Source organism: Natronomonas gomsonensis, assembly GCF_013391635.1.
GTDB classification, from domain to species: Archaea; Halobacteriota; Halobacteria; order Halobacteriales; family Haloarculaceae; genus Natronomonas; species Natronomonas gomsonensis_A.
In genome coordinates this window covers 159,071-213,923 of sequence record NZ_JACAWU010000001.1, presented here as the reverse complement: position 1 = coordinate 213,923, position 54,853 = coordinate 159,071, and the positions used below count along the sequence as shown (strand labels likewise).

At 64.5% G+C, this 54,853-nt stretch carries 61 protein-coding genes and 2 tRNA genes (2 of these 63 cut by a window edge); 40 read left to right on the top strand and 23 right to left on the bottom strand.

Going from position 1 to position 54,853, the window contains the following annotated elements; translation table 11 throughout:
• Positions 1-619 carry the 5' portion of an AMP-binding protein gene (locus HWX69_RS01300; protein ID WP_178915266.1) on the bottom strand. The gene continues 1,034 nt to the left of window position 1, outside the view, so the window shows 619 of its 1,653 coding nt (coding positions 1-619); its start codon is at positions 617-619; its stop codon lies beyond the left edge, outside the window.
• Between the two features lie 257 nt (positions 620-876).
• Here HWX69_RS01300 and HWX69_RS01295 point away from each other — a divergent pair, with 257 nt between their 5' ends.
• Together HWX69_RS01295 and HWX69_RS01290 are read left to right on the top strand one after the other, a co-directional pair.
• A complete protein-coding gene (locus HWX69_RS01295; RefSeq protein WP_178915265.1) occupies positions 877-1,281 on the top strand; it encodes a helix-turn-helix transcriptional regulator in 405 nt (134 codons plus the stop codon).
• A gap of 20 nt (positions 1,282-1,301) precedes the next feature.
• Positions 1,302-2,006: a DICT sensory domain-containing protein gene (locus HWX69_RS01290; RefSeq protein ID WP_178915264.1), complete on the top strand. Its 705-nt coding sequence runs from the start codon at positions 1,302-1,304 to the stop codon at positions 2,004-2,006.
• A gap of 18 nt (positions 2,007-2,024) precedes the next feature.
• Here HWX69_RS01290 and HWX69_RS01285 read toward each other — a convergent pair whose 3' ends face one another.
• The gene (locus tag HWX69_RS01285; protein ID WP_178915263.1) at positions 2,025-2,675 is read right to left on the bottom strand and encodes a helix-turn-helix domain-containing protein; all 651 of its coding nucleotides are present in this window, start codon (positions 2,673-2,675) and stop codon (positions 2,025-2,027) included.
• 171 nt (positions 2,676-2,846) lie between these two features.
• Here HWX69_RS01285 and HWX69_RS01280 point away from each other — a divergent pair, with 171 nt between their 5' ends.
• Together HWX69_RS01280 and HWX69_RS01275 are read left to right on the top strand one after the other, a co-directional pair.
• Complete coding sequence (locus tag HWX69_RS01280) at positions 2,847-3,404, top strand: SCP2 sterol-binding domain-containing protein (RefSeq protein ID WP_178915262.1); 558 nt, start codon at positions 2,847-2,849, stop codon at positions 3,402-3,404.
• A 1-nt stretch (position 3,405) separates the two neighbouring features.
• The gene (locus tag HWX69_RS01275) at positions 3,406-4,608 is read left to right on the top strand and encodes an acyl-CoA dehydrogenase family protein (RefSeq protein ID WP_178915261.1); all 1,203 of its coding nucleotides are present in this window, start codon (positions 3,406-3,408) and stop codon (positions 4,606-4,608) included.
• A 205-nt stretch (positions 4,609-4,813) separates the two neighbouring features.
• Here HWX69_RS01275 and HWX69_RS01270 read toward each other — a convergent pair whose 3' ends face one another.
• Positions 4,814-5,248: a universal stress protein gene (locus HWX69_RS01270; protein WP_178915260.1), complete on the bottom strand. Its 435-nt coding sequence runs from the start codon at positions 5,246-5,248 to the stop codon at positions 4,814-4,816.
• An 83-nt stretch (positions 5,249-5,331) separates the two neighbouring features.
• Between HWX69_RS01270 and HWX69_RS01265 the strand changes: the two genes are divergently transcribed.
• Positions 5,332-5,769: a universal stress protein gene (locus tag HWX69_RS01265; RefSeq protein WP_178915259.1), complete on the top strand. Its 438-nt coding sequence runs from the start codon at positions 5,332-5,334 to the stop codon at positions 5,767-5,769.
• 52 nt (positions 5,770-5,821) lie between these two features.
• Positions 5,822-6,910 (top strand): DHH family phosphoesterase, encoded by a 1,089-nt coding sequence (locus tag HWX69_RS01260; RefSeq protein ID WP_178915258.1) that lies wholly within the window; start codon positions 5,822-5,824, stop codon positions 6,908-6,910.
• A gap of 1 nt (position 6,911) precedes the next feature.
• Here HWX69_RS01260 and HWX69_RS01255 read toward each other — a convergent pair whose 3' ends face one another.
• The 5 genes from HWX69_RS01255 to HWX69_RS01235 all read right to left on the bottom strand — a co-directional run bounded on the left by HWX69_RS01255 (position 6,912) and on the right by HWX69_RS01235 (position 9,172).
• The gene (locus tag HWX69_RS01255) at positions 6,912-7,367 is read right to left on the bottom strand and encodes a DUF5807 family protein (RefSeq protein WP_178915257.1); all 456 of its coding nucleotides are present in this window, start codon (positions 7,365-7,367) and stop codon (positions 6,912-6,914) included.
• Entirely contained in the window at positions 7,364-7,777 is a 414-nt protein-coding gene (locus HWX69_RS01250) for a DUF7112 family protein (RefSeq protein ID WP_178915256.1), read from the bottom strand. Before HWX69_RS01250 ends, HWX69_RS01255 begins: the two co-directional genes overlap by 4 nt.
• A 26-nt stretch (positions 7,778-7,803) precedes the next feature.
• Positions 7,804-8,199, bottom strand: a complete 396-nt coding sequence (locus HWX69_RS01245; RefSeq protein WP_178915255.1) for a 30S ribosomal protein S6e — start codon at positions 8,197-8,199, stop codon at positions 7,804-7,806.
• Positions 8,200-8,282: 83 nt separating this feature from the next.
• A complete protein-coding gene (locus tag HWX69_RS01240) occupies positions 8,283-8,807 on the bottom strand; it encodes a GNAT family N-acetyltransferase (protein ID WP_178915254.1) in 525 nt (174 codons plus the stop codon).
• Positions 8,804-9,172 (bottom strand): universal stress protein, encoded by a 369-nt coding sequence (locus tag HWX69_RS01235; protein ID WP_178915253.1) that lies wholly within the window; start codon positions 9,170-9,172, stop codon positions 8,804-8,806. Before HWX69_RS01235 ends, HWX69_RS01240 begins: the two co-directional genes overlap by 4 nt.
• Before the next feature lie 272 nt (positions 9,173-9,444).
• On the opposite strand from HWX69_RS01235, the gene HWX69_RS01230 reads away from it, so the two are divergent.
• Positions 9,445-10,122, top strand: coding sequence for a DUF5806 family protein (locus HWX69_RS01230; protein ID WP_178915252.1), 678 nt, complete (start codon positions 9,445-9,447; stop codon positions 10,120-10,122).
• Positions 10,123-10,131: 9 nt separating this feature from the next.
• Here HWX69_RS01230 and HWX69_RS01225 read toward each other — a convergent pair whose 3' ends face one another.
• Positions 10,132-11,394, bottom strand: a complete 1,263-nt coding sequence (locus tag HWX69_RS01225; protein WP_178915251.1) for a dihydroorotase — start codon at positions 11,392-11,394, stop codon at positions 10,132-10,134.
• A 25-nt stretch (positions 11,395-11,419) separates the two neighbouring features.
• Complete coding sequence (locus tag HWX69_RS01220) at positions 11,420-12,118, bottom strand: lipoate--protein ligase family protein (protein ID WP_178915250.1); 699 nt, start codon at positions 12,116-12,118, stop codon at positions 11,420-11,422.
• Positions 12,119-12,169: 51 nt separating this feature from the next.
• Between HWX69_RS01220 and HWX69_RS01215 the strand changes: the two genes are divergently transcribed.
• The gene (locus HWX69_RS01215) at positions 12,170-13,003 is read left to right on the top strand and encodes a hypothetical protein (RefSeq protein ID WP_178915249.1); all 834 of its coding nucleotides are present in this window, start codon (positions 12,170-12,172) and stop codon (positions 13,001-13,003) included.
• 151 nt (positions 13,004-13,154) lie between these two features.
• Here HWX69_RS01215 and HWX69_RS01210 read toward each other — a convergent pair whose 3' ends face one another.
• Together HWX69_RS01210 and HWX69_RS01205 are read right to left on the bottom strand one after the other, a co-directional pair.
• The gene (locus HWX69_RS01210) at positions 13,155-13,730 is read right to left on the bottom strand and encodes a LysE family translocator (protein ID WP_218644646.1); all 576 of its coding nucleotides are present in this window, start codon (positions 13,728-13,730) and stop codon (positions 13,155-13,157) included.
• Between the two features lie 48 nt (positions 13,731-13,778).
• Complete coding sequence (locus tag HWX69_RS01205; RefSeq protein ID WP_178915248.1) at positions 13,779-15,776, bottom strand: S9 family peptidase; 1,998 nt, start codon at positions 15,774-15,776, stop codon at positions 13,779-13,781.
• A gap of 96 nt (positions 15,777-15,872) precedes the next feature.
• Between HWX69_RS01205 and HWX69_RS01200 the strand changes: the two genes are divergently transcribed.
• The 12 genes from HWX69_RS01200 (at position 15,873) to HWX69_RS01145 (ending at position 26,439) form a co-directional block, all read left to right on the top strand.
• Entirely contained in the window at positions 15,873-16,628 is a 756-nt protein-coding gene (locus HWX69_RS01200) for a hypothetical protein (RefSeq protein WP_178915247.1), read from the top strand.
• A 52-nt stretch (positions 16,629-16,680) separates the two neighbouring features.
• Positions 16,681-18,075, top strand: a complete 1,395-nt coding sequence (locus tag HWX69_RS01195) for a signal recognition particle protein Srp54 (protein ID WP_178915246.1) — start codon at positions 16,681-16,683, stop codon at positions 18,073-18,075.
• Between the two features lie 55 nt (positions 18,076-18,130).
• Positions 18,131-18,358 carry a hypothetical protein gene (locus tag HWX69_RS01190; protein ID WP_178915245.1) on the top strand — a complete coding sequence of 76 codons (228 nt, stop codon included), beginning with the start codon at positions 18,131-18,133 and terminating at the stop codon, positions 18,356-18,358.
• Positions 18,359-18,406: 48 nt separating this feature from the next.
• Positions 18,407-18,766 carry a phosphatidate cytidylyltransferase gene (locus HWX69_RS01185; RefSeq protein WP_178915244.1) on the top strand — a complete coding sequence of 120 codons (360 nt, stop codon included), beginning with the start codon at positions 18,407-18,409 and terminating at the stop codon, positions 18,764-18,766.
• 49 nt (positions 18,767-18,815) lie between these two features.
• Positions 18,816-19,340 (top strand): hypothetical protein, encoded by a 525-nt coding sequence (locus tag HWX69_RS01180; RefSeq protein WP_178915243.1) that lies wholly within the window; start codon positions 18,816-18,818, stop codon positions 19,338-19,340.
• A gap of 73 nt (positions 19,341-19,413) precedes the next feature.
• Positions 19,414-20,358: an alpha/beta hydrolase gene (locus HWX69_RS01175; protein WP_178915242.1), complete on the top strand. Its 945-nt coding sequence runs from the start codon at positions 19,414-19,416 to the stop codon at positions 20,356-20,358.
• Positions 20,359-20,471: 113 nt separating this feature from the next.
• Positions 20,472-21,770 carry an ABC transporter substrate-binding protein gene (locus HWX69_RS01170; RefSeq protein ID WP_178915241.1) on the top strand — a complete coding sequence of 433 codons (1,299 nt, stop codon included), beginning with the start codon at positions 20,472-20,474 and terminating at the stop codon, positions 21,768-21,770.
• Positions 21,771-21,776: 6 nt separating this feature from the next.
• On the top strand, positions 21,777-22,739 hold the full coding sequence (locus HWX69_RS01165; protein ID WP_178915240.1) for a branched-chain amino acid ABC transporter permease: 963 nt from the start codon (positions 21,777-21,779) through the stop codon (positions 22,737-22,739).
• Complete coding sequence (locus HWX69_RS01160) at positions 22,740-23,996, top strand: branched-chain amino acid ABC transporter permease (protein ID WP_178915239.1); 1,257 nt, start codon at positions 22,740-22,742, stop codon at positions 23,994-23,996.
• A complete protein-coding gene (locus HWX69_RS01155; protein ID WP_178915238.1) occupies positions 23,989-24,801 on the top strand; it encodes an ABC transporter ATP-binding protein in 813 nt (270 codons plus the stop codon). Before HWX69_RS01160 ends, HWX69_RS01155 begins: the two co-directional genes overlap by 8 nt.
• Complete coding sequence (locus HWX69_RS01150; protein ID WP_178915237.1) at positions 24,798-25,508, top strand: ATP-binding cassette domain-containing protein; 711 nt, start codon at positions 24,798-24,800, stop codon at positions 25,506-25,508. The genes HWX69_RS01155 and HWX69_RS01150 overlap by 4 nt, the downstream gene beginning before the upstream one ends.
• 94 nt (positions 25,509-25,602) lie before the next feature.
• Positions 25,603-26,439, top strand: coding sequence for a proline dehydrogenase family protein (locus HWX69_RS01145; RefSeq protein ID WP_178915236.1), 837 nt, complete (start codon positions 25,603-25,605; stop codon positions 26,437-26,439).
• Positions 26,440-26,443: 4 nt separating this feature from the next.
• Here HWX69_RS01145 and HWX69_RS01140 read toward each other — a convergent pair whose 3' ends face one another.
• Entirely contained in the window at positions 26,444-27,172 is a 729-nt protein-coding gene (locus HWX69_RS01140; RefSeq protein ID WP_178915235.1) for a helix-turn-helix domain-containing protein, read from the bottom strand.
• 161 nt (positions 27,173-27,333) lie between these two features.
• Between HWX69_RS01140 and HWX69_RS01135 the strand changes: the two genes are divergently transcribed.
• Positions 27,334-28,842, top strand: coding sequence for an aldehyde dehydrogenase family protein (locus tag HWX69_RS01135; RefSeq protein ID WP_178915234.1), 1,509 nt, complete (start codon positions 27,334-27,336; stop codon positions 28,840-28,842).
• Positions 28,843-29,058: 216 nt separating this feature from the next.
• Positions 29,059-30,075 carry a nucleoside recognition protein gene (locus HWX69_RS01130; RefSeq protein ID WP_178915233.1) on the top strand — a complete coding sequence of 339 codons (1,017 nt, stop codon included), beginning with the start codon at positions 29,059-29,061 and terminating at the stop codon, positions 30,073-30,075.
• Positions 30,076-30,126: 51 nt separating this feature from the next.
• Here HWX69_RS01130 and HWX69_RS01125 read toward each other — a convergent pair whose 3' ends face one another.
• Positions 30,127-30,501 carry an Hsp20/alpha crystallin family protein gene (locus HWX69_RS01125; protein ID WP_178915232.1) on the bottom strand — a complete coding sequence of 125 codons (375 nt, stop codon included), beginning with the start codon at positions 30,499-30,501 and terminating at the stop codon, positions 30,127-30,129.
• 114 nt (positions 30,502-30,615) lie between these two features.
• On the opposite strand from HWX69_RS01125, the gene HWX69_RS01120 reads away from it, so the two are divergent.
• The 3 genes from HWX69_RS01120 to HWX69_RS01110 all read left to right on the top strand — a co-directional run bounded on the left by HWX69_RS01120 (position 30,616) and on the right by HWX69_RS01110 (position 33,262).
• On the top strand, positions 30,616-31,695 hold the full coding sequence (locus HWX69_RS01120; RefSeq protein WP_178915231.1) for a THUMP domain-containing protein: 1,080 nt from the start codon (positions 30,616-30,618) through the stop codon (positions 31,693-31,695).
• A 202-nt stretch (positions 31,696-31,897) separates the two neighbouring features.
• On the top strand, positions 31,898-32,101 hold the full coding sequence (locus HWX69_RS01115) for a hypothetical protein (RefSeq protein WP_156708463.1): 204 nt from the start codon (positions 31,898-31,900) through the stop codon (positions 32,099-32,101).
• 99 nt (positions 32,102-32,200) lie between these two features.
• Positions 32,201-33,262 carry a molybdopterin-dependent oxidoreductase gene (locus HWX69_RS01110; protein WP_178915230.1) on the top strand — a complete coding sequence of 354 codons (1,062 nt, stop codon included), beginning with the start codon at positions 32,201-32,203 and terminating at the stop codon, positions 33,260-33,262.
• Here HWX69_RS01110 and HWX69_RS01105 read toward each other — a convergent pair.
• Positions 33,246-33,665 carry an RNA-binding domain-containing protein gene (locus tag HWX69_RS01105; protein ID WP_178915229.1) on the bottom strand — a complete coding sequence of 140 codons (420 nt, stop codon included), beginning with the start codon at positions 33,663-33,665 and terminating at the stop codon, positions 33,246-33,248. The two genes, HWX69_RS01110 and HWX69_RS01105, sit on opposite strands and share 17 nt — an antisense overlap.
• Positions 33,662-34,198, bottom strand: coding sequence for an AAA family ATPase (locus HWX69_RS01100; RefSeq protein ID WP_178915228.1), 537 nt, complete (start codon positions 34,196-34,198; stop codon positions 33,662-33,664). Before HWX69_RS01100 ends, HWX69_RS01105 begins: the two co-directional genes overlap by 4 nt.
• A gap of 84 nt (positions 34,199-34,282) precedes the next feature.
• Between HWX69_RS01100 and HWX69_RS01095 the strand changes: the two genes are divergently transcribed.
• The 5 genes from HWX69_RS01095 to HWX69_RS01075 all read left to right on the top strand — a co-directional run bounded on the left by HWX69_RS01095 (position 34,283) and on the right by HWX69_RS01075 (position 38,517).
• Positions 34,283-34,660, top strand: a complete 378-nt coding sequence (locus HWX69_RS01095; RefSeq protein ID WP_178915227.1) for a YccF domain-containing protein — start codon at positions 34,283-34,285, stop codon at positions 34,658-34,660.
• 40 nt (positions 34,661-34,700) lie between these two features.
• Positions 34,701-34,804 (top strand) — tRNA-Arg (locus tag HWX69_RS01090).
• Positions 34,805-35,514: 710 nt separating this feature from the next.
• Positions 35,515-36,648 carry a hypothetical protein gene (locus tag HWX69_RS01085; RefSeq protein ID WP_218644645.1) on the top strand — a complete coding sequence of 378 codons (1,134 nt, stop codon included), beginning with the start codon at positions 35,515-35,517 and terminating at the stop codon, positions 36,646-36,648.
• A 1,067-nt stretch (positions 36,649-37,715) separates the two neighbouring features.
• Positions 37,716-38,060, top strand: coding sequence for a hypothetical protein (locus tag HWX69_RS01080; RefSeq protein WP_178915226.1), 345 nt, complete (start codon positions 37,716-37,718; stop codon positions 38,058-38,060).
• A gap of 127 nt (positions 38,061-38,187) precedes the next feature.
• Positions 38,188-38,517: a hypothetical protein gene (locus tag HWX69_RS01075; protein ID WP_178915225.1), complete on the top strand. Its 330-nt coding sequence runs from the start codon at positions 38,188-38,190 to the stop codon at positions 38,515-38,517.
• Positions 38,518-38,764: 247 nt separating this feature from the next.
• Here the strand turns inward: HWX69_RS01075 and HWX69_RS01070 are convergent, their stop codons facing one another.
• Positions 38,765-38,962, bottom strand: a complete 198-nt coding sequence (locus HWX69_RS01070) for a hypothetical protein (RefSeq protein ID WP_178915224.1) — start codon at positions 38,960-38,962, stop codon at positions 38,765-38,767.
• A 235-nt stretch (positions 38,963-39,197) separates the two neighbouring features.
• Positions 39,198-39,575, bottom strand: coding sequence for a MarR family transcriptional regulator (locus HWX69_RS01065; protein ID WP_178915223.1), 378 nt, complete (start codon positions 39,573-39,575; stop codon positions 39,198-39,200).
• Between the two features lie 180 nt (positions 39,576-39,755).
• Here HWX69_RS01065 and HWX69_RS01060 point away from each other — a divergent pair, with 180 nt between their 5' ends.
• Positions 39,756-40,805: a tyrosine-type recombinase/integrase gene (locus HWX69_RS01060; RefSeq protein ID WP_246286390.1), complete on the top strand. Its 1,050-nt coding sequence runs from the start codon at positions 39,756-39,758 to the stop codon at positions 40,803-40,805.
• A 262-nt stretch (positions 40,806-41,067) separates the two neighbouring features.
• Here the strand turns inward: HWX69_RS01060 and HWX69_RS01055 are convergent, their stop codons facing one another.
• Positions 41,068-41,355: a hypothetical protein gene (locus tag HWX69_RS01055; RefSeq protein ID WP_178915222.1), complete on the bottom strand. Its 288-nt coding sequence runs from the start codon at positions 41,353-41,355 to the stop codon at positions 41,068-41,070.
• Positions 41,356-41,927: 572 nt separating this feature from the next.
• A complete protein-coding gene (locus HWX69_RS01050; RefSeq protein WP_178915221.1) occupies positions 41,928-43,019 on the bottom strand; it encodes an aminopeptidase in 1,092 nt (363 codons plus the stop codon).
• 98 nt (positions 43,020-43,117) lie between these two features.
• Here HWX69_RS01050 and HWX69_RS01045 point away from each other — a divergent pair, with 98 nt between their 5' ends.
• The gene (locus HWX69_RS01045) at positions 43,118-43,405 is read left to right on the top strand and encodes a DUF7562 family protein (protein WP_178915220.1); all 288 of its coding nucleotides are present in this window, start codon (positions 43,118-43,120) and stop codon (positions 43,403-43,405) included.
• Here the strand turns inward: HWX69_RS01045 and HWX69_RS01040 are convergent.
• Entirely contained in the window at positions 43,402-44,604 is a 1,203-nt protein-coding gene (locus HWX69_RS01040; protein WP_178915219.1) for an outer membrane protein assembly factor BamB family protein, read from the bottom strand. The two genes, HWX69_RS01045 and HWX69_RS01040, sit on opposite strands and share 4 nt — an antisense overlap.
• 102 nt (positions 44,605-44,706) lie before the next feature.
• On the opposite strand from HWX69_RS01040, the gene HWX69_RS01035 reads away from it, so the two are divergent.
• From HWX69_RS01035 to HWX69_RS01020, 4 genes are all read left to right on the top strand, one after another.
• Complete coding sequence (locus HWX69_RS01035; RefSeq protein WP_178915218.1) at positions 44,707-46,011, top strand: RNB domain-containing ribonuclease; 1,305 nt, start codon at positions 44,707-44,709, stop codon at positions 46,009-46,011.
• Positions 46,012-46,098: 87 nt separating this feature from the next.
• Positions 46,099-47,640: a COG1361 family protein gene (locus tag HWX69_RS01030; protein WP_178915217.1), complete on the top strand. Its 1,542-nt coding sequence runs from the start codon at positions 46,099-46,101 to the stop codon at positions 47,638-47,640.
• Positions 47,637-48,374 (top strand): ABC transporter ATP-binding protein, encoded by a 738-nt coding sequence (locus HWX69_RS01025; protein WP_178915216.1) that lies wholly within the window; start codon positions 47,637-47,639, stop codon positions 48,372-48,374. The genes HWX69_RS01030 and HWX69_RS01025 overlap by 4 nt, the downstream gene beginning before the upstream one ends.
• Positions 48,375-49,511, top strand: a complete 1,137-nt coding sequence (locus tag HWX69_RS01020) for an ABC transporter permease (RefSeq protein ID WP_178915215.1) — start codon at positions 48,375-48,377, stop codon at positions 49,509-49,511.
• Positions 49,512-49,603: 92 nt separating this feature from the next.
• On the opposite strand, the gene HWX69_RS01015 is transcribed toward HWX69_RS01020, so the two are convergent.
• Entirely contained in the window at positions 49,604-50,071 is a 468-nt protein-coding gene (locus tag HWX69_RS01015; protein ID WP_178915214.1) for a pyridoxamine 5'-phosphate oxidase family protein, read from the bottom strand.
• Between the two features lie 119 nt (positions 50,072-50,190).
• Positions 50,191-50,263: transfer RNA gene (locus HWX69_RS01010), tRNA-Asp, on the bottom strand.
• A 490-nt stretch (positions 50,264-50,753) separates the two neighbouring features.
• Between HWX69_RS01010 and HWX69_RS01005 the strand changes: the two genes are divergently transcribed.
• The 4 genes in view from HWX69_RS01005 to HWX69_RS00990 are tightly spaced (at most 1 nt apart) and all read left to right on the top strand, a layout consistent with a single transcriptional unit that may run on beyond the window.
• The gene (locus HWX69_RS01005; protein ID WP_156709874.1) at positions 50,754-50,981 is read left to right on the top strand and encodes a DNA-directed RNA polymerase subunit H; all 228 of its coding nucleotides are present in this window, start codon (positions 50,754-50,756) and stop codon (positions 50,979-50,981) included.
• Positions 50,978-52,543, top strand: a complete 1,566-nt coding sequence (locus tag HWX69_RS01000; protein ID WP_156709875.1) for a DNA-directed RNA polymerase subunit B'' — start codon at positions 50,978-50,980, stop codon at positions 52,541-52,543. The genes HWX69_RS01005 and HWX69_RS01000 overlap by 4 nt, the downstream gene beginning before the upstream one ends.
• A gap of 1 nt (position 52,544) precedes the next feature.
• The gene (gene rpoB / locus HWX69_RS00995) at positions 52,545-54,371 is read left to right on the top strand and encodes a DNA-directed RNA polymerase subunit B (RefSeq protein ID WP_178915213.1); all 1,827 of its coding nucleotides are present in this window, start codon (positions 52,545-52,547) and stop codon (positions 54,369-54,371) included.
• On the top strand, positions 54,371-54,853 hold the start of the coding sequence (locus HWX69_RS00990; RefSeq protein WP_178915212.1) for a DNA-directed RNA polymerase subunit A'. It continues 2,472 nt past the right edge of the window; the window shows 483 of its 2,955 coding nt (coding positions 1-483); its start codon is at positions 54,371-54,373; its stop codon lies off the right edge, out of view. Before rpoB ends, HWX69_RS00990 begins: the two co-directional genes overlap by 1 nt.

Sequence of the window (54,853 nt, the reverse complement as noted above, 5' to 3'; positions counted from 1 at the left end):
CCTTCGGGAGCCCCGTCGTCCCCCCGGTAAAGAGGATGGTGTGGGTGTCGTCGGGAGCGATGTCGACGGGCTCGGGGTCGCCGTCGCTTCCCTCGACGACGGCCGGCAGCCACTCGACTCCCGCCTCTGGGTCGTGGTCCGGCGGGTCCGCCGAGTAGTCCTCGAGTTCGGTGAGGATGAGGTGTTCGACCCCGGCGGCCGCACGGAGTCGCTCCAGCAGTTCGCGGTGTTCGTCGTGGCCGACGAGCACTTCCGGGTCGCTCTGTTCGAGGCGGTAGACGAGATCCTCGTCGGCGTCGAGGAAGTCGTTGGGGACGTGGACGCCGCCCGCCCGCGAGATGGCGTGCGTCGCAAGCACGAACTGCGCCGAAGTGGGCAGCACCGTCGCCACGCGCGTGCCCTTCTCGACGCCGCGGGCCTGAAGCGCGGCCGCGAGGGCGTCGGCGTCCTCGCGTAACTCCGCGTAGGTCACCGTCCGTCCCGACTGGACGACGCCCTGTTCGGGGTAGTCCTCGGCGGCGTCGTAGAGGAACCGATGCAGCGGATAGTCGGGGTACGGTTCCAGCGACTCCTCGATACCGAAGTCCTCGTACTCGCTGAACCACGGCGGCTCGGTCATATGCGGGAGTTCTCCCACGGCGGCCAAACGCTGTGCGCTCGTATGCGAGGCCGTTTATGCAGTCCGCCTCGCGAATCCAGTCTCCCCGTACGAAGAACGTCGACGGCGCTCGACCGACGACTCGGTGGGTCGCGGTCGTGCTCCGTCGCGGTGCCGTTCGACTCCCCATTGTATACTTTCGACATTTTAATACTAGAAATTTTATAATAACATTATGTTTCTTGCTACGGTAGCAAGACCTCTAGAGTGTTACAGAGATGCCTGACGAAACGGAACTCACGGAGGGGGGTGCCGGCGAACCGAGGTGGGATGAGGGAGCACTCGACGCCGTGTCGTCCCCCGATGCCCTCTTTCGAGCACTCGCCAACCGGACGCGTCGGCGAGTGCTGGGATATCTCCTCGAACGGAAGGACGCCACCTTCGAGGAGTTGGTCGACATCCTCACCGGGTGGGTCGCTTCCGAGGGGGTGGTCGTCGGGCCGGACGAGCGGCGGCAACTCAAAATCCGGCTGTATCACCACCACCTTCCGTTGCTCGCCGACAGCGGACTGGTCGCCTACGACCGCGAGGAGATGGAAATCCGCCTCGAAACGGTCCCCGAGGACGTGGCCGAACTGATTCGGTTCTCGACCCGATTCGAACGGCCCCCCGCTTCGGGGTGACACAACCACACGAGCGCGCTATGTCGTTGGAATCCATCCTCGAAAACGCCGAGCGACACGAGAAATCGGTCGTCTACTACCGGCGGGAACCCGACGATTTCGGGTCGCAGTTCGCCACCCGGAACGTCGACATCACGTACAGAGACCTGCCACCGGCGGGTCCCGACCCGTTCGTCGTCGTCCGCGATGGCGAGCGGTTCCGTGGCGCGGTGTCGGCCGACACGCTCCGTGAGTTCCTTCGGCCCCCGATTCGCCATCCCGACGACCTCGGGGAACTGTCCCCCGCGTATCGCGCGATTTTCGAGTTGCTGGACACGACGGTGTTCGCCTCATTGCATCGACGCCAACTGCTCGCGACCTCTCGGGAACTCGAAGACCGCGCGTGGCGCGTCGGTCGTGGCACGTTCCACGCCGGGTTCCAGTCGGTCGCGGCGTTCGACGCCCAGCGGTCGCTGTACCGCCAACTGGCCGAGGGGACCGACCTGGACATCCACGTTCACGTCGTCCCGGGGGCGGATGCCGACTCCGTTCGGAGCCTTCCCGTGACGGCCCACATCGACCCGGACGCCGACACCGGTCGGTACTGGTTTCTCGTCTTCGACGGCGACGGCGACGATCGACAGAAGTGTGCGCTCGTCGCCGAACAGCGCGGGCCGGACGAGTTCTACGGTACGTGGACCTACGACCCCTCGCTCGTCGACAGCGCGTTCGAAGCGGTTTCCTGAAACGAACGAGACGCGTGGCTACGGCGCGATGGCTGCCATCACTTTCGCCTCTATCTTCCGGAGGTGTTCGCCCACCGTCCCGTCCGAGCGGTCGAGGTGGTCGGCGATATCCTGGTGGGTCGCCTCCCGCGGCACGCGGTAGTAGCCCACCTCCAGAGCTGCCTGCAGCGTCTCCTGTTGTCGTGGGGTCAGCATCGAAAACAGCCGTTCTTCTTCGGGTACGTAGTCGCTTATCTGTTCGAGATTCAATCCGAGGCCGTCGGGGACTTTCGGGATGACCTCCCGAATCACGTCCTCCTCGCCGACGATGTGGGCGCGCAACCCGCCGTCGGCGGTGTACTCCAGCGGCATATCGAGGATGAGTTCGTACTCCCGAAACAGGCTGAGGAGGTCGACGACGGTGTCGTTCGGGACGAAGTGGGCGTAGATGGTGACGTGGTCTTCGCCTTCGGAAATCTGGTATTCGAGGATTTCGGGGGATTCGGAGGCGATTTCGCGCATTCGCTCGACATCGCCGGAGAGCTGAAACAGCGTGATAGCGGTGTCGTCGTCCAGCAGACTGATGTTGTGGAGCAACTCCCGTGTGATATTCGGCTCCGCCGCCAGCGTCTCGTCGACCGGATGTAACCCGCCCTCCCGAGGGATGATGACCGTCCGAACGTATCGCATCGTACCGTTCAATGGTAATTCATGGATATAAACGCTTGGTAACGGACCTCATCGGTAACGAATGAAGCGAACGGCGTCCCAACATAAAGACCCACCCATGGGAGGAACAATCCACAGGGACGAACGCCCGAACTGACTCGGTACACGGGGCCTCCGCCCCGAAATCCGACCATGAGTGAACTCACAGACCGCATCGAAGCATCGCTCGAGAAGTCCGCAGACGAACTGGAAGCCGACCTCCCCGACCTGCTGGCTGACCTCGACGGGCAGACCCGCGAGTTCGTCCAGGAGAACCCCGGCCTCTTCGGCCGCCTCGTCGGCCGCATGGACGAAATGGAGGTCGCACCGTTCGTCGAGGCTAACCCCCAGACGGCCGACCAGTTCCAGAACTTCCTGTGGACGGGTATGGAAGTCATCGTCGCGAACAGCCCAGAGGTCCAAGAGCAAATCGGTCAGGACATCACGGTCACCTTCGAGGCGACCGACTGCCCGATGGACGGCCACATGCAGGTCGACGGCACCGAGAAGACGCTCACCGGCGGCGCCGGCACGTTGGACGACCCGACGCTGAAAATCAGCGGTCCCGCCGACAACCTCGTCGGCCTCATCACCGGCGCCATCGACCCCGTCCAGGGCTTCATGAGCCAGCAGTACGAGATGGACGGCCCCGTCGCGACGGGCACCCAACTCGCCCCCATCATGGGGAGCCTCTCGGAGAGTTTCGAGTAAGATGTACTACGACGACGACGGTGGGGAGTTCCGCGAGAACCTGCGGGCCCACCTCGAAGAGCACATCGAACCCATCGTCGACGAGGCCGACCGCGAGCCGCTGACACGCGAGGAGTTCCTCGAATACACCGGGGTCCTCCGGGAACTCGACATCGGGTTCGAACCCGGTGTCGCCGAGGAGTACTTCGGCAACCTCGAACGGTTCACCATCGTCTCCGAGGAGGTCTCCCGCGTGTGGCCCAGCCTCAACGTCGCATTACAGATGTCGTTCCCGTCGGTGTTCGTCCAGCACGCCGCCGACGCCACGCAGGATGCGATGCTGGAGAAACTCCACGACGGCGAGTGTATCGGCTGTCTCGCCGTCACCGAACCCGAGGGGGGCAGCGACACCGCCCGACCGAACACCGTCGCCTACAAGGACGGCGACGAGTACGTCCTCGAAGGGAAGAAACAGTGGGTGGGGAACGCGCCAATCGCCGACGTGGCCCTGGTCGTCGCCCACGACGACGCAGCCGACACCCAGGACATGTTCCTCGTCGACCAGGCCAATTCGCCGTTCGAGACCGAGACGATGGACAAACTCGGCTGGCAGGGCGTCAACAACGGGAAGATGTACTTCGACGGCGTGCGGGTTCCCGAGGACAACCGTCTGTCGAACATCGTCGGCAACGCCCTGATGGACGGCGCCGACATGCAGGAAATCGTCCCGTTCCCCGAGTCGGTCTCACAGCTGTTCTTCGAACAGAAGGCGCTCAACGCGACGTTCTCGTTCATGCGGACGGGGATGTCGTTCATGGCCGTCGGCATCATGCAGGCCGCCTTCGAGGAGGCCCTCGAATACGCCGAAGAACGCGAAACGTTCGGCAACCCCATCGGGTCGACCCAACTCGTCCAGGAGAAACTGTACGAGATTCTGCGGGACCTCGAAACGTCGCGACACCTCTCGCGGCACGCGCTGGAGTTGCTCGAACGCGGTGACGACCGCGCCCGCCTCATCTCCTCGCTGGCGAAGGGGTACACCGCCGAACGCTCCGTCGACGCCACCTACAACGCCCTGCAGATTCACGGCGGCGAGGGGCTGAAAACCGAGAACCGCCTCGAACGCTACTATCGCGACGCCAGCGTCATGACCATCCCCGACGGCACCACCGAGATTCAGAAGCTGATCGTTGGGAAAGAGTTGACGGGGATGAGTGCTTACTAAAACCCACTTTTTGCACACGAGCGCGGGTCGCGCGCCGCCGGCGCGCGACACCGGTTCGTGGCAAAAACTTGGGGAAAAATAGCGCGTACTCCCTTCGCGCGGCTTCGCCGCGCTCCGGTCCGTGTGCGCTACTCGCCCTCGCTCCGCTCGGGCGAGGGAACCGCTCGCGCCTGCGGCGCTCGCGGATGCTTGTACTCGCTCCGCCTTACACCGACAGCACCGGCTGTGAGGCGTGGGCGAGAACGTACTCGGCGGCCTTCTCGATGACGGCTTCGGGGTCGCCGGTCACCGGTTCGCGTGGAATGACCACGAAGTCGGCTTCCAGCGATTCCGTCACGTCGAGGATGACGCTGCCGGGGTGTTGAGAGAGCCGCGTCTGGGAGTAGCCGTACGCCGAAGAGTGGTCGATTGGGACGCCGTCGGCGATGGCTCGGACGCCCGCCATCACCTGCTCGCCGCGTTCGGCGATGGCGGCGGCCTCGACGCTGCCCTCCTCCATCGCCGCGGCGGCGTTCTCCCCGAGGACGTACAGCGCGTGGACGACGGCGTCGTAGCGCTCGGCGATGGCGACGGCGTACTCGACGGCCTCCATCGCCGCATCCGACCCGTCGACCGGAACGAGGACCGTTTCGACCTCCATACCCCATCCTCGTGAGGGGTGGTCAAAAAACCATCCGCGCAATCTCCGCGTACTTTTATGCCGTCGCCCCGCCGAGACCGAGTATGTTCGAGACGGTGGTCGTGGCGACCGACGGCTCCGAGAGCGTCTCGCGGGCGGTCCACTGTGCGCTCGACCTCGCGTCGCGCTTCGATGCGACCGTCCACGCGCTGTACGTCATCGACGAGAGTCACGTCGAATCGCTCCCCGACCGACTCCACGAGGAGGTTCGCGAGGCTCTCGACGAACAGAGCCACGAGGCCCTCGACGCAGTCGTCGAGGCGAACGCAGCACGCGGGGACGGCGTCGAGTTGCAAACCGCCGTCAGGGCCGGCCCGCCGTCCAAGGAGATAATCGGCTACGCCAACGATATCGACGCCGACGCGGTGGCGATGGGGACGCGCGGACGCCACGGCGAACACTCGTTTCTGCTCGGCAGCGTCGCCGAACGCGTCGTCCGGACGTGTTCGCGACCGGTGTTGACCGTCCGACAACTGGAGTGACCGGTCGGCGGCAAGCGGTGGGATTATTCCCCGCGCCGCCCCTCCCCTCGGTATGGACGACTATCTCATCGACGACGACAACATCCCGCTGGGCCGCCGCTCGGTCCTGCCCGGCGAGGGCTTCTTCACGCCGGATTCCTTCGACGAGGCCCAAGCCGAAAAGGAGGCCCGCGAGGCCCTCGCCGGCGCCGACCGCGTCGTCGTCGCCGACCCCGACGCCGACGGACTGGGCTGTGTCGCACTCCTCCGGGTGGCCTTCGGTGAGGCCGCGCTCCTTCCCGCAGGACCCCACGAAATCGCCGAGGCGCTGGAGTACGTCGCCGAATTCGGCGAACCCGACCTCGAAGTGTTCGTCTGTGACCTCTGTCCCGATTCCGAAGTCGACATCGAGGCGCTGCCGGCGGTCGCCGAACGGGCCACCTCGGTTCGGTGGTTCGACCACCACCAGTGGGACGACGACCTCGCGACGACGGTCGAAGAGTACGCCGAGCTGACCGTCGGCGACTCCGAGGAGGTGTGTACGACCGACGTGGCGCTTGCGCAACTCGACTACACCTTCGACGACCGCTACGCCGACCTCGCGGCGGTCACCCGCGACCACGACCTCTGGCTGCGTGAGGACCCCCGAAGCGACGACATCGCGGACTACGCCTACTGGGCCGACCCCGAGGAGTACATCGACACCGTCGTCGAACACGCCGCCGACCTTCCGCCCGAGGTGGAATCGTTCCTCGAAGAACAGCGCGTCGAGAAGGAGGCGCTCATCGAGAAAGCCATCGACCGGGCGGAGTTCGAGACCATCGGCGAGTGGACCGTCGGCGTCACCTACGGCCGCTGTTCACAGAACGAGGTCGCCGAAGCGATGCGCGAAGAGGGCGCCGACGCCTCGGTCATCGTCAAGCCTGCGGGGTCGGCGTCCATCCGCGGCACCGACTCCTTCGAGCGCTGTCACGAGGTTGCCGGGCAGGTCAACGGCGGCGGCCACCCGAAGGCGGCGGGCTGTAAGCCCGACATCTACGACGACATGCTGGATTACGCCCACCACTGGACGACTCGGGGGGCCATCACGAAACAGGTTATCCTCGATGCGTTCCGAAATCTGCCCGAAGAAGACGAGGAAGGCGTCGAAACCAACCGCTAACTCACTCGATAACCCACTTATCGGAGTAGGTCGCCCCGCAGGCACAGGCCGCATAGCCGTGAATCACGTCGCCGTCGGCGTAGATGCCGCCGACACCCTCGTTTTGCTCTTCGGCGAAGGCGAAGACGAACTTGACGTAGTGGTCCTCCTCGGGCTTGTCGTCGGTGTCCGGACACGTCCCGCCCGTGCAGTCGGCGTCGATGTCGCCGTCGGTCTGCATCGCCATCCCGGCGAAATCCATCGCGTCGAGGCCCGTCGCCTGCTGGAACGCAGACCGGCCCTCCTTGCCGGGCAACACCAACACGACGCCGTCGTCGACGCGCGTACCGATTTCCAGCAACTCGCCCATCGTCCCGACGCCCTCTTCGTGGAGGTACACGAGGATGTCGTCGACGCGCTCGCCCTCCAAGAAGGCATCGTACAGCGCGCTCGCGGGGCGGTCGTCGTCGGCGCTCATCCGTCGAGGTCCTCCGCTATCGAGGCGAGGCTGTCGTCGGGCGTCTCCGCGATGTCGTAGACCGCCCGCTCGCCGGGCGCACGAAGCCCGTACTGTTCGCCCTCGACGACCACGTCCAGAAGCGCGGAGCGACCCGCTTCCAGACCGGCGGATTCGACCCACTCGGCGAGGCGGTTCTCGCCGCCGCCCTCTCGGGCGAGTCGAGCGTTGTCGTAGAGGCCGCGCAGTTCGTACTCGCCGTCGAGACCGACCTCGACGGGGGCGTGATACGTCGACTCGTCGGCCTCGATGCGGACGATACCTTCCGGCATCGTTCCCTCGGGAACGACGAGTTTCGGTCGGTCGAGCGCGCCGGCTGATTCGATGGCGACGCGAACCGTCTCGACGCCGTCGGAGGAAAGGCTGGGCATGGATGCGATACGAACAGAAGGGGAGATTACTCGTCGTCCTCGTCGCCGCCGAGCAGTTCCTCGACGGACTGGTCGCCGCGACCGACGATTTTCGCGTTAATCTGTCGCGTGTCGTCGGAAACCTCGGCGCCGCGGACGGTCACGCGCTTGCGCTCGCCGTCGACGCTCGGCTCGAAGCCGACGCCGCCCTCGAGCAGGATGGCCTTCGTGCGGGTTCCGGTTACGTCCTCGCGCATCGGGCGGCCGGAGGTGTCCGACCCGCCGGTGAGTTCGAGTTCGTAGCCGGGGAGGCCGACGGCATCGCCGTCGACCGTCTCGCCGAGCGAGCGGCCGATGAATCGGTTCGCGTCCTGTCCGTCAACGTCGAAGGAGTGCGTGGTGCCCTCCTCTGGGTCGCCGACGACGACCTGAAAGTCTGCCATACGGGCATCAACTCGATGCGTCGGCAAAAGGGTATTGAAAAGACCTCGGCGTTTGAACCCGCTTTGCGGCCCGCGTTCCGTGCTCAGTCGGTCAACTTCGCGGCCATCTCCAACTCGAAGCCGCTGGTGTCGCACGGCTCGAAGCCGACCTTCCGGTACAGCGCCGTCGCGGCCTTGTTCCAGCGCTCGACGGTGAGCCACACCTGCTCGATGCCGCTCTCGCGACCCGCTCCGAGCAGACACTCGATGAGTTGGGTTCCGATACCCGCCTCCTGGTACTCTCGAAGGACGAAGATGGCCAACTCCGAGGCACCCTCGGTGTCGGGAACGAGCGTCGCGTGGCCGACCGCGTCGTCGCCGTGCCACGCGACGACGTTCACGCACTCGTCGAGGAGCAGGTTGTCGAGCCACTTCCGAATCCCCTTCTCGGCGGTCGGCGGAATCCCCTGTGCGCGGTCCTCGGGGTCGAACTGCAGATACATCTCGACGAGGGTCTCGAACTCGTCGTCGTAGCGGCGGATTTCGATGTCGCGGCCGTCGCGGTCGGCGAACGAACGGGGCGGTCCCTCGTAGGGCCCGGCCACCTCGTCTGGGTACTCGCGAGTCATCGGATGAGCGTCACCGTCGTTTGCGCGTTCAGCAGAACGAACTCGGCGATAGAGCCGAGTTGCACTTTTCCGAGCGGGCTCGTCTCGCCGCCGCCCAGTACGATTCGGTCGAACTCCTCGCGCTCGGCGAACTCGAGCAACTGACTCCCCGGGTGCCCGGAGAGCGACACCACCTCGGCGTCGAAGCCCTCGTTTTCCAACACCGCGTCGACGCGGGCCCGCAGTTCCTCTTCGTCCATCGTCGAGTCCGGATTCTCCACGATGGCGATGGTGAGGTCGTCGCCGGCCGCCATCGCTCGTGCGACGGCTTGCTCCAGCGCATAGAGGGAGTCCTCGCTTCCGCCGATACCCAGCAGCACCTTCATGCACGGTGCTTGACGCCCCGAAGCAAAAGCCTCCCGGCCTCTCGTGTCGATTCGTTGAATTGTCGTGTGGTCGCTCGCGTCTCATGGCTCGCGGGTCGCTACGCTCCCCGCTCGCTCATCCGTCGGCCTCCCTCCGGTCGGCCGACGTGACTCACGACTCACTCCGTTTGCCGTTCGCACAAAACGTGGTCCTCCTTACGGTCGGACCACGCGTACGCCACCCGTCAGACAACGCCGATACGCTTTTTCGGCGGCAGAACGCTACGCCCAGTATGGCCGACGACGCGCAGGCGACGGACGATGGGGAGGAACCGACGCCGGCGTTCAGACGACTCCCGGAGGACGAACGCACCGACAGCGACGCTGATAGCGACGCTGACGTTCCCGAGGACGTCCGGGAGTACGCCCGCTTTTCGAAAATCGACGGGGCGACCTACGACCGCGCCAACGAGTTCCTCCGGGACCGGACGTACATCACCGCCCGCGAGTGGGCGATGGCGCGACTCTGTGCGGACTTCCGCACGGAAACCGGCGTCGAGATGACGAAAATCGGCGAGAACCTCCCGGAACTCGTCCCGTTCATGACCGACACCTACAGTCCGCAGGCCGTCAATCAGGCCCGCTCGTCGTTCGACGAGAAGGTCCGAAAGGCCGGCGCGACGTTCCTCTACGGCGCGATGTGTGACTTCTACACCGCCGAGGAACTCGACGACCTGATGTACGAGATTACCGAGGTGGCGAAGTTCCTCCTCGAAGTCGAGGGCGTCGAACTCACCGTCGACGAGGAACTGGAAGCCGAAGAGCGCATCTCCAGTGTCATGCGCGAGGTCCGGGAGTCCTCGGCCGCGCTGCGACACGACGAACTCGCCTGTCCGAACTGCGGCCACGAGATGCACGCCACGGAAGACGGCACCGACGCCGACATCGCCGCCGACGCCGCCGACGACTGACCCGCTCGGCTACTCGCGGACGTTCTCGCCGCTCCCTTCACCGAACTCGCCGTCGTCGTAGACGACGTTCCCCCGAACCATCGTCAACTCGGGGAAGACGGCCTCGTGACCCTCGAACGGCGTCCACCCGCACTTCGAGTGGAGTTTCTCGCCGCGAACCGGTACGCTCACATCGGGGTCGAACAACACGAGGTCGGCGTCGTTGCCCGCCTCGATGCGGCCCTTGTTCGGTAACTCGAAGATATCGGCGACGTTCGCAGCGGTCACGTCCCGGACGCGCTCGTAGTCGATGGCTCCCTTCCGGGCTTCCTCTAACAACAGCGGGAGGGCAGTCTCGACGCCGGGGACGCCGCTCGGCGCGTCCCAGATGCTGGCGTCTTTCTCCTCGCGGGTGTGGGGAGCGTGGTCGGTCGCGACGATGTCGACGGTGCCGTCGACGAGTCGCTCGAACAGCCCGTCTCGTCGCCGCTCGCTCCGAAGCGGCGGGTTCATCCGGCCGAACGTTCCGAGTTCTTCGAGGTCCGCACGGGAGAGAAAGAGGTGATGCGGCGTCGCCTCACAGGTCATCCCCGCCTCGTCGGCGATGTCGGCGCCCTCCGGCGTCGAGGTGTGGGCGATGTGAATCTCCGAGTCGAGGCCGTTCGCAACGGCACAGGCGCGGTCGATGGCTTCGATTTCGGCCTCGGCGGTACGGTAGGCGCTCCACGCATCGGCGTCGTCGCGTTCTGTGGCCGCCTCGTCAAACAGCGTCGCATCTTCGGCGTGAACGGTCACTTTCACGCCCGCCGCCTCGGCCTCTTCGAGGGCGTCCTCGAAGAGGTCGGCGTCGATACCCATCTCGCCGGTCGAGTCCGCGAGGAACACCTCTCCGAGCGCGGCGATGGGTTCCTCGAACAGTTCCTCGGGGTTCCACGCCTCGGTGACGCCGCCGTTGATGCCGTAGTCGATGGCCGATTTCCGCGCCAATCGGGCCTTCGCCTCGAAACTCGCGGTGTCTATCGTCGGCGGGTCGGTGTTCGGCTGGTCGAACACCGTCGTCACGCCGCCAGCGGCGGCGCTCCGCGACCCTGTCGTCCACGTCTCCTTGTGGGCGTATCCCGGCTCGCGGAAGTGGACGTGGGCGTCTATCATCCCCGGGAGAAGGCGCTTTCCGTCGGCGTCCAGTACGTCTCCCTCGGCGTCGAGTCCTTCCCCGACCTCGGCGATGGTTTCGCCGTCGACGAGCACGTCACGAACCCGGCCGTCAGCGAGCGTCGCGTTCCGGATGAGCATTACTTCGACTCCGGGGGGCCGACTCCTAAACGTCACGGAGTACGCCCTCCGCCGCGACGCGCTCGACGCGTCGCTCCCCGACGAACGCCGACTCGACGGCGTCGACGACCGCCTCGGGGGCGCCGGGTCCGCCAGCCGCTTCGACGCTGCCGACCGACTTGGGGTCGAACCGCGCACCGAGGGCGTCGTACACCGGCGTGAGTACGTCGGCGATGGCGGATTCGTCGGCCGCTCGGACGACGATACAGCCGCCGACGGTCGCGGTTTCGCGGCGGACGCGCTGGGCGATGCCGGCGATTTTCCCCACCCCCTGTAGGGAGTGGTCGCCGGGACAGAACGCACCGTCGGGTTCGCCGTCGCGGACCGTCGCCCCCAGCGACCGAAGGGCGCGTTTCAGCCGGTCGGTCGCGGCGTCGTATCGGTCACTGATACCTTCGCCCTCTCGATTCGGGACGACGGAGGAGAACGCGACGACAGAACCGGTGTAGGCGACCGCACGGCCGCCGACCTCGCGTTCGACGACCGCGTAGTCCCGTTGTCGGGCGGCCTCCCGAGCGCGGTCGTAACCGTCGGCCGCGGCGTCGCGGCGGCCGAAGGCGACCTGTCGGTGCGGCGCCCAAACGCGGAGCGCCGGTTCGCCGGTCGCCTCGACGCCAGCCGAGAGCGCGGCTCCGACCTCCCGGTCGGCGTTCACGTCTCCCCTTCGGCCTCGAACGACGCGCATGGGTCGAGTTGGTGACGACGGGGCTAAAACGGCCCGGCCCGAAGCCGGGGTATGGTGACGCTGCCGGCGTCGGTCGTCGAACGCTACGAGCGGTTCTCGCTGTACAACTCGCCGTACCCGGCACACGACCGCGGCTGTGCCGTCGATTTCTACCCCGGCTCCGACGAGGCCGTCTCGCCAGTCGCCGGTGAAGTCATCGAGACGCGAACGGTTCGCTGCCCGCCGAAACCGTACGCCATCGACGAGGACCACCTGATACTCGTCGACTGTGGCAACGTGGTTGCCCGCATCCTCCACGTCGACCCGGCGGTTTCAGCGGGCGAGTCGGTCGCAGTCGGCGAGTCGCTCGGCACGCTCGTCCGCTCGGGCTTTTTCGGCCAGTGGGTCGACAACCACGTCCACCTCGGATTTCGGAGCCACGACCAGAACCTCCGGCGTGCCTCGGGGTCGCTGCCGTTGGAGTTGGACGTGGCCGTCGCTGGCGTGCCGTGGGACGGTACCGGCGAAGTGCTGGAGACGGGGCCGACCCACGTCTCACTCGACGGGCCGACGTACTCGGTGGAGGGGTTCGCGGCGCTGTCCAGCGACGAGGGGGTTCCGCTTGATGGTGGGCTTCCCCACTACGCCGGTGGCGGAGCGCTACGCCAACACGAGGGGTCGGTGTCGCTGCTCGGAACGACCATCGGCGAGGCGACGGGACGGGGCCTTCGCTGGGAGGACGTGGCCGTTTACGCCAACGATGTCCGAGCGACGGGGCTATCGCTGTTCGCCTCGCAGGTACCGTTCGGCGCGAAACTCGTCTTCCACGATGGCCACGACTTCTCGGTCGGTGAGTCGGTTTCGGTGTCAATCGAACCGACGAGCGAACCGATTCGGTTGGGCTGACAGCCGGTGGTCGGACACGACAGCGCGTTCCCGCGGCGGGCCACCGGACTCTCGCCGTGTTCGCCGCGGGTTCGGGTTACGTCACGGCCGTCGGTGGCCGCGGCTCCATATATAAACCTCAGCCGTGCCCTCTGTTTTCGGGTCGAAGGCACTACAAAACGAGCCAGCAGGCGATTCCGAGCAGGACGACCCCCGAGATGCGCTGCAGCCACGGGCTGTCGCCGCCGAACTGTCCCGAGAGTGCACCGACACAGCCGAGATAGGCGGCGGTGATGACGGCGTACAGCGCGCCGAGTATCAGCATGCCAGCAGCGGGATTCGCCTCGGGAGCGAACCCGGGTAGAAAGGCGAGGAAGAACAGCGCGACTTGGGGGTTCAACACGTTGACCGTCAGCCCCTGCAGGAAGGGGTTTCCGGCCGTCGACTCCCGTGTGTCGCCGTCGGCGGCGCGAAGCGACTGCACGCCGAGGTACGCGAGGTAGACGGCACCGAGCGTGACGACGACGATTCGGGCCTCGGGGACGGCGAAAAACAGCGTGGCGAGGCCGAACGCCGCCGCGGCGGTGTGGACGAGAATCCCCGTCGAGACGCCGAGTGCAGAGAGGACGCCGGCGCGTCGGCCCTCGCCGGCGCCGCGTGCGAGGACGTACGCCGTATCCGGCCCCGGCGTCAGAATCAGGGCGACAGCGGCGGTCAGATACACCGCGAGCGTGGCGGCCTCGAACACGTCTATCGGTTTTCGCGTTCGGTCAAATCGCTGTCGACTGCGGCGACGTTACGCTCCGTCGCCGTTTTCGCTCCCCGAGAGACCGTCGTCGCCCCGTTCGAGCGCCGGTGGAGCGTCGTGGTACTCGGAGTAACCGTCGAACCAGCGGGCGATGCGCTCCAGCCGGTCGACGACGTGGTCGGGTTCGCCGGACCGAGACAGTTCGTGGCCCTCGCGAGGGTAGCGGACGAGTCGGGTGTCGACGCCCTGCTTGCGGAGGAACAGGTAGAACAGTTCGCCGTTGTTGACGGGGACGCGGTAGTCGTCGTCGGCGTGGACGACGAGCGTCGGCGTCTCGACCGATTCGACGTGGCCCGCTGGTGAGTGCTCCCAGAGGAACTCGGGGTCCTCCCACGGCGTCGCGTCGAAGTCCCACTCGACGAGGTGGAAGGCGTCGGTCGACCCGTAGAAGGAGGTGAGTTCGTAGACGCCGCGCTGGGCGACCGCGCCGGCGAAGCGGTCGGTGTGGCCGATTAGCCAGCCGGTCATGTACCCGCCGAAGGAGCCGCCGGTGAGGAACTGCTGGGCGTCGTCGACGTAGTCGCGTTCGCACACTTCGTCGACACCGGCGAGCACGTCCCGACTCGTCACCGCTCCCCAGTCGCGTTCGATGGCGGCCATGAACGACTCGCCGTAGCCGGTCGACCCACGTGGGTTCGACCAGAAGACGACGTAGCCGCGGGCCGCGAGCGTCTGGAATTCGTGCCACATCGTTCCGGCCGTCGACCACATCGCGTGGGGGCCGCCGTGAATCTCGACGGCGAGGGGGTGGGTCTCGCTCTCGTCGAACTCCGGGGGATGAAGCACCCACCCCTGTATCTCGACGCCGTCGTCGCTCTCGAAGCGGATTTCCTCTGGTTCGGCGACGTGGTGGGTGTCGAGATACTCGTCGTTGACGGTCGTAAGCCGGCGCTCATCGCCTTCTTCGGTCAGGAACACGTCGCCGCGGTGATTCCACTCGCTTTTCGTCGCGACGACGCTGCCGTCGCGGGCATCGAAGGCCGTCACGTCGCCCTCGCTGACGACGACCTCGATGTCCTCGGCGTCGGTGTCTTCGACCGCCGCGCGCCGAACCGTCCGGTGGCCTTCGTCGGGCGTCGAGAACAGCAGCGAGTCGCCGTCGAAGGCGAAGGCGCCGGCCATGCGGTCGATGCCTGTGGTCGGTCGGACCGCTGTGTCTGTATCGCGGTCGAACACCTCGATTTCCCGCTGTCGGATGGTCGGCCGGTCGGGTTCGGTGTAGGGGTAGGCGAGGGTTCCGTCGGCGGTCGCCTCGATGTCCAACTCCCAGGCGGTCGTCGTCGTCACCGTCTCGCGGGCCATCGTTTCGAGGTCGAAGGCATCGATGTCGTACTCGATGGAGTCGTCGGGTTCATCGCCGCGTTTGACGCCGTAGTACAGCGTCTCCGCGTCGCCGAAGGTCGGCGAGACGAAGTCGAAGTCGCCGTCGGTGTGGCGTTCTACCGCCTCCGAATCGAGGTCGACGGTGTAGACGTGACTCCGCGTTCCGTCGAAGTACTGCTGGTCGGCACGGTACACCATCCGGTCGATGACGCGAGGGTCCGGGGTCTCCCGCTCGTAGTCGTCCTCGACCGCGAGGTCCTGACCCGCCCGGCGTTCGGCTTCGGTGACGCGCTGGGTGAACGCCAACGACTCGCCGTCCGGTCGCCACGCTATCGAGGACACGTCGCCGACCACGTCGGTCACCTGTCGGGCCTCGCCGCCGTCGGTGAGGACGACGTACACCTCGGCGGTTTCGTCGTCGCTCCGGACGAACGCCAGTCGGTCGCCGGACGGCGAAAAGCGCGGCTCGGTGTCGCTGTCGCCGGTCGTGAACGGTTCGGCGTCGGCGCTGCCGTCTGCTGGGACGGTGTAGACGTTCCGGTCGTAGCTCTCGTCGTCTACCGGGTCCTCGTGGACGAACGCGACCGTCTCGCCGTCGGGCGACAGCCGGGGGTCCGACACCTGAACGATATCGTGATAGTCGGCGGCCTGAATCGGCTCCATATCCGTCAGTCGGACGCCGCGGTGGTAGGTCTTTCACTCGGGGGACTCGCGGTCAGCGACCGAACGCTCATTTCGACGGCGGCCGATGCGCCGCGTATGGCCCTCCTCGATTCTCTTCCGTTTGACAGCCCACTTCCATCTCCGACCGTCACGCTGGCGGTGTCGGTGGCCCTGTTCGGCCTCCAGATGGTCGCGATTGGAACGCTCCCCTCGAGACCGGCAGTGGCCGTCGCCGTCGGAACGGCCCTCCTCGGCGGCGCGGCGCTCTTCGTTGCCCTCCGGTTGTACGCGCCGGTTCTTTCGGCCGTCCTCGCCGTCCCGCTCGTGACCATCGAGCTATCGCTGCTCGGCACCGTCGTCCTCCCCGGTGTCCTCGTCGCCGGGGGAGTCGAATACGGGTGTCGGCGACTGCTCGGCCGCAACGAGGTCCGACTGTCGGCGGCGACGGAAGCATCGCTCGCGGCCGGTATCGTCGTCGGTGCGCTGTGGACTGGGATGGTCCACGTGCTCTCACCGGGCGGCGACGATTTCAGCGTCGTCGCGCGGTCGATTGGCGTCGACGGGTACGTCGCGCCACTGGCGGAACTCGCGTTCGTCGCGTTCGGCCCCCTTCTCGTGGTCGGGTTACCAGTCGCGCTCGTCGCTCGATTCGGGTTGCTCTCGCCGCTTCTCTTCGCGGCTGTCGAAGTCGGGTCCTTCCTGTCGGAGCCCTCCGGCGGCGATACGGTCGGGTCGGCAGCGAGTCTCCTGTGGCCCGCCGCGGTGCCGCTGTTGCTCGGCACCGCCGCCATCGAGCTATGGGTACGTCGTGAGGCAGTCCCGGCGCTCGACGCTCGGCTCGCCGGGGGTTGAGGCCGTCGCAACGAACAAAGCCTTTACCGGCTGGGTAGCGTACGGAGTGTAAATGGTACTCGACGACTTGGGCAGTTCCCTCCGGGGAACGCTCGACAAGTTACAGGGCAAGACGACCCTGAGCGAGGACGACGTCGAGGAGATCGTCAAGGAGATTCAACGCTCCCTGCTCTCCGCCGACGTCGACGTCTCGCTCGTGATGGACCTCTCGGACTCCATCCGGGAGCGCGCACTGCAGGAGGAACCGCCGGCCGGCACGACGGCGAAAGACCACGTCCTCAAAATCGTCTACGAGGAGATGGTCGAACTCGTCGGCGAGTCGACCGAACTCCCGCTGGAGGAACAGACCATCATGCTCGCTGGCCTTCAGGGGTCGGGGAAGACCACGAGCGCCGCGAAGATGGCGTGGTGGTTCTCGAAGAAGGGCCTCCGTCCGGCGGTCATCCAGACCGACACCTTCCGCCCCGGCGCCTACGACCAGGCCAAACAGATGTGCGAACGTGCCGAGGTCGACTTCTACGGCGACCCGGACAACGACGACCCCGTCGACATCGCCCGGAAGGGCCTCGAAGCGACGGAAGACGCCGACGTGCGCATCGTCGACACGGCCGGTCGACACGCCCTCGAAGACGACCTCATCGAGGAGTTAGAGCAAATCGAGTCGGTCGTCGACCCCGATCGGAACCTGCTCGTCTTAGACGCCGCAATCGGTCAGGGCGCGAAAGACCAGGCCGAACGGTTCCACGGTTCGGTCGGTATCGACGGCGTGATGATAACGAAACTCGACGGGACGGCGAAAGGTGGCGGCGCCCTCGCCGCCGTCGACCAGACGGATTCCTCGATTGCCTTCCTCGGTACTGGCGAGGAGGTCGGCGACATCGAGCGGTTCGAACCCTCGGGCTTCATCTCCCGACTGCTGGGGATGGGCGACCTCAAACAGCTCTCCGAGCGGGTCGAACGCGCGATGCAGGAGACCCAAGAGGAGGAAGACTGGGACCCCGAGGACTTGATGAAAGGGGAGTTCACCCTGAAGGACATGCGGAACCAGATGAACGCGATGAACAAGATGGGCCCGCTCGACCAGGTGATGGACATGATTCCGGGGCTGGGCGGCGGCATCAAGGACCAACTCCCCGACGATGCGATGGACATGACCCAGGACCGTCTCCGGGACTTCGATGTCATCATGGATTCGATGACCGAGAACGAACTGGAGAACCCCCGCTCCATCGGTCAGAGCCAAATCGAGCGCATCGCCCGCGGTTCCGGGAAGGACGAGGAGACCATCCGTGAGTTGCTCGAACAGCACAAGATGATGAGCCGGATGATGAAGCAGTTCCAGGGGATGGGCGACGGCGACATGCAGCGGATGATGAAACAGATGCAGGGCGGCGGCGGTGGCGGCGGTGGCGGCGGCCTCGGCGGGATGGGGCCGTTCGGCGACTGAAGCGTTCTGATTCGGCGGCCACGGTTTCAAGTCGTCGCCGTCCGAAACGCGGTTCGTGTTGGATTCCGACGTAGACCGAATCAGGAGCGACCGCCTCCGGTCGTTCCTCGAAGAACGAAAGCAGGACGCCGAGGCCGAGCGAGTCGACGCGATAGCGGACGACCGGCTGGATGCGGCCACCGAGCGAACCGCCGAAATCGAGGCCTACGAGGCGGTGTTGGACTATCTCGACGCCCACTTCGAGGAAGGAGATTCCCGAGGGCTCTCCGAGATTCGGGAGTGAGGGGGCTCACACGGCAAACGATTAGTGGTCACGCGGCCACCTCCGTTCATGCCGCTGTCTACGCCCTTCGGTCGGGCGAGTGTGTATCGACTGGTCGTCCTCGTCGTCTTCCTCGCCGTCGTCGGCCTCGCCGTCTCCTTCAGCGACGAACCGCTGGAGCCGACGTTCGTCGCGATGAGCGTCCTCGTCGCCGCGTACCTCCTCGCCAGTGCCTTCGATTCGGTCCGTAATCACCCGCTTTTCAACGTCGCCAACGCGGCGTGGCTGACCGTCGTGTTCGCGCTGTGGCACGTCTCGACCGACGGGAGCATCGTCGTACTCGCCTTTGTTGTCCTCTCGGCCGCCGGCACCGTCGTCGAGGCGTACAACTACCGCAACGACACGTCGTATCTCCGCATCGATTTCTGAGGCCGCTTCCTGAAGAAAATACTTACCGCTTGATAGAAATGTGGCAGGTGTGCGCCGCCGCCAACTCCTCCGTGCGCTCCCGGTCGGGGGTACCCTGTCTCTCGCCGGGTGTCTCGACCGTGCTCGCTCGACGGTCGGAGCCTATCCCGACGTTTCGACGTTGGACTCCGACCAAGCGTCGCTCCGACTGATGTGGCTGTTCGACGAACTCGACGCCGGGACGGTTCCCGACGGGGAGACCGTCGAACTGCTCGCCGTCGGCTCGGGCGATGATTCTCACTGGGTCACCGTCGCGGCCGAAACCGACGACCCCGTCGAGACGACGGTCACTATCGAAGTCGCCGACGGCGAGAAACTCTACGAGACGACCGTTTCGGTCTCCAATTCGGCGTATCTCGGTATTCGGTTCGCCTTCCGCGCCCGCTATCGGGTCCACGTCCGTTCGGAGCGCCACGAGACGACTGTGGAGGTATCCGAGGAGCGAATCGACTGCAACGACTCGAACTTCGCGGTTCTCCTCGCTGCCGACGGGTCGGTCCGCTCCCGTGGGGCCACGACCAACATGGCGTGTTGAGGCGACGGGGTTGACTTCCAGCCGTATCTGCGGCGGCACATAGGCTCAAGTGTCCGCGCGAAAACAGGATGGCATGGCAGACGAACCCAATCCACAGCTACAGCCCATCCTCGACATGGTCAACCAGACGCCGGCGCTCGAAGAGGTCGGCGTCGAGGGTGCCCGCCAACAGTTCGACGCCGTCGCGGATTTCACGCCCTCCTACGAGGTGTACGACGAGTACGACACCACCGTCGCCGGTGCGACCGGCGAGTTAGACGCCCGCGTCTACCAGCCCGGCGAGGGCGACCGGCCGATTCTCGCGTACTTCCACGGCGGCGGCTTCGTCGTCGGCGGACTCGACACCCACGACAACGTCTGTCAGAAACTGGCCGAGGAGAGCGGCTGGACGGTCGTCTCCGTCGATTACCGGCTGGCGCCGGAAGACCCCTTCCCCGCGGCGCTGGAGGACGCCTACGCCGCCACCGAGTACGTCGACGAAAACCCCGAGGCGTTCGGCGGGGACGGCACGCTCGCGGTCGGCGGCGACAGCGCCGGCGCGAACCTCTCGGCGGGCGTCTCGCTGATGGCCCGTGACGCCGAACTCGACGTGACGGACGACGTTGTGGGGCCGGACATCGCCCACCAGGTGCTGTTCTACCCCGTCTGTGGGTCGCCGTTCGAGGAGTACGAGAGCCGCGAGGAGAACGCCGAGGGGTACTTCCTCGAACGCGAGACGATGGAGTGGTTCCAGGACCAGTACGTCCAGTCGCCGGTCCACTCCCGAAACGAGTACCTCGCCCCACTTCTGGCCGACGACCTCTCGGGGCTGCCGCCGGCGACGGTCGTCACCGCCGGTTTCGACCCGCTTCGGGACGAGGGCGACGCCTACGCCGAGGCGCTGGAGGACGCCGGCAACGAAGTGTTCCACGCCCAGTACGACGACATGATTCACGGCTTCGTCCAACTTCTCGGCTTCGTCGACGCCGCCGAGGACGCGATTCGGGTCGCATCCGATGGCCTCGACGCCGTCCGCTGAGTATCGGGACTCGTCGCCTCTGCCGGCCGATGGGAGGGTAATTCTCCGATGGACCTACCATGGTCGGTAGCGGGTTAACCCCCATGGTGCCGTTACCTCTCCAGTAGACGCCCATGAGAGAGGATATCACGAACTGGATGGATCGGCGGAGTGTACTGAAAGCGACGGGTGCGGCAGGGTTGGTGTCGCTGGCCGGCTGTGTCAGCACGACCGACGACGAGGGTAACGGCAACGGTAACGGCAACGGCAACGGCGACGACGGCAACGGTAATGGAAACGGCGACGGCGGCAGCGACGACCCTTACACTATCGGGATGGTCGACGCCCTCACCGGCTCGCTGTCGGCGTTCGGCGAGCGGAACCAACGAGGCAAGGACCTCGCACTCGAACGAGTCAACGACGCCGGTATCGACGGTCGTGAACTCGACATCGTCGTCGAGGACTCGGAAGGCCAGAGTCAAGGCGGCGTCTCCGCCGCCCAGAAACTCGTCAACCAGGACTCGGTGCCGTTCCTCATCGGCGCCGTCGGCTCCGGGGTGTCGCTGGCCATCTACGAGAGCGTCATCGAGGGCACCGACGTGGTGCAGTTGAGCCAGAACTCCACGGGGCTGAACCTCACGGAGTTCCCCGGTCTGCTTCGGATGTCGCCGACCGGCCGCACCCAGTCGGTGGCGCTGGCGGACATCATCGAAGAGGACGGCTACGACGAGGTGGCGATTACCTACGTCAACAACGACTACGGTCAGAGCCTCACCGACGCCTTCGTCGAGGCCTACGACGGGGAAGTCGTCTACAACACGCCCCACGACCAAGAACAGCAGTCGTATTCGAGCGTCGTCTCCGAGATGGACGGCTCCGGGGCCGACGCGTGGCTGTTCGTCACCTATCAGGCGGAGTTCGCGACGATGGTCAACGAGGCGTTCTCCAGCGGCTACGAGGCGCAGCTCTACGGCGCCGACTCCGTCTCCGGCGACAACGTCTTAGAGAACACGCCGGAGGGCAGCATGGACGGCATGAAAATCGTCGTCCCCTCGGCGCCCGTCGAACAGGAGAACTACCAGGAGTTCGCCTCCGCCTTCGAGTCGGAGTACGGCGAACAGCCGACCGCGTGGTCCGCCTACGCCTACGACTGTGTCGTCACCGCGGCGCTGTCGATTCAGGCCGCAGACGAGTTCACCGGCGCGGCGCTCCAGGAGACGGTCCGCGACGTAACGCGCCCCGAGGGCGAGCAGGTGACTACCTTCGAGGCAGCAAGCCAGATTCTCGCCGACGGTGGCGGCCCATCCGACGTCGACTATCAGGGCGTCAGCGGCCCCATCGACTTCGACGAGAACGGTGACCCCGTCGGGTTCCTGCAGATTCTCACCGTCGAGGACCACGACTACGTCGGAACCGGCTTCATCGAGTCCTAACGACCGATGCCGCTTCTGGAATATCTGGCGAACGGACTCGTCTTCAGCAGTATCATCGTCCTCGGGAGCATCGGCCTGTCGCTGATATACAGCATCGCCGGGTTCGCGAACTTCGCTCACGGCGATACGATGACCGTCGGTGCCTACGCCGCACTGGTGACGTTCGGCGCTGTCGGCGGCCTCGGCGGGGCCGTTCTCGGACTTCCGTACGGCTTCTTCGTCGCGTTACTCGTCGGCCTCTCGGCGGCGGTCGTCGTCGCGTTGGTGACCGAGCGGTTCGTGTACAAACCGCTCGACGTGGGCTCTATCGGCCTGCTCATCACCTCCATCGGCGTCGCCTTCGTCTACCGCGCGCTGGTGCAGATTCGCTTCGGCGCCGACTTCACCCGCTACGGGATTCAGGCGGTCAGACCCATCGAGGCGTTCGTCCCCTACGGCATCCGGGTGACCGTCCACGACGTGGCCATCGTCATCTCGGCGGTCGTACTCGTCACGGGGCTCCACGTCCTGTTGCAGCACACCGACCTCGGTCGGAAGATGCGCGCGATGGCCGACAACCCCGACCTCGCACGCGTCAGTGGCATCCGGACGAACCGCATCAAACTGCTGGCGTGGGTCATCGGCGCCGGACTCGCCGGTGCCGGCGGCGTGTTCTTGGGGCTGTTCAACCAACTGGCGCCGCGGATGGGATTCAACCTCCTGCTGTTGATTTTCGCGGCCGTCATCCTCGGTGGCATCGGGTCGGTGTACGGCGCGATGCTCGGCGGCTTCCTCATCGGGATGATAAACCAGTTGACGCCGATTCTCTCCGATATCCGGCTGCTCACCGACTTCGGAGCGTACCTCCCGTACGTCCCCGACTCCGTCGGCATCACAATCGGCATCGAGTACGCGAACGCCATCGCGTTCGTCATTATGGTCGCGGTGTTGCTCGTTCGACCGAACGGCATCGCCGGGGAGGCGGTCTGAATGGCCGACGCATCCACCGACGGGGAGGAACCCCCGGCGGCCGACGCCGATGCGGAAGACGACCCCGGCTACTGGGCGTCGCTCACCGTCGCCGAGAAGGGCGTCGTCGCCTTCATCGCGCTGTTCGGCGCGCTGCTCGTCGTCGGCCTCGTGACCGGCGGCCTCGGTCCCGCGTACTTCCTCTACATCGTCGGTCTAGCGGGGATGTACGCGCTGTTGTCCTTCGGCCTGAACGCACAGTGGGGCTTTACCGGCCTCATCAACTTCAGCGTCGCCGCGTTCTTCGGCATCGGCGCCTACGGCGCGGCGCTGATGAGCGGCAGCACCTCGCCGCTGGCCGGCGGGTTCAACCCGATATACGGCCTCGTCGTCGCCCTCGTCGCGGCGGCGGTACTCGCAGTCATTATCGGCATTCCCACGCTTCGACTCCGAGCGGACTACCTCGCCATCGCCTCGCTCGGCCTCGCGGAGGTCGTCCGCCTCGTCGTCCTCAACCAGCGGGAGTGGACCAACGGCAGCGCGGGCGTCCGCGGCATTCCGAGTTTCTTCGAGGGCTGGCCGGTGTTATCGACGTTCCCGCAGGTGATGCCGGGACTGGAAATCGTCGTGATTCCGGGGTCGCCGATTCGACTCGGCACCTCATTCTGGAGCGCGCTGTTGAACGTCGCGCTGGTGCTGGTCTTCGTCGGCGTCAGCTACTTCGTTCTCAAACGCGCCCACCGCTCGCCGTGGGGTCGCGTCCTGCGGACCATCCGCTCCGACGAGGACCTCGCGCGAGCGCTCGGGAAGAACACCTACTCGTTCAAGATGCAGTCGTTCGTCCTCGGGAGCCTCATCATGGCGCTCGCGGGCGTCTTCTACGCGCATCTGAACCTCTTCGTCAGCCCCGGCGACCTCGACCCCATCACGACGTTCTACGTCTGGGTCGCGGTCATTCTCGGCGGCAGCGGCTCCAACCGTGGAGCGGTGTTCGGCGGCGTCCTCGTCGTCACCATCCGGGAGGGGACTCGATTCCTCAACGAAATTCAGGTCCCGGTCGGCATCTCGCCGGTCCGGTTCGCCGAACTTCCCATCGACCCCGCACCGATGCGCCTGCTGCTCATCGGCGTCATCATCATCCTCGTCATGCGGTTCCGACCGCAGGGCGTGTTGCCGCCACAGCGGGAGTTGATATGGCCGAGTTCCGTCGACGATTCGACCCCGAAGACGCCGAAATCCGGCGTCCGCGAATCGAAAGCAGGTGATACCGATGAGTGAAAGCGAGTTCGAATTCGACGACGATTCCGAGACATCGGCCGACAACGTCGTGTTGCGCGTCGACGACCTCCAGAAACGCTTCGGCGGTCTCGTCGCCACCGACCACGCGACCTTCGAGGTCGAACGCGGCACGATTACGGGGCTCATCGGTCCCAACGGCGCCGGCAAGTCGACCATCTTCAACCTCATTTCGGGGTTTTACGAACCCGACGGCGGCACCGTCGAGGTCAACGGCGTCGACGTGACCGGCGCCGAACCGTATCAGGTCGCCGACCACGGTCTCATCCGGACGTTCCAGACGCCGCGGAAACTGGAGGGGATGACGGTCCGGGAGGCGATGCTCGTCGGGCCGCGGAACCAACCCGGCGAGTCGTTCATCAAACTGTTCACCTCCCCAGGCGAGGTCGGCGAGCACGAATCGAAGAGCCTCGCCGACGCCCAGCGCATCCTCGAGGAGTTCGAACTCGACCATCTGGCGACCCAGCCGGCGACGGACATCTCCGGCGGCCAGATGAAGTTGGTCGAGTTGGCGCGGGCGATGCTGGCTGAACCGGAAGTGCTGCTGCTCGACGAACCCGTCGCGGGCGTCAATCCGACGCTCCGGAAGGACCTCGCCGAGCAGATTCGCCGACTCAACGAGCAGGGGACGACGTTCCTGCTCATCGAACACGACATGGAGTTCGTGATGAATCTCGCGGACCCGGTCATCGTCCTCGACCAGGGCAGCGTCCTGATGGAGGGGCCACCCCAGCGGGTCCAGAGCGACCCACGCGTCATCGAGGCGTACCTCGGAGGTGGCGCGTGAGCGACCACGTGCTGTCGCTGTCGGGCGTCGACAGCGGCTACGGCGAGGTGCAGGTCCTCGACGACCTGACGATGCACCTCGACGCGGGCGAAATCGTCTGTCTCGTCGGTCCCAACGGCGCCGGTAAGTCGACCGTCCTCAAGACGGCGTTCGGCCTGCTGACACCGTGGGAGGGGACCGTCGACTTCCACGGTCGCGACATCGGCGGGATGGCCCCCGAGGACATCGTCCGGGAGGGCATCGGCTACGTCCCCCAGACCGACAACGTCTTCGGGTCGCTGACAATCGACGAGAACCTCCGGATGGGCGGGGTCGCCCGCTCGGAGGGGCTCGACGAAGTAATCGGAAACCTCTACGAGCGGTTCCCGATACTCGACGAGAAACGAGGCGCGAAGGCACGGACGCTGTCGGGCGGCCAACGGCAGGTGTTGGCCTTCGCCCGCGCGCTCGTGATGGAACCCGACGTGTTGCTCATCGACGAGCCGTCGGCCGGTCTCGCACCGAACACCGCCGACGAGGTGTTCGAGGACGTCGTCGCCGTCAACGAACTGGACACGGCCATCCTGATGGTCGAGCAGAACGCGACGAAGGGGCTGAACATCTCCGACCGCGGCTACGTCCTCGACCAGGGGACCGTCGCCTACGAGGGCACCGCCGACGGCCTCCTCGACAACGAGGAGGTGTCGAAACTGTACCTCGGCGGCTGAGGCGACGGCCGAGGAGGCGGCTTATTTTCTCACAAATCCGACCGAATCGTATGGTAGGGTGGGGGTTGACCCCGAAACGACACTACCCTCGAGTATGCTACCCCCCATCGCGAGCAACTTCGTCGCCGGCGAGGACGCCGCGACGGCCATCGACCACATCCGGGACTGCAACGCCGACGGCGTCGCCGGCATCCTCAATCTCCTCGGCGAACACTACGAGACGCGGGCGGATGCCGATGCCGACACGCGGGCCTACGTCGATTTGATTCACGACATCGACGAGGCGGGCGTCGACGCCTGCGTCTCGGTGAAACCGTCCCAAATCGGCCTCGACGTGGGCGAAGAGGCCTTCCGTGAGAACCTCGCGACTATCGTCGACGCCGGCCAACAGCGGGACTGTTTCGTCTGGATAGACATGGAGGACCACACGACGACCGACGTGACTCTCGACGCCTTCGAACACCACGCCCGCGAGACAGACGGCGACGTGGGCGTCTGCGTGCAGGCCAACCTCAAGCGGACTCGGGAGGACCTCCAGCGGCTGGCCGAACTCCCCGGAAAGGTGCGACTGGTGAAGGGCGCCTACGACGAACCGAAGGAGATCGCCCACAAGGGCGGCGAGGCGGTCGATGCCGCCTACCGGGACTGTATCGAGTTCGCCTTCCGGGAGTTCGACGACGGGGTCGCGGTCGGCAGCCACGACCCCGCGATGCTCGAGTACGCCGCCGAGATGCACGACGAATACGGCACCCCCTACGAGGTGCAGATGCTGATGGGCGTCCGGGAGTCGGCCCAGCGTGACCTCGCCGGCGACGTGCCGGTGTATCAGTACGTCCCCTACGGTAACAAGTGGTTCTCGTATTTCTACCGACGGATTCGGGAGCGGAAGTCGAACGCGCTGTTCGCGCTGCGGGCCATCGTCGGCCGGTGAGCGGCTACTCGTGGGCCTGGGGGTCGAGTAGTTTCGCCTCCGCCTTCCGGAGGTGTTCGAGTAGCGTCGTCTTCGAAACGTCGAGTTCCGCCGCGAGGTCGCGCGTCGAGACGCCGCGGGGCCACTCGTAGTAGCCCCGCTCGCGTGCGAGTTCGAACACGTCGCGTTGGGTCGGCGTCAGGGCATCGAGTCGGCGCTGTCGCTCCGGGCGTCGGGCATCGCCGGAGGTGATTCGCTCGACGGTGACCTCCGCGCCGGCATCGGTGCGGACGCCATCCAGAGCCGATTCGATGTCGGCGCGTTCGTTGGCGAAACTCACCTGCCAGTACTCCCGGCCGTCCTCGATGCGGACGGGTTCGCTGTGGACGAAGCCGTGTTGGAGCAACACGGGACACACCATGTCGCTCGGGTCGTACTCGAGGAAGAACTCCCGGACGACATTGCCGGGGGCGGCGTGGCCCGACCCGAACCGCTCCTGTAACTCCAGCAGTTCGCCGCTGTGTGGGGAGTCCTCGATGGCGGCGAGCAGTTCTTCCAGTTCCTCGGTACTGTCCGCGAAGGCGGTGAACAGCCCGTTGACGGAGTCGGTTGCGACGTTGGCCTTCGGCGTGTTGTATATCGCGTGTGCCAAGACGCCGCCCGATGTCTTCTCGGTCGCCTCTATCGCCCAGCAGTTCGGATGCCACAGATCCAGCGTGAGTCGCGTGCCGGTCCCCGGCTGTGCCTGGCCCATCATGCTCAGTTCGTACGCAGAGAATAAGACGCTGTCTTCCGTCGAAGGTCACCCGACCATGGTCGGAAGCGGTGGCCGCTCGCGGCACCGATGCGGTCGGTTTCGGCAGGGCTGACCATGGTCGGGGTGGGGTATTCTGCCGTCCGTACGGACGTTGGTGTATGGAGTCACACGCACACTACATCGACGGCGAGTGGGTCGAGGGAGAAGAGACGTTCGTAAGCGAAAACCCGGCGACTGGAGAGTCACTCGGTGCGTTCCCTCGGGGGACCGAGGAGGATGTCGCGACGGCCGTCGACGCCGCCGCCGACGCCTTCGAGGAGTGGCGCGAACTCTCCTACCCCAACCGCGCGGAGTACCTCTGGGACGTCTACGAGGAACTGAAGGCGCGGACGGACGAACTCGGCGAACTCGTCACCCGTGAGTGTGGCAAGGAAATAAGCGAGGGTCGGGCGGACATCGTCGAGGCGGCCCACATGGTCGAGTGGGCGGCAGGCAACGGACGCCACCCTCACGGCGACGTGGTGCCCTCCGAAATCGCGGCGAAAGACGCCTACATGCGCCGGAGTCCCCGCGGCGTCGTCGGCTGTATCACGCCGTGGAACTTCCCCATCGCCATCCCGTTTTGGCACATGGCGGTCGCGTTGGTCGAGGGCAACACGGTCGTCTGGAAACCCGCCGAACAGACGCCGAAGTGTGCCCACGCCATCGCGGAGCTGATGGTCGACGCCGGGATTCCCGACGGCGTGTTCAACATGGTTCAGGGATTCGGCGACGCCGGCGCCGCCATCGTCGACAGCGACATCGAGACGGTGCTGTTCACGGGCAGCGCGGAGGTCGGCCACGGCATCGCCGACACGGTCGGCGGCACGCCCGGCAAACTCGCCGCCTGCGAGATGGGCGGCAAGAACGCCGTCGTCGTCACCGAACACGCCGACCTCGACCTCGCGGTGCCCGCGGCGGTGCTGTCGAGTTTCAAGACGACCGGCCAGCGCTGTGTGTCGAGTGAGCGACTCATCGTTCACACCGACGTGTACGACGAGTTCAAGGAGCGCTTCGTCGCCGCCGTCGAGAAAGTCGCCGTCGGTGATCCCCTCGACGAGGGGACGTTCATGGGGCCGCTCATCGAACCCGAGCACCGCGAGAAGGTTCGCAAGTACAACGACCTCGCCCGCGAGGAGGGCGTCGAGGTGCTGGTCGACCGAACCGACCTCGGTGACGAGGAGATTCCCGACGGCCACGAGGACGGCCACTGGGTCGGCCCGTTCGTCTACGAGACGCCGTACGATCCGGATCTCCGGTGTATCCACGAGGAAGTGTTCGGTCCCCACGTCGCGCTCATCGAGTACGACGGCGACATCGAACGCGCCGTCGAACTCCAGAACGCGACGCCGTACGGCCTCGCGGGGTCGATAATCAGCGAGGACTACCGGCAAATCAACTACTACCGCGACCACGCGGAACTCGGTCTGGCCTACGGGAACCTCCCGTGTATCGGCGCGGAGGTACAGTTGCCGTTCGGCGGCGTGAAGAAATCCGGCAACGGCTACCCCTCCGCTCGCGAAATCATCGAGGCGGTCACCGAGCGGACGGCGTGGACGCTGAACAACTCCAAGGACATCGAGATGGCACAGGGCCTCTCCGCGGATATCAAGGTGGAGGAGGAGTGATGGCAATCTCGACGGAAGTCCTCGCTTGCCTCCGGTGTTCGGCGCCGACCGTCGACGCCGGTGGGAGCCGACACTGTCCCGCCTGTGGCTGGCGAGAGTGCGACGGCGCGGACTGATACGGGTCGTTGTAACGGACTACAACTGTCCGTATTGGGTCCCGGCGCGCTCCACCCGAAACGCAACCGTTTCCACCGCCCCGCCCCTGTTTCTACTCGAATGGCCCCCGGCATCGGTTCACTACTCGTCGGCGACGTGTTGCCGCGAGTGCTCACCATCGCCGTCGCCATCGCGGGTGGGGTTACCTTCGCGAACCTGCTCGTCGCCTTCGGCGTCATCGATTACATCGCGACGCTGTCGCGGCCGCTGACCGGCCCCGCGAACCTTCCCGACGAGGTCGGCGGCGCCATCATCACGACGGCCGCCTCGACGACGGCCGGCTACGGCATGCTCGCGGAGTACCGCGATTCCGGGTTGCTCGACGACCGTGCGACGCTCGTCGCCGTCACCATCAACACGTTCTTCGGCTTCGTTCAGCACATCTTCACCTTCTATGCGCCCGTCCTGATTCCGATTCTCGGACTCCGGGTCGGCCTGCTGTACGTCGGCGCGCGTGCCGGCGTCGCACTCGCGATTACGCTCACCGGCGTCGCGCTGGGGGCCCTGTTGCTCTCGGCGAAGAACGTCGACCCCGAGGCGATGACGGGCGGCGAGAGTGACGGCGAGGCCACTCCCGACGCGCGAGCAGACGGTGGAAAGAGCGACGACGGGCCGCCCGAGACGACGCGGGGGAAACTCCTCGACGCCGGCCGCTCCGGCGTCGAGAAGACGTGGGACATCCTCCCCCGACTCGTCGTCGTCTACACCCTCGTCGTCCTGTTGACGACGTACTACGACCTCGAAGCGCTGACCGGTGGCGCCGCCGACCCGCTGGCGACGCTGACGGGCCTGCCCGCCGCGGCCGTCCCCGTCATCGTCGTCTACGCCTTCGACACCACGAGCGGCGCAATCACCATCGCCCCGCTCATCGAGGACGGCGTCTTCACCGCCCGAACCGCCGTCGCGACGATGCTGCTCGGCGGCATCGTCTCCTTCACCGTCTCGACGTTCAAGCGGTCGATTCCCTTCCAGTTTGGCATCTGGGGGACGGAGTTCGGCACGAAAGTCGTCGTCGTGAACACGACGCTGAAGGTGGTGTGGATTGCCGTCGCGTTGGCGTTGCTACTGGCGGTTTGAGGCTCAAAAAACAGCGAATTCCGAACGCTACGGAGCCGACCGTTCGTTTGGTCAGCTCTCGATGGGGATGGCCTCGCCGGGGGCGGTGCCCTCGGCGATGGGGATGGTCACTTCGAGGACGCCGTTGGTGTACTCGGCTTCGATGTCGGCGTCGACGACCCGCTTGGGCAGGCGGAACGACCGATAGTACCGCTTCCGCCGTCTGCGGTCGTCGTCGGTGTGGTCGGCGGCGACGTAGAGTCGGCCGTCGTCCCAGCGGAGGTCGATGTCCTCGGGGTCGAAGCCGGGCATCTCGACGCTGAGGACGAAAGCGTCCTCCTGTTCGTACAGTTCGAAGCCATCCTCGCTCCCGTCCGTTCCGAACAGGCGAGACGGGAGACCGAGGTCACTCGTCCACGAACCTGACGGTGTGGTCGGGAATGCCATCTTGGAACACCTCCACTCGACGGTATGTGCGCGCTTCGAAATAAATTTTTCGGAGGTTTATTAACCGCCTTCGCTCTCGCTGCCCTTTTGACTCCGCCGGCCGTAGCCCCGGTCGTGGAACTCCTCGCGACGACCAACGGCGGGCTCGAGACGATTGCTGGTGACGAAATCGCCGAACTCATCGGTGCCGACACCGACAGACACCACCGTGGCGTCGTCGCGTTCAGTGGAAACCAATCCGACGTTTACGACCTCCACTACCGCTCGCGGACCTGCCACCGAATCATGGAGGTGCTCGTCGATGCGCCGGTCGCGGAACTCGAAGATGTCTACGATCGCACGCGGGAAGCCGATATCGTCACCCACCTCCCTTTTGCCGATTTCGGGGTCGTCGGCACCCGACACGGCAGCCACGAGTTTACGAGCGTCGACGTGGCCGAACGGGTCGGACAGGCCGTCATCGACGACTACCGCGAGTCGACCGGCGACCGCCTCCCCGTCGATTTGGACGACCCGACCGTGCGGCTGGAGGCGTACCTATACGACGACCGGTTCACGCTGGCAATCGATTTGAGCGGCGAATCGCTGCACAAACGGCCGTATCGAGTCTGTGAACACGACGCGCCGCTGCGCTCGACGTTCGCCTACTCGATGCTCCGAATTGCGGGCTACGAGGCCGACGACCGGCTAATCGACCCGATGGCGGGGGCGGCGACGATTCCAATCGAGGCGGCGCTGGCGGCGACCGACCGGATTCCCTATCCGGGATTCGAACCGGCGTTCGACGCACTGCCGCGCTACGACGGCGAGGCCTTCGAAGAGCGGCGGGCCGCCCACGAACCAGTCGATGCCGACCCCGACATCGAGGCCCGAGAAATACGGGCGCGGTGGCGACGCTGTGGGCGCGTCAATCGCGACGCGGCGGGCGTCGAGTGCGTCGATATCGTCGAAGCCGACGCCCGGGAGGCGACGCTCGACGCCGACTGCGTCGTCACGAACCTCCCGTTCGGCATCCGGGTCAGCGAGGACCTCCGAGAGCTGTATTCGGCGTTTGCCGACCGCCTCCGTGAGGGCTCCGTCGACCGCTGTGTCGCGCTGACGACGAAACCCGAACTGATGCCGCTGGAACCGGTCGAACGCTACGACGTTCCCTACGGCCGCCTCGAGGCCACTGTCGCCGTCTACGAACCCTGAACGGCCTCCGAGCACCGCTCTACTGGACGACTGTTGACAATTACAGCCGCTGTTCGATACCTTTATGAACAATCGTGTTATACAGCGAAGTACATGCGAAACGCTGCCCGCGTCCGTGGTTCGCAACTCCTCCTTGTAGGCGTACATTGCTGATTCTCCGGTCCGACCGCACCGCCTTCGACCGCACTTTCAAACCCTACAAATGAGCACCGAACCCCGATCCGACGCCCAGCCGATGACCGACGCCCGAACGACAGCAATCACCGCCCGTGGCCGCAGCGACCCGTGGGCCGACGAGGACGCGACGCCGTCGCTTACCGCCGCCCGCGCACCGCGACAGTTCGAGCCGACCGTCCGGGAGCGACTTCGCAACCTCATGGACGACGAGAACGCCTACTGTAGCTGAACTCCCGTTTCTCGACGCTTTCCGCCTCGCCCGCACAGCGACTGCACAGCGAGCAGCCGGACGGACAAGACGCTTGCCCGTCCAGTTCCAACACACGGTATGGACCGTCCGACGTGGCTGAGCGCACCGAACGCCCGCGTCGTCGACGCGTCGCTGCTCATTGGCGTCGCCTTCGTCGTCACCACCGGCGTCGTCAGCCTCTACTCCGGCCGCCCGAGTCGGGCGTGGGTGTTTCTCACCCACGGCGTCGGTGGCCTCGTCGTGGCGGCACTCGTCACACTCAAACTCGCCCGGGTCCGCCGTCGACTTCGCGGCGCTGCCGAAAGCGCCGTCGTCGCCCTCTCCGCACTGCTCGCCGTCGTCACTGCCGCTGCCCTCACAAGCGGCGTCGCGTGGGTGTTCGGTGCATCGCTCGACCTCGGCCCGTGGGGACTGCTCAACCTCCACATCGGCCTCGGATTGCTCGTCGTTCCCCTACTCGTCGCCCACCTCTACTGGCGGTTCGGCCTCCCGTCGAGTGCCGACTTCGAGGGCCGCCGGACCGCGTTGCGTTACACCGCCCTCGTCGTCGCCGGCGCGGCCACCTACCGACTGCAGAGTGCGGCCAACGCCGCACTCGAAACGGCCGGCAGCCAGCGGCGATTCACCGGCTCCCGTGAGGAGGGAAGCGACGACGGCAACGGCTTTCCAGTCACGAGTTGGGTTGCCGACAGCCCCGCGCCACTCGACCGCGAGACGTGGTCGCTCTCCGTCGACGGGGCGGTTGCCGACTCCCTCGACCTCGACTACGACGACCTCGCTCGCGACGAACGGCGGGCACTCCTCGACTGTACCAGCGGCTGGTACTCCGAACACGACTGGCAGGGCATCGCCGTCGACGAACTGCTCGACGCCGCCGGTCCCGAAGCCGACGCCGAGTGGGTGTCGTTCCGTTCTGTGACCGGCTATCGCTGGAGTCTCCCCATCGAGGAGGCTCGAGAGGTGCTGTTGGCGACCCACGTCGATGGCGAGGAACTCAGCCACGGCCACGGCTTCCCGCTACGGTTGGTCGCCCCCGGCAGACGCGGCTTTCAGTGGGTGAAGTGGGTCGAGGAAGTCCGAGTGACGCGCCGCCGTGACCACAGCGAGCGGCTGGCGATTTTCGTCAGCGGCTTTCGGTAGCGTCGACCGGCCGGCCGTCCTCCGTCGGCGGTGCGACGTGGTCGATGAACGACTCCACGTCGGGCTCTTTCACTCGAACGCGGACGTGAATCTCGCCGAGTTCGCTCCCCTCGCCGACGGCGAAGTTGACCGCTCCGCGGAAGGCAGCCTGTTTCTTCAACTCGAAACTGAAGGTGTCGCCCTCCTGTCCGGCGAAGAACTGCCCGCGGGCGGTGTCGAGGATAGCCTGCTCGTGGAGGCGCTCCGAGAGGTGGTCCAGCGAGTGACACGTCGCCAGCAGTTCGCCGGGGTGTGACTCGATTTCGGCCTCCGGGAAGAGGTTGTGTATAGCGTCGGCCACCCGATCGGTCACTTCGGTGTCGTTGACCGGTGCCGTAATCTGGACGTCGATGCTGTATATCATTGTAGTACCTCCCGAACCTGCGTTCGGAACTCCTCCAGCGTCCCCGTGTTCTCGATGGTGATGTCGGCGCGCGCCATCGCCTCGTCGAGGCCAAACCCCAACTCGCGTTCGTCGCGGGCGGCGAGGCTCTCGCCGTCCCCGTCGACCTTGTCCCGGCCACGTTCGCCGATGCGTTGCTCGCGGAGTTCGAACGGCGCCTCGACGCTCACGAGGACGAACGCCTCGCCGAAGCGCTCCTCGAAGGCGTCGACCTCCACGCCCGAGCGGATGCCGTCGACGAGGACGGTGTCGGCGTTCTCCAGTGCCTCCTCGATGTGGGGCAGTGACTCTTCGGCGATGGCCGCCGGGCCGTTCTCCTCGCGGAGCGCCTGGGCGATTTCGCCGTGGTGTTCGGCGGGGTCCAGCCCGCGGTTGCGACACTCCGCGCGGATGACATCGCCCATCGTCACGACCGGGATGTCGAGTGACTCGGCGACGGCGGCGAACTCGCCTTTGCCGCTGCCGGCCAACCCGACGGTTCCGATGACTCGCATTCACCCCGAGATACCCCCCTGTCGGGCTTGAAGGCTTTGCTCGGCGGCCGTCACGCTCATCCCCCAGCGTCGCCTACCCCAACCATGTCCGAACGCTCGTTTCTCACCCGCGCGCTGTGGTTCGTCTTCATCGGCTGGTGGCTCACGCCCGTCCTCGTCAACGCCGCGTGGCTGCTGGGACTCACCGTGATTCTGCTCCCCATCTCGGTGAAGCTCATCAACCTCGTCCCGACGGCGCTGACACTGAAGACGCCCAACTCGACGCTTGACCCCGACAGCGCCCGCGGTCAGCACAACCTCCTCGTGCGGGCGCTGTACTTCGTCTTCGTCGGCTGGTGGCTCAGTTTCCTGTGGGCCAACGTCGCGAACCTGCTGGCAGTGTCGATTATCGGCTTGCCGGTCGCGATTTGGATGCTGCATCGGCTGCCGTTCGTGCTGTCGCTGTATCGGTACGACGGCTGATTCGCACCGTTTTTGAGGTGGGGTCCGCTATTCGACGGTAGGGCACGTAGCTCAGCTAGGATAGAGCGTCGGACTTCTATCCGCACCGGGCTTGCGGTGTGGGAAGCCATCCGACGGCCGTGGGTTCGAATCCCACCGTGCTCGTCCCGAAACCTTCGGTTTCGTACTTCGTCTTAGAGTCCCGTCTGAAGCCTGCTACTGCGTATATTCTCGTGGTTCTCGCATTCCCCAATTCGCTCTGATTTCGGAGTTCGTCAAGCCTCTGAACGGACCCCTTCGCTTGCCCTCGGTTTTCATTGTCGGGTTTACGGGCATTCGTCTTCACTCTCCGTGGCGAAATTCTCCCACCCACCCGCTCTCCCACCCTGTAAGGACCAGAGCGGGGCCCTTGTGGTCCCCGTCGGTCCGTGGCGGTGTTCCGGCCGTCCGGCCACCCGCTCCGAGCGAGGTAGAGAGAGGGAGGCTTGTCGACGAGCGAGCGACCTTTAGGAGCGTTGCGAGGAGATCGGCCGCGGACGCCAACCGCGGCCGACCGAACGACCGGCCGGAAGCGGCCCCCCTCCCATGGGGGGCCGACCCGGAAGACCGAGCGCAGGCTCTCGACCGGAGGGAGAGAGCCAGCGAGTTGCGGGGCGGGGGCGGTTGCGGTGAGTGACCAATCTTCTATTCACGGTTCGCACGCACCAGATTGGGAGTCCCACTCTCGGCCTTCCAAGACTAACCCGTCAGACCCACAGAGACAGTCTAATAACCGCGATTCTAGCGAACGTCTAGACCAACGTACTCGCTGGTGGAAACGAAAAAACGCTATTGTAGATGATTTCATCGCAGATCATCCCGGCTCTCATCGCCCGGTGTCGGTCGTAGAGTCAACGACACTCCGCGAAGACGCCTCGCGCGGCGCTGATGGCGGTCACCGCTCTAAGTCTTGGTCGACTGTCTTACGAGAGTTCCTCGGCTGGTACAACGACTACCGATGGATGCACCTGCGGTTTCGAGACCCCGACGGCGACCTCGTGCGTGCCCCAATGCTGAACTCGCATACCCCCGCGTACGGAGACATCTACTACGCGAAGCTGAAGGCGCTCGAACGGCAGGTGCTTCAGAAGTTCAAAAACCCGCACGTCGTGATGCTGACGCTGACCGGCTCGACGAAAAACGGCGCTGGCGGTCCCCGCTGTCCGGCCGACCACCTGCGGGACGTGGTAGACCCCTTCGAGAACAACGTGCGGCCGGCGCTGCATCGCTCGCTCGACGTTGCCCGCTGGGAGTACGCCAAAGTCATCGAACACCACAACAGCGGCTACGGCCACATGCACGTCGCGGTGTTCGTCGACGGCGAAGTCTCCGAAGCGGACTTTCGACCGGCGATAGACGCGCATCTGAAACACTGCGACATCGCCCACCGGGACGCCCACGACTACCACCACCTGGAGGAGGACCGGCGGCCGATTTCGGTGAACCGAGTCGACCCGGATGTGGACCCGAACGCCGACGACGTGGAGGCGGTGAGTAACCTCGGGTCCTACATCGCGGAGTACATCGGTTCTTATGGCGAGGAGTTGTTCGACCGGTCGCTGGCGGAACTCGCCTTCCGGTCGGTGTGCTGGGCGACCGGAACCCAGCGCGTGACGTTCTCGACAGGCTCCCGAGAGTTGATTGACGCCGAGTTACCCGACGATGAAACCGGCGAGGACGGTCCCGTCGAACCGTCACACTTCGCGCCGGGAACGACCGCCGAAGATATCGAGAAGGCGGCGACGGACCCCGACCGAAGCGTCTCGAAACACCTGCAAGGTGGGCCGGACGGCTGGTCGCTCGACGGTGTTGGTGTCGTCGATGAGCGCGGCGAGAGCCGCCACGACGTGGAGAACGTCGGGGTGTCGTACGTCCAAATCGACGGTGCGGAACACCTCGACCCGCCGAATCCGCAGCCGCCCGACCGCCCCAGACGCCGGACGGCTGATACAGACCTCAACGACTACTGAGCGGTGCGGTCGTGACGGCGGCGAAGCCGCCGGAACACACGCGCAAGAGGCCCGGCAGGGAGATGGGTGACCCGTAAGCCCTCAATCATGAGGAATGCCCCCCGGAGGCGCGAACTCGCCCGGCACGAAACGAGTGAGGGTGGAGTTCGCAATTCTCGTCGATTAAGCCGACCCGCAGCGGAGCGAGGACCGGAAGCAATCATCGACGAGAAACGGGAACGGAAAGCGGAGCGGCCCGATTGAGTCTCGCGCCCGGTGAGCTCGCGGAGGCGGGCGGAACCGGAATGTTTGAGGGTGCGGAACGCGCCCGATCTCCCCGCCCGGCCCGCGCCTGCGGTGCGTCCCGCCAGTAGTCCGCAGTTCTGCCGACTCTGTTGAGTTTCTATTTGTTAGACACCATTATCCGTGAAATAGCCGTTACATAAGACTGCCCACGTACCGTAGACGATTGCTATTTCTGGATAGACTTGATTATGTGAGTAGCACCAATTCAACCAGGAGGAATATCCATCCCCACAAAACGATACCTGTGAGAACAGTCAATAATTGAGTCTGGAGCGAGAAGCCAGAATCGGCAGAATCGGTGCGTCCATCTTGTGCGAAGCGAGAGCCAGAACGGAACAGCAATTCGTTTATCGGACTGGCTGCTCTCATTTTCCGGCCCCACCCTGCCACGATCGCCCACAACACCGACATCACGATAGTGAGACCGAAGATGATATTCCCGAATACGAACCCGGATGCCTCACTCACTAGATAGAGCCCGGCAAGGCAAATCGTGGGGATAATCAGGCCGAATAGCGGTATCCCGAAATGGACATCCCTGACGAATTTGACAGCCATTGAATCACCTTCCCAGATAATTCACAACGCATAAATAAAAAACTATCTCCCGAACGCCCACTTTAAAACCAGTAACCTCAAAAATTCTGTGCTAAATATTTCAAACTCGAAGATAGTAGTTGAATCTCTCCCGAGAGTACAACAACCACGCTTTTCGTAGTAGAACATGCGTCTACGTGTCTATTCACCGAAAGTATTTACGGAATTTCCACCACGTTCGGTCTATGCCCTCAATCTCGCGCCGGAAGGCGCTTCGAGGACTGTCGGTCGGTCTCTGCGGAGCACTCACTGCCGGGTGTGTCAACCCGTACGGTCAATCGAGGAATGATTGGTATGTGTATGCGGCTCTCGACTCTGGCGACCATGAAGAATGGAAAATCACCGAGTATAGCCACGAACAGGTGCAGACTAACGACTTTGCCCGAGAGCTCGTTCCGAAAGCTGCTGAAACTGGCTCTGCGAGAAAACATGCTTCTGACGCCGGCAAAGACGCGATAGACGACCTCCCAACGCGATATATCAGCTACGAACAAGAACTTGTACGTATGGAGATGATACATGAAGATTGAAGACGCTTCTCACAGCGACTGAGGTGACCACTCAATCGAAAAAGCGTTCATTTGAATCGGCTGATTCACCCCATGCCTTGGAGTACTTGCTAGAAAATATTTATCGGTAGTGTGTCTGGCGAAATCTATGAAACGACGGAGAGTGCTTCAGGCAGGCGGAGTCGTTATCGGGAGTTCATTCTCTGGATGTGGGATGTTCTCCGCTGCTGAAAACAAGTATGTTGTTGCTCGTGTTGTGGATGAAGAGCCTCCAGACGAGGAAATCACGGATTACAGTAACGAACACGTACAGGCGAACGAGTATGCCCGTGAATTAGTGCCAGAAGCAGTCAATGGAGGTGGGTACGCAGAACGCCGAGTTTCGAATGGAGAGGCCAACCCGATTGGCGACCTTCCAACGGGATACATAGCGTATGAAGACGATGTCGTGAGAATGTTGATTCGGACGTTAGAATAACGCGAGCTATCACGGCCACCTATATCCGGACCCGCTCCTCGCTCTTCCATCTCTACCGTTAGCTGGTAGTTCTGTGTCGCGGGATCTGTGGTAGAAGCGATTGTAAAGATTCCAGACTAAGTACGCCGTAGGACTCGGTCAATAGAGGTGCGTATTGACCGCTGGGATTCCTGCCAATCAGCACACCTGCTCAAGGAGTTGTGATGAGTACATAGCGCAAGTCAGTCGAAGCAGGACTCGCCATCCTCTACTGGTTCTCGAAAAAAGACAAAGCAAGAGAACCCACTACCACGAACCCAAGACCGAGAAGGCCCAGTATCATAGTGTTTCCACCGGGTGGAGCTGAGTAATTGCTCTGTGCGCTGTAGTAGACCTGAACAACGAGCAGTAGAGAGATAATCATGAGCCACCGCCGTATGGAGAGTAGCGACGCTTCTGTATCCATGTTTGCAAATTTTTTGATTATTATATAAAACCTGTTAGTTAGGAACCAAAACTACTAATCAACAATATTAGGCATCGGGCGACGGATGCATACACTCTCTTTATCGAACTGTTCGACTCGGAAGTTGTTCTCCGTCGATCAGTACCCGATACGTGCCTTTTGTCTTGCACGATAACTAGTAACAATATTACTAATTCGGCAGTTCCTACATTCAGTTTGACAGGAACCTTTCGGGCTACTCTTCTGAATTATTTGGATCGGGATCTGTACTCTCGTCGTATATATCTGGATCACCAGATACAACGAAAGCTCCATCTCTCGTTATTTGATACTTCCCACGGTCAAGTTTTTCCACAAAACCGGCCGCTCGAAGCGTGTCTAGACGTTTTGATACAGTTTGACGCGTTACCTTAGTATTTTCTGCTATAATCGACGGGCTAAGGACGAGTCCCGTATACATCACAAACAGAATCTGAGCGTCTGCCCCAGTAAACCAGTCTGGAGGATCTCCACCAATCACCGGAGTAACGTCCCCAGAAAGATCAATATCGTAATGAAGATCTTCGGGATCATCAACTTCTATTTCATCTTCTCCATCTCCAGAATTGCTCATAACCACCGTTCCTGCTCGAACTTAATAATGGTATCCCGTTTGGGAAATCCATTATCGACCTTCTATCTATGGTTTACCTTTCTAAGTTTACTAATTAGGAAACCTTTATCGGCATGCGGGCTTACTGACTCGATATGGCTCCCGATGGCGCACCCGAAGGAATCGAATGGAGTTGGTTCGATGAGTGATCTCGACCCGATCTCTCCGGTCGAAGCCGTCGAGATGTATCACGACGCGATGCGTGATGAGCACGCTGAATCAACCCAAAAGAGTTCGAAACATCGACTGCGTGCGTTCCTCCAATTCTGTGATGAGAAAGGCATTGAAAACCTGAACGAACTCTCTGGAAGGAACCTCTACCAGTACCGAATGTGGCGGCGTGAGGGGCACGGCGACGACCGTGAACCCATCAAATTGGTCACTCTCAAAGGCCAACTCGCTACGGTTCGTCGATTCCTACGATTTGCCGCAGATATCGATGCTGTTCCTCCGGAACTCTACGAGCAAGTTACGCTACCTACGATGAAGAACGGTGAGGACGTTTCAGCGTCCACACTGGAACCGGCTCGCGCTATCGAGATTCTGGATTATCTTGAACGGGCACATCCCGCTTCACGCGATCATATCTCTCTGCTCCTGCTGTGGGAAACAGGTGCTCGAACCGGCGCAATTCGAGGGCTTGACCTTCGCGATCTCGACCTAGAAGGAACCCATCCGCGATTCTCGGGACCGGCAATCGAGTTCGTCCACCGTCCCAAATCGGGAACCCCTCTCAAGAACCAAGAGAAAGGAACTCGTTGGAATCGAATTAGCGATTCGACGGCACGATATCTCAAAGACTACATCGAGCTTCATCGTCCAGACGTGACTGATGACCACGGCCGAGAACCACTAATTGCTACCGAGTACGGGCGCGCGGCCGCGAACACATTTCGGACATCGCTCTATCGGGTAACTCGCCCCTGCTGGCGGGGGGAACCTTGCCCACATGACCGGGATGTTGACGAATGCGAAGCCACCCATCTCGATCACGCCAGTAAGTGCCCTTCCGCCCGTTCTCCCCACGACGTTCGCAGCGGTCGGGTCACCTACTACCGCCGAGAGGATGTCCCCCGCCGTGTTGTCAAAGACCGACTCAACGCGAGTAAGGATATTCTCGACCGCCATTATGACCGACGTTCTGACCGTGAACAGGCCGAACAGCGGAGCGACCACCTTCCTGATCTGTAAAGCCTATGAGCGCCAATCTCTACCGCCCGACAACCGAGACAGCCAAACCCCACCGTGCTCGTCATCTCCGAGCAACGCGAGGAGTGGCGACACCGGGGTTCGAACCCTGGAAGTCGCAGCGGCCGAGCAACGCGAGGCCGACCGTCTTCCTTCGGTGAGAATCCCACCGTGCTCGCTCTCCGTTCAGTCGTCACTCACGGGTTATGATTGGCGAAGCTTTCCGAGTGTAGAAGTTCAACTATTGACCAAAACGCCCGTTGAGTCAGTCCGTTTTGCCCGCCGTCTGTTTCATTTGATATCGCCCACCGATGATTGCCGTGAGGCCGACGGCCGAAAGCGAGAGGAAGGCAAGCCACGCGTAGTCGTACACTACGACCGGACACTGGGGGTTTACGTAGACCAGCTGTAACGTCGAATCTAGGTGGAGACCTTCTGGGCTGGAGACTCCACACGGGTGTCCTCCCGGCCAGAGTAGGCCGAACGCGTTTCCCCACCCAACCCACAGGACGGCGGCTCCAAACGCGATGAGGAGAACGTTCTGCGCCTTCACGTGTAACTTCAGTGTCTTGTACGAGTGTTAAATTCCTTCCGACGGTTCTCCGCCTGCCCATCGCGCGTGGTCGATTCCCGACGGTGACCACCTGACCACTCTCTTGACAGCCTCGCCCAACGCCAACTTCTAAACGCATATTTCACGATATTCGTCATAATCTTGCACGTATGTATTCAAAATAGCGTAATAGGTTATCTAGAGAAAAGATTTATTATCTCTCTCCGGATGTATGTAGATGTAATGTCCGCAAGTGTCCCACCGTACGTGGGGTCAGCAAGCTACGCACCGTGTCCCGAGTGCCGAGAAGGGGCCCTCACGTGGGACCCCGTCGAAGGAACGAGTACCTGTGGGGTGTGTGAAAACGCTCGGTGACCTCGACCGACCGCTCTCGCATCTGCCATTACCGCCGACGCCGCTTTGCGGCGTCACCCGTCGGCTCCGTGGGCCGACGGCTCCTGTCATAGATTCCGCCCTGCTCGGGCGGACGCCGTGGCGCTCTGTCCAACGCTGCGGCACTCGTTTTTGTACCCGAAACGTAGTGAAAAGCGACGCGGCCCGTTGTATCGGTTCTACTCCTCGAACCCGTCTTCGAACCGGAACGTCCCGTCGCGCTGGACGACTTCGCCGTCGACTTCGATGTAGGAGTCCTCGCTCATGTCGACTATCATGTCGACGTGGACGGCCGATTCGTTCTGCTCGTGGCCCTCGCCGACGGTGTCGGGGTAGGCGCGTCCGACCGCCATGTGGACGGTGTCGCCCATCTTCTCGTCGAACAGCATGTTGTAGGTGAATCGGTCGATGTCGCGGTTCATCCCGATGCCGAGTTCACCGAGTCGACTCGCGCCGGGGTCGGTTTCCAGTACCTCCGTCAGCAGGTCCTCGTTTTGGTCGGCGGCGTGTTCGACGACTTCGCCGTCCTCGAAGACGAGGTGGGCACCCGTAATCTCACGGCCCTGGTGGTACAGCGGCTTGTCGAACAGCACCTCGCCGTTGACGCTGTCGACGACGGGAGCGGTGAACACCTCGCCGCCGGGGAGGTTCTTCTCGGCGTAGTCGTTGATGGTCACCATCCCGTCGACGGACATCGTCACGTCGGTCGTGTCGCCGCTCACGATGTGGACCTCGTCTGCAGGGTCGAGAATCTCGACCATCCGCTGTTGGTGCTTTCGCTGGGCCTTCCAGTCTTTGTTCACGGCGTCCCAGACGAAGCCCTCGTAGGCCTCGGTGGACATCCCGGCGAGTTGGGCGCTGGCTTGGGAGGGGAACTGCGTGAGACACCAGCGGCTCGAGAGGGCGGCCTCCTGTACCGGCTGGTTCGCCCGCGAGCGGACGGCCTGCGTCTCGGGATCGACGTCGCTCGTCTCGGTGGCGTTTCGCTCCGCACGCACGCGAATGAGCACGTCGCTTTCCTCGTACAGCGCCTGGGTGTGAGTCGGCGTCTCGATGGCCTCGTCGTCGACGGCCTTCAGGTACGCCCGGTCGGCGCGGGCGTCGTTGGCGAGATACACCGGCGTCGCGTCCCGGTCGCCGACGACTTCGTGGAGGGCGACCGCGAGGTCCTCGGCGACGCTCGGCGCGCTGATGACGACGTTGTCGCCCGCCTGCACGTCCGTCGAGTGGTCGACGATAATCTCTGCGTGTTCGCGGATACGCGGGTCCATACCGAGGGTGTCGTCGCCCGGACCTATACGCTTTCTTTCTGGGAGGCGACCATGCCGGCGAAGCAACCGATAAGTTCCCCGCCGTGGTAGTGGGCTCCATGTGGCGCCGCCGGGACAACGAGGAGGTGACCTGCATCGCCTGCGGCGAGTCGGTTCCGCGCACTGAGGCCCGCGAGTACGACAAACACGGCGACCGCTGGGACCGCGAGGACAAGGCCTTCGAACACCTCTGTAAGCCCTGCTATCGCGAGTTGTGTCATCTCCCTCGGAGCGGTCTGGAGACGCTGTTAGAAGACATCGACACCGGCGGTCGCACGCGCGAGGAGTTCCTCGCCGAGTACGTCAAGTTGGTCGAGAGCGACCACGAAGCCGAATCCCGAGATTAATCCAGCGCGTACATCGTGTGGTCGTACAGCGAACTGCCCTTCACCTTCACACAACCGCCGGTGTACAGCGTGCCGTCCCGGAAGATGGGCGACCCGAAGGTGCCGGCGACGCCCGGCAGCTCGATACGCCACTGGGCGTCACCGCCGTCGGTCGAAAACGACGCCACCTCGTTGCCGCCGACGTGAACCATCCCGCCGCCCACGCCGATACCCGTCTTGGCGACGTGGTCGACCATCCCCGACCACTGGCCCTCGCCACTCGCCCGGTCGAGGGCGACGACCCGCCGCGGCGTCGTCGCGTACACCCGCTCGTCGTCGACTGCTGGTGTGGTGTTGACCCCTCGCTCGAAGGTCGCTTCCCACTGCTCGTCGCCGGTTCCGCTGACGGCGTACAGTCGGCCGGCGTCGGTGCCGACGTACACCGTTTCGCCGTCTGATTCGGGAGCCACACGCGGCCCCTTGTGTACCGCTCCTTCGAGGCTCTTCGACCACCGAAGCTCGCCGTCCCGACTCAACGCGAGCAGGCTACTGGTGTCGTCTTCCCGCGCTGTCGTCGCGACGTACACCGACTCACCGACTGCCGGCGTAGCGAACACGTCGGGCGCCGACAACGTTCGCGTCCACAGTTCCGCGCCCGTATCGAGGTCGCGTGCGGTCACCGCCGTCTCCTCGCCGTCGACCAGCGGGACGAACACGGTTCCGTCGGCGACGACCGGACTCGCCGAGACGGCGAGCGGTTCGCGCCACCGCTCGTCGCCGGTGGCGGCCTCCAGCGCCCGCAGCGACGCCGTGCCGCCGCGGTCGATGATGTTCTGTCGACCGACGATGTCGCGGGCCGACCCGACGACCGTTTCGTCGTCGATTGCGGCCGTGAAGCCGTGAGTCAATCCACCCATCTCGACCTGCCAGTCGACGGTGCCGTCGGAAAGCGAGACGGCGGTCAGTTTCGTCTCGCTGCCGACGTACAGTCGGTCGTCGTCGACACCCGGGGTCGACAGCGTGAACTGTCCCGGCAACTCCCGGGTCCACGTCGCCGACAGCGGTGCGTTCTCGAGCGTCCGGGCGGGCGTGCTGGTCGGCTCCAAGCCCGCCGTCGCGTCGACGGTTCCGGTCCTGTACCCCGCCGTACAGCCGGCGAGACCGGCCGCGGAGACGCCGGCGGCCGCGAGGAGGGCACGGCGCGAGAGGCGGCTATCCATGCCCATCACTTCGACTCCGCGGTCAAAAGTCCGCCGTTCGTTTCGGAGTCGCCCAGTCCCCCGTGCGACACGCCTAACTACTCGACCACACAACTCCTCGATATGACTGACCGCGACGAGCAGGCGTACGCCGGCACTGCGGAGGGGCAGGGCCCCGTCGTCATCGACGAGGAACTCGCCCGCCACCTCGCCAACAAGCGCGAGGAACTGTTCGAGGAGTTCGAGATTCGCGACGAGTTCCCCAACGAGGTCCTCGAAGAGGCCGAGGAACGCGCCAAGGACCCCGAGGGCGACATCGAGACGGAACTCGACGACCGCAAGGACCTCCGGGAGTTGACGACGTGGACGACCGACCCCGCCGACGCACAGGACTTCGACGACGCCATCTCCATCGAACGCACCGACGAGGGCTATCGCCTGTGGGTCCACATCGCCGACGTGACCCACTACGTCAACCCCGAGACGGCGATGTGGGAGGAGGCCCAGAAACGCGGTAACACCGTCTATCTGCCGGGGTACACCATGCACATGCTCCCGCCGATTCTGGCGGAGACGGTGTGTTCTCTGGTCCCCAACGAGGACCGCCTCGCTCACACCGTCGAGATGCACATCAATGGTGAGACGCTTTCGCACGAATCCATCGACATCTACAAGTCCGTCATCCACTCCGACGCCCGCCTGACCTACAACGAGTGTGAGGAGGCACTGGACGACGAGGGCCACGACCTCCACGAGAAGAACACGCTCGCCTACGAACTCGCAGAGCGACTCCACGAACAGCGGAAGGAAGACGGCTCGCTCGTGCTCAACCCCAAGCGGGACCGCGCCCACACCATCATCGAGGAGTGCATGCTAAAGGCCAACAAGGCCGTCACCCACACCCTCCAGTGGGACCGCGGCCTCGAAGCCATGTTCCGCGTCCACCCACAGCCGACGCCCGACGAGTGGGACGAGGCGCTCCGGGAGATTCAGGACCTCGAAGGCGTCTCGATTCCCGGCAACACCTGGGACGACCCCCGGAAGGCCGTCAACGCCACGCTCGAAGAGGCGCCGGGTCGGCAACTCAACAAGATTCAGTGGGCCGTGATGAAGGTGATGCCACGGGCGAAGTACATGTCCGACCCCTTCGGCGGCCACCACGCGCTGAACTTCGAGATTTACGGTCACTTCACCTCGCCCATCCGCCGCCTGTCGGACCTCGTGAACCACTGGATTATCTACACGAACGAGGTGCCGGAGGGAATCGCCGACCTCTGTGACCACGCTAGCGACAAACAGAAGGACGCCGAAACCTGCGAACGCCAGTACAAGAAGTTCCTCGAGGAGGTCGGCCTCGACCCCCACGCGGTGAACAACCGCGGCATCGAGGTCGTCGAAGACCCCGAGGACGCCGACTACACGGTCTGAAACGCGCTAACGACGCCGGTTCGAGTAGCGGCAATCGACCGGGGTTCGCGGCAGATACTTGCCTGCTCGTCCCCTTATTTAGGTATCGTGCGCCGTTTCATCGCCCTCCTCGTCGCCGTCGCGCTGGTACTCTCGCTTGCGCCACCGAGCGTCGGTGCCGTCCCCGACGCCCGACTGACGGTCTCCGACGTGACCGTCGCTCCCGACCGCCCGACCACAGACGAGCCGACGACCGTCTCCACGACGGTCGCGCTGTCTGCGGGGTCGACGAGCGCCGTCGAACTCGACGACGTGACGCTGCAAACCGACGACGGCGACCGCCTCGCCCGCGCGTCGAACCCCGGGTCGCTGTCGCCCGGCGATAGCCTGACCGTCGACCTCGTCGGCGAGTTCGACGAGGCCGGCAGACAGAATCTCACCGTCGTCGCTCGCGGGACCGACGCCGACGGCGACGACGTGACCATCCGCCGGCCCGTGACCGTCGTCGTCGAGGACTCACCGCCCGGCATCACCGTCGACGCCGACCTCGTCGAGGGCGTCACCTCGCCGGTCGTCGTCGAGTTGGGTAACCCCGGCGTCGACCCGGTCCGCAACGTCGAGGTGTCGGTGCTGAAGAACACCGCCGTCGCCGACCGCGCGTTCGTTCCGACGCTCGCCGCTGGCGGCGAAGAGACGCTGAACCTCACCGTGACGCCCGATGGTGACCGCCAGGAAATCGCGGTTCGAGTCTCCTACACCACCGCCACCGGCGACCGACAGACGACGTTCCGCAGGGAGACCCTCCGCGTCGACCCGCTCGAAGACGATGTCGGAATCGACGTTCGCCCGGTCCGAGAGCAACAGGCCGACGTACAGGCCGGCGGCGACCTCGGAAGCCTCCTCGGCGGTGCCGGTGGCGGCGGGAGCGCCGGCGGCAACCTCCAGCAGGACGACGCCGAGGGCGAGACGCCCGGCCAAGTCGAAGTCGCGGTCACCAACTTCGGCAACGCGCCGATTACCGAGGCCGTCGTCGAACCCGCAGGCGAGGAACCGCTCGCCCGACAGTTCGTCGGCGACCTCGCACCCGGCGAGACGGGGACCGTGACCGTCGACCTCTCGGAGGCCTCCGGCGGCGACATCGACGTGGCCGTCAACTACCGACTCGACCGCGAACAGCGGCAAACCCGGACGACCTACGAGTACCGCCCCGAGACGGCCGCTATTACCGTCACCGGTGTCGACATGCAGCAGGACGGCGACCGACTCGTGATCACGGGCAACGCGGGCAACACCGGCGAGGCGTCTGTTTCCGGCGTCGTCGTCTCGGTCGGCGAGACCGACTCCGTCACCCCCGCCTATCCCCAGCGCGATTACTTCGTCGGCACCGTCGACGGCAGCGAGTTCGCCCCCTTCGAACTCACCGCGCGCGCCGACGACAACGCCACGACCGTCCCCGTCGAGGTGACCTACCGCGTCGACGGCGAGGCGTTCACCGAACGCTACGAGTTCCCGGTCGAACGCTCAGAGGATGCCGATAACGGCGGCGTTTTCGGGTCGCTGTGGCCGTTCTCGCTGGACATCGCGGGCGTCGGCATCTCGGTCGCCCTCGGCGCCGCCGCCCTCGTCCCACTGTACCGCTGGCGACGATGAACGGTGACGTGTCGCCGCCCCCGGCGGAGCGAACGGCGGCCGAAGAGCGGGCCGACCGCGACGGCGAGTCGCCACCGCTGCAACTCATCGGAGTGACTCGGGAGTACGACGGTGGTGGCGAAACCGTCCGGGCGCTGATAGACGTGGATTTGACCGTCGAGGCCGGCGAGTTCGTCGCGGTCATGGGCCCCTCCGGTTCGGGAAAGTCGACGATGCTGAACACGCTCGGCCTGCTCGATACGCCCACCAGCGGTGAGGTGTTGCTCGACGGCCGCGACGTGACGACGCTGGACGACGAGGCCCGAACCGACCTCCGCAAGGAGTACATCGGCTTCGTGTTTCAGGACTTCTTCCTCATCCCGACGCTGACAGCCACCGAGAACGTCAGCCTGCCGACGGTGTACGACCGCGACCGCGACGCGACGGCCCGCGCCGAGGACTTACTGGACCGCGTCGGCCTCGGTGACCGTCTCGACCACCGCCCACCCGAACTCTCGGGTGGCCAGAAACAGCGCGTCGCCATCGCACGGGCGCTCATCAATCGACCCGAGGTGCTGTTGGCCGACGAACCGACCGGCAATCTCGACACCGACACCGGACGGCAGGTCCTCGGCGAGTTCGAGCGCATCTGCGAGCAGGGCGTCGCCGTCGTCGCCGTCACCCACGACGAACTCGTCACCGAGTACGCCGACCGGACGGTCGAACTCATCGACGGGCGACTGGAGGAACAATAGATGCGCCCCGGCGATTTCCCGGCGGTCGTGATGGCGACGCGAAACCTCCGGCGGAACAAACTCCGGTCGGTGCTGGCGGCGCTCGGCATCGTCATCGGCGTCCTCGCCATCGCCACGCTCGGCATCTTCGGCAACGTCCTCCAACTCGCGGCGCTCGAATCGCTGGGGGGTCTCGGCGACCAGGTCATCGTCTCCCCGAACCAGGACGCCGGCGGCGAGTCGCTCACTGCCCGCGATATCACCGAAATCCAGCGTGTCTCGGAGGGCCGCGGTACGGTCGTCCCGCTGCGGAGCGACGGCGCCGTCGTCTCCGGCACCGGGGGGTCGAGTAGCTTTGCGACCATCTACGGCACCGACCGGCCGGCGGCGCTATTCAGCGCCGAAGCCGGGACCGTCCCCGAGCGCCACAGACAGGGCGCACTCGTCGGCAGTTCGCTGGCCGAGGAACTGGGCATCCAGGTCGGCAGTCTCGTCGAAATCGCGGGCAACGACTATCGGGTCATCGCCGTCCTCGCACCGGGCGAGGACATCTCGCCCATTCAATCCGACAGCGCCGTCGTCCTCCCGGAGAGCGCGTTCGTCCCCGGCGACTACGACCAGGTCGTCGTGCAGGCGAACTCCGGCGAAGACGCCCGGGCCATCGCCGAAGGTGTCCGTGACCGACTCAACGTCCGCGAACAGCGCGTCTCAGTGTTCGAGTTGTCGAGCATCCTCGACCAAATCGAGGAGTTCCTCGGCCTCCTGAACCAGTTCCTCATCGGTCTTGGCGCCGTCTCGCTCGTCGTCGCCGGCGTCGCTATCTTCAACGTGATGCTGATGAGCACGACCGAGCGGAAGGGCGAAATTGGCCTGCTCCGTGCGGTCGGCGTCCAGAAACGGGACATCCTCCGGACGCTCGTCGTCGAGGCGACCCTACTCGGCATCCTGGGTGGGTTCGTCGGCGTGCTCTTGAGCATCGGCGCGGCGCTGCTGTTGTGGTACGTCTCGCCAATCGCTCTCGACATCATCCTCGATCCCTCGAACGGCGTCTACCTGCTCGTCGCTTTCGTCTTCGGCGTCGCCGTCAGCCTCGCGAGCGGGCTGTATCCGGCCTGGAAGGCCGCCAACCTCGAACCCGTCGATGCACTCCGGGACTGAGAGTCAGTGACCGAACCACCCGAAGGACATCGACTGGCGGCTCACAAAGGCCATCGACCTCTGGTTCTGTGGCGAATCGAGCTCGAGGTTCATCACGGGCCGTCGTCGGTCTGAGCCGCGTCGGCCATTCGGTCGGTGAAATCCCACGTGTACAATTTCTCCGGCGTGATGCGAAGTGCGACCTCCTCACGGTCGTCGTCGAGCAGTCGGTCGGCCAGCGAGTTGTCGGTGCCACCGAGATACCGTTCCAACAGCTCTCGTAGAAGCGTCTTCCCCTCGTCGGCTTCGATGCTGACGGTTCCCGACCCCCTGACGCCGCGATACGGCGGCTCGTTGTCCGAGACCTCGAAGGCCACGCCGGCGTCGGCTTCGAGATACCGAACCACGTCAGCGTCGGCGCCGGTTGCACAGAGGAACTCGCCGTCGTGGTAGACGTACCACAGTGAGAGCATCCACAGCCCTCCCGAGGGCGTCCGGCAGGCGAGTCGAATCGGGACGGTCGATTCACGGAGGTACGCGGTGGCTGCCGACTCAGACCACGCACCCTTCCAAGCAGGCATACCTCAACTTACGGGCGAATGAGGTAATTAGTTGCTGCCGGAACTCGCGTTGCTCGTGAGCTTGGAAGACATACGAAATAGGATAAGCGGGACGCTTGTGAGGTAGCGTCGTCAAAAAGCGCCCGAGGCGGGATTTGAACCCGCGTCACGACCGTGACAGGGTCGTATGATGGGCCACTACACCACCCGGGCCTGACGCATCTCATCGTAACCGGGTTTGTACCTTAAGGCTTTCCAATGGAGGGCGGCCCGGTGGGGTGTGACACACCACGAATCAGGTGGCTGGAAAGCCACCGTAGCCGACGGTCGGCCGAGAGGCGACCGTCGGTGTTCGATTCGAAGAACAGACCCTCGGGCGGGTAGCATCCGCGAGCGCCGCAGGCGCGAAGCGGTTCACGCCGCGCGAACGGAGTGAGCGCGGCGGCAAGGCGGGTGACCATCGGGAACCCGCCGCCGCTTTTTCATCGAAGTTTTTGCCGGCGCGCGGAGCGCGCCGTGCAAAAAGTTCGCGGGGAAGAACTTTTTATACTGCCCTCCGTAGGGGATGCAACGAGCAGTCGCGTGCCGCAGCAAGGGCGGCACGAATAGCCACCGCCGTCCGATTTGACAACTGTTAAATCCCTGCCGCCAGTAGCACGCTGTAGTATCTCGTGACAGCTTCTTCACCCGGTCAGCCCAACACATGGTAGACGTAAGCCAACACAATCTGGTTCCGGAGCATTCGGTCCTCGAAGAGGACGAAGTCGAGGAAATGCTCACGGAGTACGACATCGAGCGCACAGACCTGCCGAAAATACAGCGTCGCGACCCCGGACTCCCCGAGGAGGCGGAGGTCGGCGACGTCATCGAAATCGTCCGCGACTCCCGGACGACGGACCGAGCAGTCGTGTATCGACTGGTGGTAGAATGAACCGGGAGGACCGACGCGCCGTCTCTCGGGAGTACTTCTCTCGGGATCGACTCGCCGAGCACCACTTCCGGTCGTTCAACAACTTCCTCGACCGCGGCATGCAGGACGTCGTCGACGAAAAGGAGAACATCGACACCGACATCGGCGACAAGGAGGGCCAAGAGCCGGTTCGCGTCGACCTCGGCAACGTCCGCATCCTGACGCCGCGCGTCCGTGAGGCCGACGGCTCCGAGGAACTGCTGTATCCGCAGGAGGCTCGCCTCCGGAACATCACCTACTCGGCGCCGGTGTTCATGGAGATGAGCATCGTCCGCGGCGGCGAGGAGGAGGAAGAACACATCGTCGACCAGGCGGAGACGAAGGTCGGCCGGATGCCGATTATGGTCGGCTCCGACAAGTGTAACATCGCGGGCTTCACCCGCGACGAACTCATCGAAATCGGCGAGGACCCCGCCGACCCCGGTGGGTACTTCATCGTCAACGGCTCCGAGCGCGTGCTGATGACGAGCGAGGACCTCGCGCCGAACAAGATTCTCGCCGAGTACGACACGAAGTACGGCGACGAGATTCAAATCGCCAAGACGTTCAGCCAACGCCGCGGCTACCGCGCGCTCGTGCTGTGTGAGCGGAACCGAAGCGGCATTCTCGAGGTGTCGTTCCCCTCGGTTTCGGGCTCTATCAACTTCGTAACGCTGGTTCGAGCTCTCGGGCTGGAGTCCGACGAGGAAATCGTCCACCGCGTCAGCGACGACCCCGAAATCGTGAAGTTCATGCTGGAGAACCTGGAGGCCGCGGAGGTCCAATCGACCGCCGAGGCCATCGAGCAGTTGGGTCAGCGTGTCGCCTCGGGCCAGGGGAAGAACTACCAGCTGAAGCGTGCGAACTACGTCATCGACCGCTATCTCCTGCCGCACCTCCACGAGGAGGGCGTCGAGGACGAGGAGACGCGGATGAACAAGGCGGTGTACCTCTGTCGGATGGCCGAGGCCTGTTTCGAACTCGCCCTCGAACGCCGGGAATCCGACGACAAGGACCACTACGCCAACAAGCGGCTGAAGGTCTCCGGCGACCTGATGAAGGACCTGTTCCGGACGGCACTGAACAAGCTCTCCCGGGACGTGAAGTACCAGCTCGAACGGGCGAACATGCGGAACCGACAGTTGTCGGTCAACACGGTCGTCCGCTCGGACGTGCTGACCGAGCGGCTCGAACACCCCATCGCGACGGGCAACTGGGTGGGCGGCCGCTCGGGCGTGAGCCAGTTGGTCGACCGGACCGACTACATGGGTGTGCTGTCCCACCTCCGTCGGCTTCGCTCGCCGCTCAGCCGTTCGCAGCCGCACTTCGAGGCGCGTGACCTCCACGCGACCCAGTGGGGTCGCATCTGTCCCTCCGAGACGCCGGAGGGGCCGAACTGTGGGCTGGTGAAGAACTTCGCACAGGCGATGGAACTGTCCCAGAACGTCGACGACGAGCGCGGACTGAAGCGCGAACTCGCGTCGATGGGCGTCGAGGGCATTCCGGGAATCGAGACGGTCGAAACACACACGGCGGACGACTAACATGAGCCAGGGACGAGACGCAAAAGTGTACGTAAACGGGAGCCTCATCGGCACCCATCCGGACCCGCATAAACTCGCAAACGACATCCGCGAATCCCGACGACGCGGCGAAATCGACGAGATGGTGAACGTCGCGGTGCGGGAACGCACCGGCGAGGTCATCGTCAACGCCGACGCCGGCCGCGCACGCCGGCCCCTCATCGTCGTCGAAGACGGCGAACCGCTGCTCGGTGACGAGGAAATCGAGGCCGTCGAGGCGGACGAACTCCAGTTCGAGGAGCTCGTCGACCGCGGCTACATCGAGTTCATCGACGCCGAGGAGGAGGAGGACATCTTCGTCGCCGTCGACGAAGACGACCTCACCGAGGACCACACCCACCTCGAAGTCGACCCGCAGCTGATGTTCGGCATCGGTGCGGGGATGATTCCGTACCCCGAACACAACGCCTCACCGCGGATTACGATGGGATCGGGGATGATCAAGCAGTCGCTGGGGCTGCCGTCGGCCAACTACCGAATCCGGCCCGACACGCGCCAGCACCTGCTGCACTACCCCCAGCTATCCATCGTCAAGACCCAGACGACCGAACAAATCGGCTACGACGACCGCCCGGCAGCACAGAACTTCGTCGTCGCGGTCATGTCGTATGAAGGGTTCAACATCGAGGACGCACTCGTGATGAACAAGGCGAGCGTCGAGCGCGCACTCGCCCGCTCGCACTTCTTCCGGACCTACGAGGGCGAGGAACGCCGCTACCCCGGCGGTCAGGAGGACCGATTCGAGATTCCCGACGACGAGGTTCGGGGCGCACGCGGCGAAGAGGCCTACACCCACCTCGACGAGGACGGACTGGTCAACCCCGAAACGGACGTCGGCGAAAACGACGTGCTGCTCGGGAAGACCTCGCCGCCGCGGTTCCTCGAGGAACCGGACGACATGGGCGGGCTCTCCCCCCAGAAGCGCCGGGAGACCAGCGTGACGATGCGCTCCGGTGAATCCGGCGTCGTCGACACGGTGACGCTGATGGAGGGCGAGGACGGCTCGAAACTGTCGAAAGTGAAGGTGCGTGACGAACGCGTTCCCGAACTCGGCGACAAGTTCGCGTCCCGACACGGCCAGAAGGGCGTCGTCGGCCACCTCGCACCACAGGAGGACATGCCGTTCACACAGGACGGCCTCGTGCCGGACCTCATCGTCAACCCCCACGCCCTGCCGTCGCGGATGACGGTCGGGCACATTCTGGAGATGCTCGGCGGGAAGGTCGGGTCGCTCGAGGGACGCCGCGTCGACGGGACGCCGTTCCAGGGCGAAAACGAGGACGAACTCCGCGGTGCGCTCGTCGACCGCGGCTTCAAATCCAACGGCAAGGAGGTGATGTACTCCGGCGTCACCGGTGAACGCATCGATGCCGAAATCTTCGTCGGCGTCATCTTCTATCAGAAGCTCTACCACATGGTGTCGAACAAACTGCACGCCCGCTCGCGCGGGCCGGTGCAGGTGTTGACGCGCCAGCCGACGGAGGGGCGTGCCCGTGAGGGTGGCCTCCGTATCGGTGAGATGGAACGGGACGTGTTCATCGGACACGGCGCGGCCATGACGCTGAAGGAACGACTGCTCGACGAGTCCGACCGCGAGTGGATTCACGTCTGCGGGCAGTGTGGGATGAGCGCCGTCGAGAACGTCGAGCAACGTCGCGTGTACTGTCCGAACTGTGACGAGGAGACGGACGTCCACGAGGTCGAGATGAGTTACGCGTTCAAGCTCCTACTCGACGAGATGAAAGCGCTCGGTATCGCTCCGCGAATCGAACTGGAGGATGCAGTATAATGGAGGGACACGCACCTAAAGAGATCGGGTCGCTCAGTTTCGGACTGATGGACCCCGAGGAGTATCGGGACATGTCGGCCACCAAAGTGATTACGGCCGACACGTACGACGACGACGGCTTCCCAATCGACATGGGGCTGATGGACCCCCGGCTCGGGGTCATCGACCCCGGACTGGAGTGTAAGACCTGCGGGAAGCACTCGGGTTCGTGTAACGGCCACTTCGGCCACATCGAACTCGCGGCGCCGGTCATTCACGTCGGCTTCGCGAAACTCATCCGTCGACTCCTGCGTGGGACCTGTCGTGAATGCTCGCGACTCTGTCTCACCGAGGACGAACAGGCCGAGTTCCGCGACCGACTCGACCGGACGCGACAGCTCGGCGAGGACCTCAACGACGTGACGAAGGCGGCCATCCGCCTCGCACGGAAGAAGGACCGCTGTCCGCACTGCGGCGAGAAGCAGTTCGACATCAACCACGAG

Coding starts and splice junctions, on each gene's coding strand:
- HWX69_RS01295 (WP_178915265.1), top strand. CDS start 877: ATGCCTGACGAAACGGAACTCACGGAGGGGGGTGCCGGCGAACCGAGG.
- HWX69_RS01290 (WP_178915264.1), top strand. CDS start 1,302: ATGTCGTTGGAATCCATCCTCGAAAACGCCGAGCGACACGAGAAATCG.
- HWX69_RS01285 (WP_178915263.1), bottom strand. CDS start 2,675: ATGCGATACGTTCGGACGGTCATCATCCCTCGGGAGGGCGGGTTACAT.
- HWX69_RS01280 (WP_178915262.1), top strand. CDS start 2,847: ATGAGTGAACTCACAGACCGCATCGAAGCATCGCTCGAGAAGTCCGCA.
- HWX69_RS01275 (WP_178915261.1), top strand. CDS start 3,406: ATGTACTACGACGACGACGGTGGGGAGTTCCGCGAGAACCTGCGGGCC.
- HWX69_RS01270 (WP_178915260.1), bottom strand. CDS start 5,248: ATGGAGGTCGAAACGGTCCTCGTTCCGGTCGACGGGTCGGATGCGGCG.
- HWX69_RS01265 (WP_178915259.1), top strand. CDS start 5,332: ATGTTCGAGACGGTGGTCGTGGCGACCGACGGCTCCGAGAGCGTCTCG.
- HWX69_RS01260 (WP_178915258.1), top strand. CDS start 5,822: ATGGACGACTATCTCATCGACGACGACAACATCCCGCTGGGCCGCCGC.
- HWX69_RS01255 (WP_178915257.1), bottom strand. CDS start 7,367: ATGAGCGCCGACGACGACCGCCCCGCGAGCGCGCTGTACGATGCCTTC.
- HWX69_RS01250 (WP_178915256.1), bottom strand. CDS start 7,777: ATGCCCAGCCTTTCCTCCGACGGCGTCGAGACGGTTCGCGTCGCCATC.
- HWX69_RS01245 (WP_178915255.1), bottom strand. CDS start 8,199: ATGGCAGACTTTCAGGTCGTCGTCGGCGACCCAGAGGAGGGCACCACG.
- HWX69_RS01240 (WP_178915254.1), bottom strand. CDS start 8,807: ATGACTCGCGAGTACCCAGACGAGGTGGCCGGGCCCTACGAGGGACCG.
- HWX69_RS01235 (WP_178915253.1), bottom strand. CDS start 9,172: ATGAAGGTGCTGCTGGGTATCGGCGGAAGCGAGGACTCCCTCTATGCG.
- HWX69_RS01230 (WP_178915252.1), top strand. CDS start 9,445: ATGGCCGACGACGCGCAGGCGACGGACGATGGGGAGGAACCGACGCCG.
- HWX69_RS01225 (WP_178915251.1), bottom strand. CDS start 11,394: ATGCTCATCCGGAACGCGACGCTCGCTGACGGCCGGGTTCGTGACGTG.
- HWX69_RS01220 (WP_178915250.1), bottom strand. CDS start 12,118: ATGCGCGTCGTTCGAGGCCGAAGGGGAGACGTGAACGCCGACCGGGAG.
- HWX69_RS01215 (WP_178915249.1), top strand. CDS start 12,170: ATGGTGACGCTGCCGGCGTCGGTCGTCGAACGCTACGAGCGGTTCTCG.
- HWX69_RS01205 (WP_178915248.1), bottom strand. CDS start 15,776: ATGGAGCCGATTCAGGCCGCCGACTATCACGATATCGTTCAGGTGTCG.
- HWX69_RS01200 (WP_178915247.1), top strand. CDS start 15,873: ATGGCCCTCCTCGATTCTCTTCCGTTTGACAGCCCACTTCCATCTCCG.
- HWX69_RS01195 (WP_178915246.1), top strand. CDS start 16,681: ATGGTACTCGACGACTTGGGCAGTTCCCTCCGGGGAACGCTCGACAAG.
- HWX69_RS01185 (WP_178915244.1), top strand. CDS start 18,407: ATGCCGCTGTCTACGCCCTTCGGTCGGGCGAGTGTGTATCGACTGGTC.
- HWX69_RS01175 (WP_178915242.1), top strand. CDS start 19,414: ATGGCAGACGAACCCAATCCACAGCTACAGCCCATCCTCGACATGGTC.
- HWX69_RS01170 (WP_178915241.1), top strand. CDS start 20,472: ATGAGAGAGGATATCACGAACTGGATGGATCGGCGGAGTGTACTGAAA.
- HWX69_RS01165 (WP_178915240.1), top strand. CDS start 21,777: ATGCCGCTTCTGGAATATCTGGCGAACGGACTCGTCTTCAGCAGTATC.
- HWX69_RS01160 (WP_178915239.1), top strand. CDS start 22,740: ATGGCCGACGCATCCACCGACGGGGAGGAACCCCCGGCGGCCGACGCC.
- HWX69_RS01155 (WP_178915238.1), top strand. CDS start 23,989: ATGAGTGAAAGCGAGTTCGAATTCGACGACGATTCCGAGACATCGGCC.
- HWX69_RS01145 (WP_178915236.1), top strand. CDS start 25,603: ATGCTACCCCCCATCGCGAGCAACTTCGTCGCCGGCGAGGACGCCGCG.
- HWX69_RS01140 (WP_178915235.1), bottom strand. CDS start 27,172: ATGGGCCAGGCACAGCCGGGGACCGGCACGCGACTCACGCTGGATCTG.
- HWX69_RS01135 (WP_178915234.1), top strand. CDS start 27,334: ATGGAGTCACACGCACACTACATCGACGGCGAGTGGGTCGAGGGAGAA.
- HWX69_RS01130 (WP_178915233.1), top strand. CDS start 29,059: ATGGCCCCCGGCATCGGTTCACTACTCGTCGGCGACGTGTTGCCGCGA.
- HWX69_RS01125 (WP_178915232.1), bottom strand. CDS start 30,501: ATGGCATTCCCGACCACACCGTCAGGTTCGTGGACGAGTGACCTCGGT.
- HWX69_RS01115 (WP_156708463.1), top strand. CDS start 31,898: ATGAGCACCGAACCCCGATCCGACGCCCAGCCGATGACCGACGCCCGA.
- HWX69_RS01110 (WP_178915230.1), top strand. CDS start 32,201: ATGGACCGTCCGACGTGGCTGAGCGCACCGAACGCCCGCGTCGTCGAC.
- HWX69_RS01105 (WP_178915229.1), bottom strand. CDS start 33,665: ATGATATACAGCATCGACGTCCAGATTACGGCACCGGTCAACGACACC.
- HWX69_RS01100 (WP_178915228.1), bottom strand. CDS start 34,198: ATGCGAGTCATCGGAACCGTCGGGTTGGCCGGCAGCGGCAAAGGCGAG.
- HWX69_RS01095 (WP_178915227.1), top strand. CDS start 34,283: ATGTCCGAACGCTCGTTTCTCACCCGCGCGCTGTGGTTCGTCTTCATC.
- HWX69_RS01080 (WP_178915226.1), top strand. CDS start 37,716: ATGCCCTCAATCTCGCGCCGGAAGGCGCTTCGAGGACTGTCGGTCGGT.
- HWX69_RS01075 (WP_178915225.1), top strand. CDS start 38,188: ATGAAACGACGGAGAGTGCTTCAGGCAGGCGGAGTCGTTATCGGGAGT.
- HWX69_RS01070 (WP_178915224.1), bottom strand. CDS start 38,962: ATGGATACAGAAGCGTCGCTACTCTCCATACGGCGGTGGCTCATGATT.
- HWX69_RS01065 (WP_178915223.1), bottom strand. CDS start 39,575: ATGAGCAATTCTGGAGATGGAGAAGATGAAATAGAAGTTGATGATCCC.
- HWX69_RS01060 (WP_246286390.1), top strand. CDS start 39,756: ATGAGTGATCTCGACCCGATCTCTCCGGTCGAAGCCGTCGAGATGTAT.
- HWX69_RS01050 (WP_178915221.1), bottom strand. CDS start 43,019: ATGGACCCGCGTATCCGCGAACACGCAGAGATTATCGTCGACCACTCG.
- HWX69_RS01045 (WP_178915220.1), top strand. CDS start 43,118: ATGTGGCGCCGCCGGGACAACGAGGAGGTGACCTGCATCGCCTGCGGC.
- HWX69_RS01040 (WP_178915219.1), bottom strand. CDS start 44,604: ATGGATAGCCGCCTCTCGCGCCGTGCCCTCCTCGCGGCCGCCGGCGTC.
- HWX69_RS01035 (WP_178915218.1), top strand. CDS start 44,707: ATGACTGACCGCGACGAGCAGGCGTACGCCGGCACTGCGGAGGGGCAG.
- HWX69_RS01025 (WP_178915216.1), top strand. CDS start 47,637: ATGAACGGTGACGTGTCGCCGCCCCCGGCGGAGCGAACGGCGGCCGAA.
- HWX69_RS01020 (WP_178915215.1), top strand. CDS start 48,375: ATGCGCCCCGGCGATTTCCCGGCGGTCGTGATGGCGACGCGAAACCTC.
- HWX69_RS01015 (WP_178915214.1), bottom strand. CDS start 50,071: ATGCCTGCTTGGAAGGGTGCGTGGTCTGAGTCGGCAGCCACCGCGTAC.
- HWX69_RS01005 (WP_156709874.1), top strand. CDS start 50,754: ATGGTAGACGTAAGCCAACACAATCTGGTTCCGGAGCATTCGGTCCTC.
- HWX69_RS01000 (WP_156709875.1), top strand. CDS start 50,978: ATGAACCGGGAGGACCGACGCGCCGTCTCTCGGGAGTACTTCTCTCGG.
- rpoB (WP_178915213.1), top strand. CDS start 52,545: ATGAGCCAGGGACGAGACGCAAAAGTGTACGTAAACGGGAGCCTCATC.